This window comes from Pseudoalteromonas sp. BZK2, from assembly GCF_014349195.1.
GTDB lineage: Bacteria > Pseudomonadota > Gammaproteobacteria > Enterobacterales > Alteromonadaceae > Pseudoalteromonas > Pseudoalteromonas simplex.
The window spans coordinates 1-57,671 of the sequence record NZ_JACSOG010000010.1; the positions used below are offsets into that span (position 1 = coordinate 1).

A 57,671-nucleotide genomic window follows, 5' to 3' on the forward strand; every position below is an offset into this window, starting at 1 on the left:
GTTATATATAGTTATTACTAAAATAAAATAATGTAAAACCGTCTTTAATTTAACTTGAATTTATCTATTTATATGTAAATGGTACTTTTTTCGTAATGAAATCAAGTCTCGTTTATGTGAACATACGCTTAACGGAATGAAGTTTTTGTCATGGGAAGATACCTACCTATCAAACTTTTTTTGCTTCTTTTTACTCTTACCTTGAGCTTCAAAAAGCAGATATTGATTTACGAATGCATCATTCTTTTTTAATTAACTTTGTCTAATAAATGATCTTAAAATGAAATCAGTACTAACTCTTAAATCATTATTGTTGTTGTGTTTACTAAGCCCTATTAGCGTTAATGCTAACCATTACTGTTATGGGAAAATAAAAGATGTACAGATAGATCGTGGCGGAAAAGTCCACTCAACAATCATTCCTTTGAGTGGAAGTGGCTTTGTAGCTTCCAATGGTTACTTATGCGACCTAACACCTAAAAATGGTGAAAATGACCCTGAATTTTGCGAAGCATTGTATAGCTCTCTATTAACAGCACACGCTACCGGAAGTGAAGTTACATTATGGTTTAATAATGATGATATTGATAATAAATCTTGTAATAAGGGTGATTGGAAAAATTTATATAAAGATTATGGCTTTTACCATTTTAGAGTTAGGTAATTAATGGCTTTTAATAATATGTTGGCAAAAATCGCTTGTTTCTTTGTTTTCCTAGTGTTAGTTGGTTGTTCAAATACACCTACTCAAAAAGTTGATATTAATTTACCGAATGATATTAAGTATATTGGCAATGGCTCTGCAGGCTTTGCACTCATGTCAGTAATGGGATCTACAGGTGTTGCAGTTGGTGCTGCAATAGATGTCGGTATTGCCAACGATATTAAAAATATGAATGAGCTCTCCGCTCTGCAGTCAGAACTTAACACTCTAATAACTGAGTACAACACTCATTCATTTATAGATAATCCAATTAATAAATTACAAATAGAACGTATAGATTTTATCGCGTTACCTGGTGATTTAGTGAAAGTTAAACTTATAGGGACGGTAAAGTCACTAAATAACGACTTATTTAATCTGTCTGATTGCGATATCAAAGAGGAGCTTGTGGCTATTAAAACTAAAAAAGGGTTAGCTAACTTTTTAATAGTTAAAGAAGTAGAGTTTTCATTAAAGGAAATATCAGGGGAAAGAGTATGAAATTACTAAAGAAAATAACATTATTTGCACTCGTTTTTTTATCGTTCAGTGCATCCGCAGACTCATTTTGTACTGGCAAAATTAAGCAGTTAGCTATAGGCAGATCTGGCACAGTATTAATAGCAGGGCCAGGTGGTTTACCTAGTACCTACCTTTGTAGTGTAAATATAAAACAAAATAATGTTGAGGTTGAATCTTGTAAGGCAATTTTTAGCCAGCTTTTAGCTGCTCAAGCACAGCAAAAAGAAGTAAACATAACATTTAACCCCAAACTATCTTCATGCTCTCAGGTTAAGTCATGGGGTTGGGCCGAAGGGTTTAACTGGGTGATAGTAAATGATTAAAGTAGCGACATTTGCCTTTATATATTCATTATTTATTTTTTCTTTACCAGCTAAAGCTTGGACTGTTTCCAGAGGGAAAATAGAGTCGTTATTAATTTATAAACAAAACCAAGTATTGGTGAAATTGAAAAATAATAACGGTAAGTCAGTTGCTGAATGCAGCAATAAAGAATATTTTTCAATCCCCGCAGAATACACAAGTGAATCAAGAAACCGAATGCATAGTACTTTGTTTAGCTGCAAAAGTGGCTGATAAAACAGTGTCGATAGCTTAAACAGAGTCGGATAAGAGTGATGTTTGGGGAGCTGGTACCAATCTTTTTAGGATAATAACGCGGATAACGTTTTAACCTTAAAATACTTAATTTTTCAATGCAAGACTAATTTAAATAATGATTTTAATAAGTGGTGATACAGTATGAAAGGATGCAAATTTATTTTATTGTCAATCCTATTGGTTTTCTCTTCTTTATGCATTGCTGTAAGTGGTAAGCCAAATGTATATGAAGATAACTATGGTAATATATATATTCAAGCTGAAAAACAAACAATAATAATAGCAAGTGATGTCACTATTCCATTGCATATATATCCTTCTAACGGGCTTTTAAAGTTAGAGTACGTAGATGGGAGGTGGCGTTCAATAAATATTACAGAAGACCATTGGTTAACGATAAGAGATACCCTGACTTTATCTCCTAGTTTAGAGGATAGATTAAGATGGCAAGATATAAATGGTGATGGGATTGAAGACTTAACTTTATTCACCGATAGCAATAGTAACTATCCTTCTAGAGTTATATCAGTTAGCCGTAGTAACCTTAAAACTTACTCTATTAATATCCCAAGTGATTCTAATTTAAATGATGATTATTTCTTGGTTGATATTAATGGAGACGGTTATCTTGATATTAAATCTAATTCTGGAGTTTTTCTGGGACGAAGTTCTGGCGGCTTTATTTATACTTCAGCACAATTAGATGAGCCTGCAACAACTATCGCATTAACTTCAGGCCAGTTTAATGTTGATGAAACTGGCCAAGCTACTTATCAAATTCCAATTTATTTACCTAAAGGTCCTGGCGGAATCAAGCCAAGTGTAAGTATCAATTATAGTTCAGCAGCGGGACCTGGTAATGCGGGCTTTGGATGGAATGTATCAGCTACTTCAGCAATTGTTCGTTGTAATAAAAATCTTGCGACAGACTCTGTGCAAAAAGCAGTAAGGTTTGATTCTACAGATGGTTTTTGTATTGATGGACAAAGGTTGTTGCTTCGTTCAGGCATTTATGGTGCTAACGGAAGTAAGTATTCTACTGAGTTAGCTGACTTCAGTGTTATAGAAGCTATCGGACAAGATCCATCAACAAGAGGTCCAAAAGGATTTAAAGTTTATACAAAAGATGGTGATATTAAGTACTATGGTGATACAAATTTGGCCTCTGATAGCGATGCTTTTATTACTCCTGCACCTAATAAGCGTCAAAGTGCACATACTTGGATGTTAAAGCAAGTTTCTGATGTTTATAATAATAAAATTACTTATAGCTACGATACTAATAAAACCACAGGTGAAAACACATTAAGTGAAATTAATTATGGGCAAGTAAATGTAAAACTTAACTATATACAAAGCAACACAAAGCAGTATGGGTTTCAATATGGTGGGCTTGTTGCGAGCACTAAACGCATTGAAGGTATTGAAGTAACGCGTGGAGGAGAAAGCTTACGTTATTATTCAATTAATAGTGACAATTCAGATAAAGACTATATTGATAGCATTCAGGAATGTACTTCAAACTCAGGTGATAAGTCTTGTAAGCCTTCAACTAAGTTTTCGTACCATAAAAACAATACATCAGCTTCTTTTGATATTACAGATAACCTCAATAGTCAGTTGAGAACTACAACTTTATTTGCAGATTTTAATGGTGACGGTAAATCTGATTTAGTTTATACAAATAAACTTGGCACAACCCTAACAGTTAAAATTACAGATGGTGACACTGATGTAATTACTACTTCATTAACTAAAGCATCTGCTTTTAAGTTGACAGACTTTAACGGTGATGGTTATACAGATATTCTATATGCTGCAAATAACAAGTGGTACGCTAAGGCGTATCAACCAGCCCAGGTTAGACGCGAAGACCTTGATTGTGAAGATTTATACCAACAACAAGAGCCCCAATACCAACGGCAAAGAGAACCATGTACCCCATTTCAATATACAGAATCGCTTTCATTCAGTAATGGTTTAGATCTTGGAATTAGTTATACTACTGTCGATACTCCGATGGTTGATGTTAATGGTGATGGATTACAAGATTGGATAATTTTGCAGGGTAAATCTGTAAAATTTAAAGCTAATATTGAATCAGATAATACTATAGGACGAGCTTTTAATACTGATGCAAGTTCACTTTATACTTTCGTAACTAGTGATTTCCCTGAGAACAATCCGGCTTGTCCTATAAACACAAAGCGCTTACAAACTAGTTATACTAAAAGTGCGGATATTAATGGTGATGGAATTTCTGATTTCATTTTAAAATTATCAAATATAGCCAGAAGTACTTCAAATATACACCCTTATTGTAATGGCGCTGGAGACACCCATGAATATAAACTACTTCTAAGTAAAGCCTCTAATGACTATCAAAAAGTTAACCTTGATATGAATGAGACTAACAACCTTAGATTTGTGGATTTAAATGCTGATGGTTTAACTGATCTCGCTTATATTAAGTCAAACAAATGGAAGTATCGTTTATCAACTGGCGACCCTACAACACCACTTTTAAGTGAAGTGGATTTCCCAACTATACCTTCAAGCCTTACTGAAGCTAATTTCAAAGGTAATGTTCACTTTGCAGACATAAATCGAGATAATATTACTGATATTGTTGCACTCGATAAAAAACAAGTCTTGGTAAGCGCTGGTTACTGTAAAAGAAAAACTAATGGTGGGCTTGAACCTTATTCAATAAATCAAGTTTCAGAACAAACAGTACAGTCAGGAGGACAGTGGCGTTGCCTAGATAATGAAATATGGGTAGAACCTGTATATGCGTCAGGTTCGCAGTTAAAATATTGGCTGGGAAGTCGCTCCTCTGCAACTGCACTGTCTTATGCTCCAATATCCCTCGAACGTGATGGTCAAGCTGGCACATCACACACTGTAAAAGTGGCTGATATTAATGGTGATGGCTTAGTCGATATACTTAAAAGTAGCTCAAAGCTTGATGTTAATGCTGTTTGGACTGTCTATGAAAATAGTCAGTACGATAGCAGTATTGCTGTTAATAAGATGCATACTATTGAGAATGGCTTTGGCGTAAAAACGCAAATATCATACAAGCCAATAGATGATAATACCGTATATGAGCACCTACCCGCGTTTAACACCTTAGGTAAAGTTAATGCTGATTTTTATTCACCAAAAACAGGCATGTGGTTGGTTAATAAAGTTGAATCGGATAGTAATGTAACACCGTCGTCAATAGAAAAAGTGGCTGTTGAATATAAATATGCGGGTATGAAAATCCATAAGAAGGGACGGGGACCTCAAGGATTTTATCAAGTAACATCGAAAGACTTACAGACAAATATCACAACAACGACCCAATATCACCAGGCATGGCCATTAACTGGAAGACCAGCTTGGACAAAAGCATATGCAGGAGACGAACTTATAACCGAGGCTGTGAGCACATGGAAGACGCAAATAACGGCACAAGGTAATACTCATGTATATTTAGAGTCAAATTCTGAACAAGGCTGGCAAATCGGGACTGATGGTGCAAGGCGTTTTACAGGCCGAAAAGTAACGACTAATCAATATGATAATGGTTACACCTTTAAATGGGGTAACCTAACACGCACAGAACTAAAAACTTACTCTACACCTAGTGGTGAAAGTGGAGGTTTAGTACATCAAACAACAAATGTGAATACATACTTCTCACAAGCAGATTATTTACGTTTCGGTAGATTAAAATCAAGTACAGTTGAACAAAGACAGTTTGCAACAACGGAGGGGCAAGAGGCATCAACGTTACAGCGACAAACTGAGTTTACTTATTATGATAACTTAATGTTACATACAGAAACCGTAGCGGGTAATTGTGATTCTGTTGTAAGTTATACCTCTAGATCCTCATCAAATCACTGTGATATTAGTAATCAATATACTAAAGCCTACGAGTATGACGGATTTGGTAATACTTCAACTGTGAGTATAACTTCTGGAGGAGAAACTCGCTCAACAACAACAAACTATGACACGACGGGTGAGTTTGTTGTATCTAAAACAAATGCTCTGGGTCATACAGAAAGTTATTTATATAACGGCCAGCAGTCTCCGCGTGGGGTTATATACAGTACCACCCAAACAGGGCCAAATGGTATAGCAACCACAACACGAATTAATACTTGGGGTGAGGCTTACCAAACAATTTATGCCGATAGTAATGAAAAAAACATTTCAACAAAGTTATGCAGCTCTAGTTCTTTATGTGCTGATATAAATGGTTATTATTATACCTCCATATCGCAGTCAGGTATGCCGACATCATATTCTGTGTATGATAAATTTGGCCGAAATGTCAGGAACACTCGTGTTCTAGTAGATGGGAGCACCGTTTATGAAGATATTATTTATGATAAGCAAAATAACCCAATAAAAAAATCGTTGCCATATAAAGTGGGTGAGTCAGTCAAATACACTAGTTTTGAATATGACACCTACAATAGGCTTAAAAGAACGGAACTTCCTTACGGTAAGGTCACAGCTGTGTCATATAAAGGGAGAGTAACAACAACAACCGATTACGGCGGCACCTATAATAATGTTTATAGAAGCACCTTTTATCGTGATGAAAAGTCGGACTGGCTGGGGCGCACTCTATACGCAACAGATCCGTATAAATCTCAAAGTGATGAATCTAGCCGGGTTATTTTCTCATATAATGCATTTGGCGATGTAGTTAAAACAACCAATAAGGTTTTTGACACTGACACCCAGTCATTTGTAGAAACCACAACACAAACATTTTATGACCGTTATGGTAGAAAAATAAAAGTTTCCGATCCAACTAAAGGTACATGGAAAACTTACTATAACGGTTTTAATGAAATTACGCGTGAGATAAACGCTCGGGGTGAAACAACATATAATCTGTATGATGTACTAGGAAGGTTAATTCGTTCGCAGCAGCTAGATAAAGCAAATAATGGGACATTAGTAAATTGTCACGTATATGGCACCAGTAAAAGCGATAAAAACATAGGTAAACTGACTAATAGTTATCAGTATCGTGTTATTAACGCCAATGCGGGCAAAAGTTGTGATGACTTAAAAGCTCAGCATGCACCGACCATCAGTAAAACATTTAGCTTTGATGAATTTGCTAGGCCAAAACAACAAACCATAGTAAATGCAGGTGGCACATTTTCCACGGTTACTAGCTATAATAGCTATGGTCAACCGAGTTCTATTGGTTTACCGAATGGTATGATCGTAAATACCCACTATAAAAACGGTCAGCCATTTAGTACCTATAATAGCTTAACGGGCATGCTGTTAAGCCGAATCGATGAAGTGAACGCGCAAGGGCAGATCACAGAACAAACATTGGCAGGGAATGTAAAACGAGGGCAAACGTTTGATGTTAATGCTGGTTTTATAACTGGAATAAGCGTTCAAAATAGCCAACAAACCTTATATAGCGTGAGTTATGAGCACGATATAAGAGGAACTACTACAGAGCGTAATAGTTACTATTATGAACCAGGTTATGCCAATGACTCAATTCAATTTGCTGAAGAGTTTAGTTATGAAGACAATGGCTTACAAAGGTTAACTGGTAGAACAGTTACAAATACAGTAACACGTTATAACACCAGTGTACGTTTACAAAACCAAACTTATACATATGACGCTTATGGTAATATCAAAACAAACAGTAATGTTGGCACTTATCACTATAGCAATACTGCTAACCCTTATGAGCTAACCAGCATTACAGGTGGCAGCGGCAAACGTAACTATGCCATGCAATATGATAACCATGGCAACATATACAATGATGGCCAGCGACGGATTTATTATACCCAGTTTGATAAGCCGTATAAGATTACTAAAAATGCAGATACGTATACTGAGTTTAAATATGATGAACAAGGAAGCCGTTATTACCGAAAAGATTTACGTAGTGTAAATGGTGCGCAACAAACAAAACAAACCTATTATGTTGGCAAAGTGTATGAACTTACCCGCCGCTCAGGTGGACGTGATGCACAAGGAAGTTTATTACCGGACCAAGTAGAGCATCGTTGGTACATAGCGGGCGTTGTACTAAGTCAAATTGAAGGGCAAGCTCAAAAAGTACAGGTAGCGCATACTGACATGCTAGGCTCAACGGTGCTTATTACCGATGAAAATGGTAAGGGGATAGGTCAGTATATTTATGATCCGTGGGGTAAACAGCAACAGGTTTACACAAGCCAAGATCTTACCGCCAGTAGTATGCTTTTATCGCAAATGCGGAGCTTTACGGGCCACGAACAAATGGATGAACTTAATGTAATCCATATGAATGGCCGAATTTACGACGCTAATATAGGCCGTTTCTTGCAAGCTGATCCATTTATTCAATTCCCTAAGTTAACGCAAAGCCATAACCGTTATAGTTATGTTTTAAACAACCCGTTGACTTATAATGACCCAAGCGGTTATTTTTTGAAAAAATTGATGAAAATAACCGGGCTTACGTCAATTTTAAAAGCCATTGCAAGTATCCCAATATTAGATGCGGCAGTTAGCATTGTGATAGGCATTTATGCGCCATGGGCTTTACCATTATATCAAGGACTAAAAACTTACGCTGTGACAGGCAGTTTTGGAGCAGCTTTAAAATCTTATGTTATTTCTCTCGCAACTATAGGTATATCCCAATATATAGGAGCTAATTTTGATTTTGCTGCTGGGGGATGGACTGCTGTTCAAAATGTTGCATCGCATGCAATGGTAGGTGGAGTATCAGCTGTTCTTCAAGGAGGGAAGTTTGGGCATGGGTTTGTAAGCTCCTTAGTCACAGCCAGTATGAAGGGATTTATGAACCCTAAAACAGGCACATATGCTGATGCAGTGAGAAGAACAGCAATTGCAGGGGTTGTGGGTGGCACAGTGTCTAAACTTACTGGTGGAAAGTTTGCCAATGGTGCTGTCACCTCAGCAATGCAATGGTGGTATAATGCTGAGGGAAATCCAAAATTAAAATTTCAGTCCCCTGACGCTCCTTTAATAAAATGGTTTAAAAGTATTTTAGATGGTTCTGAACAATTGGGTAGTTCAATAGAAGGTATAGCGAATGATGTTGGTACTTCTGCTGGAAAGACAATGAACTCTTTGGCAAAAGACCCTGCAAGAACAGCCGCTAACGCTGTTGCTGTTGCTGGAGTGGGTGCTTGCGCATTTACTGCAGGCGCGGGATGTGTTTTAGCTGCTTCCGCAGGATTAGTAGGCGCTAGTGATATTTTGGAACAAACAACAGGGCTTGATCCTGTCCAACGAGGAGCTGAAAATGCCCTCATGGGGGTTGGGGTTAATGCGGAAACATCAAGGCAAGCTGCTGCCATAGGAGTAAATATTCCAGGGGCTTTAACTGGGGCAGGAGCTACATCTAATATGTTCAGAGCTATTAGTGTCAACCAAACAATTAAGGCTTCAAGTGTTACAAATTCATATCTATCAACTTATAGTGTGAACTCTGCTTATAAAGAGGCGTTAGGCAATTGATTAGATTAGTTACATTTTTTTTCATAAACTGTTTTCTTATCTCTTGTGGAGAAAGTAGAAATTACTCTTATGCCAGTGGAGTTGTCACCACAATATCATGTGGTGATATTTGGAGGTCAAGTAACGTTTTGAATCTCCAAGTTGTAAGTTCCAAGTTTGATGCTCCAGTTAAATTTACTTCGAAGTTGTGGAATGTTGACTGTGAGCAAGCATTGAGGTTAATTAATAAAGAGCAACGAATTGATTTTCAATACGAGAATGCGGGAAGGAAAGGCCCTATATTAGTGTATTTGAAAATAGAGAGTATTGTAATTGTCGATAATAAATGAAGATGGTCAGTTTTTTTGCCTTATCTAAATAAAGGTAAAGGGTATTGCAATAACGTGACCCTATTTTTACTTCTCAAATGTGCCGGGCGATGACCGTACCGATTAAGGGGGGGTTATATAATATGAAAATTAAATTTGTTTTTTAGTGTGTTTAATATTACCCCCAATGTTATTGGCTAATTCATATGAGCCATCAGATGTTGGAGTTATAAGTAGGCTAGTCACTTATGCAAATTATGGTAATGGCGATGTGTATGTGTCTTTACCAGTCAATGGCGCTATATGTAAAGGTGGGTATTTCTTGAGTAAAGAAAGTAATGGTTATGAAGCTACATTAGCTTCATTGCTCGCTGCTTATCAAGCTCGCACTCCTATTAAAATTGATGGGTTAACATCAGATGATAAAAAGTGGAGTGGTTCAAGTAAGCATGTTTGTTTAATCTATTTTGTTAGAATATCTAAGGTAGCAGGAAGCATACATTAAAAATACAAATAAGGATTATTATGAAATTTAAAAAATTGGCTGTTGCATTATTGTTATGTAGTACAAGCGCTCCTTCTCAAGGATATTTAACCTTATGTAGAAAGCGGATATTTACGGGAATGTTTGCGAGGTTTAGATTAACGGCGTTAGTTTTAAATGTTTGCCCTTTGTTTTTGTATCTTTTTTCTTCTGATTTATATGCAGCTGCACCTACTTGTCATGAACACAAAGGAGTAGGGTATTGTAAATATGTAGGTAGGGTTAAAAGTTTATATGTAAACTCTTCAAATATAATCTTACTGTACTTCGATACCCCAGTTGAACGGAGTCAACCAAATCAATATGGTTTTAATATTAGTTATGATTCTGCAGCCGCAATAGATATCAGCCAACACCCTGAATTTGCAACCTACTTTTATTCAACAGCTTTAGCGGCGCAAGCTTCAGGTAGAAATGTTTCAATTCAAATGAGGGGCGTACAATCTGGTTATCTAAAAATTGACCGTATTTGGTTACATGAGAATTAAAATAGACGATTCAGCTGGGGTATACATTCCACCTACAGCAACGGCAAAAGATGAAATGTTATCACTCGCTTTATTTGCTTATGCGTCAGGCAAACGTGTGGGATTTCATGGTTCTGGATATAGTACCACATTATTTTGGGGTAGTACTTAAGATGTTCCCGCAGTCAATAATATGTGGATTCATTAAAGTTACTTTTATATCAATTTAGAAGGTAAGGGTTGTATTTGTGTGTAAGCCCTTCTTTCAACTCCAAACCAAACCCCCTCAAAAAAGTTAAAAATTTTTTCTTTAGCCGCCTTTAACTAACTGCCCAAATCATAAGGGAAAATTTTTAGCTGTGTGCCATTTATGAAATTTCAGTATAAAAGTTATGCAAATATTGCCTATAACACTATTGCGAACTATTACCGTTTAGATTAATATGCTGACCATCAAGAGAAATGAGAGTGGTTTGCATTCATGTATATCTGTTTATGTCATGGTGTGACTGATAAAAAAATCGAACAAACAATTGATGATGGCGCTATGACAATGCGCGATTTATCAAAAGAGCTGCAAGTGGGTAGCCAGTGCGGCAAGTGTTGCGGTTGTTGTAAAAAAATTCTTAATCGCAAACTGATCGAAATTGCAGATATCACTGAGCAAGTAGCGTAATTACTTGCTCTTAAGCATGCGTGCTTAACAATTTTTCCTTCGTTTAATTGTTCTAATTAATCCCCATACTTACGAGTTTTTATTTGCTTTTAACCCCTTCATTTATTAGGGTTATAACAAAGCAGATACGTGTATCACACGGTCATTGGTAGGAAGCCATGATAATAGACTCTTCAAAATCACTTTTTTGTGCAGTACTCATTTTAATCACCGCGGGCTGCGCGCAATTACCTTCACGAGAGTCCATTCAACCAAGCTATGCCATTGCAGCAGATACACCCAGTACCATAGGAGATGCAGTGGGTAATAATCATCCTGGGTTATCAGGGTTTTATCCTTTAGCAGATGGGGTCGATGCCTTTGTAGCTAGGTTGGCGCTCATTGATTCTGCAGAGCACACCATTGATGTGCAGTACTATTTATACCACAGGCAGCAAACCACCATTTTATTTACGGCCTTTTTATTAAAAGCCGCAGATAGGGGGGTAAGAATTCGCTTGTTGCTCGATGACTTATCGCAAGCCGACAGTGAGCTGGATTTAGCGGCTCTGGCTGTTCACCCTAATATTGAAGTTCGATTATTTAATCCATTCCCTAACCGTCGTTTTAGGGCACTCGGCTTTATTACCAACTTTAGACAGCTTTCTAGGCGCATGCATAATAAGAGCTTTATAGTCGATAATCGTATTTTTATTACTGGTGGGCGAAACATTGGTAATGCGTACTTTTCGGCTGAAGATCATTCTGAGTTTATTGATTTAGATGTAATGAGTGTTGGTGAAATTGTTCCAAATGCATCAAAAGCATTTGATTTATATTGGAATCATCAATTGTCTTATCCAGTTGAAGATTTACACGGTAAACGTGATGAACAATCACTTATAGATATCACTAAAACATTGTCGAGCTATGTTGAACAAAACCGACAGAGCAATTATGTTCAGCAGCTGCATGAAAGCGAGTTTGTTAAACGCTTGCTTGATGACGAAATTACATTTGACTGGCAAACCTCAGAGCTGTTTTTTGACCATCCTGATAAGGTTTTAAATGATGTACGTGAAAAGTCGTCAAATATGTCGCCACGTTTACTTAAAAGACTTGGGCAACCACAGCAAAGAGTTATTATCATTTCGCCTTACTTTATTCCCAAAGAGCAAGGCGTTAAGTTGCTAACAAACTGGGTGCGGAAGGGCGTTAACGTTACTGTGCTAACAAATTCACTAGCTGCCACTGATGTCTCAGCTGTGCATGCAGGATATAAAAAGTACCGCAAAGATTTAATTTCTGGAGGGGTAAAACTTTGGGAATTAAAGCCAAGTGACTTGATGGCCGTTAAGCGCAAAGCTGGGCGTAAAGTTACTGGATCATCACAAGCAAGCTTACACGCAAAAACCATGACCTTTGATGATGAAAAGATATTTGTCGGTACCATGAACCTTGACCCTCGCTCACTTGATTTAAATACTGAAATGGGTGTATTGATCAACAGCTCTAAATTAAGCCGATCATTATCAAAGTGGGTTGATATTGATATGGCTGAGTATGCTTGGAAAGTTGATTTAAAGGGTGGTGATTTAGTTTGGCTCGACACAGTGAGTAATGAGCAATTTGATGAAGAGCCACAAACTTCTTCTTGGCGACGTTTTCAAGTGTGGTTTATTTCGTTATTCCCTATCGAGGATGAGCTATAAAGCATTCCTTCAGCATTTACACCTAAGCCCAACTTTTTAGTTGGGCTTTTTATTGTCAGCCTTTAGTTGTTAACCATTTTGGGATAAAAAATAGCGTTTGAGCTTACACGTGTAAACCCATTGTATTCAAGTGCTTAGCATGCAAAGAAAAAATAAATATAAAAAAATGTTAAAAAAACTGGTTGGACCAATTGATCTATTGCTTATTTTATGACGTAATGTAGGTATTACTATCTGGTCGGATGAGTTTATTATGAGCTTACGTACAAAATTAAAAAAAGTATTACCTAGTATTTCAATTACAGAACAAGAAGCGTTAGATGCGGGTGATGTTTGGTTAGAAGGTTCAATCTACCAAGGTAAACCTGATTTCGATGCACTTCGTGACGTGCCAGCAGCTAAGCTGAGCGCTGAAGAGCAAGCATTCTTAGATGGCCCTGTGAAAGAATTATTATCAATGATTGATGATTCTGAAATTCAAAATGGTGTTCATCTTCCTGACTACATTCTTGATTTCTTGAAAAAAGAGCGCTTTTTCTCGCTTATCATTCCTAAATCATTCGGCGGTTTAGAATTTAGCCCTTATGCAAACTCAACAATCGTTGCGACTATCGCGACTAAGAGTTCTGCGGTTGCGGTAACCGTGATGGTTCCTAACTCATTAGGCCCAGGTGAGCTATTACTTCACTTTGGTACTAAAGAGCAACAAGATCACTACTTACCGCGTCTTGCAAATGGTCGTGATATTCCATGTTTCGCACTAACTAGCCCAGAAGCGGGTTCAGATGCGGGTGGTATTCCAGATATCGGTGTTGTTAAACGTGGTCAGTTTAATGGCGAAGAAGTGCTAGGTTTAGAAATTACCTGGGACAAACGCTACATCACACTTGCGCCAATTGCGACAGTATTAGGTTTAGCATTTAAAGTAGTTGACCCTGATGGTTTACTCGGTGGCAAAGAAAACCTCGGTATTACCTGTGCGCTAATTCCTAAAGATCACCCTGGTGTTGAACTTGGTAATCGTCATGATCCTATGGGTATCCGTTTTTACAACGGTACGACTCGCGGTGAAAAAGTATTTGTACCAATGGACTTCATCATTGGTGGTCAAAAGAACATCGGCCGTGGCTGGCAGATGCTGGTTAGCTGTTTAGGTGCAGGCCGTGGTATCTCTTTACCGGCACTAGGTGTTAGTTCATCACAGGTAGCATTTAAAGGTGCTTCTGAGTACGCAGCAGTACGCGAGCAGTTTGGTCTGGCGATTGGTCAATTCGAAGGTATTCAAGAGAAGCTTGCTGATATCGCAGGTAAAACTTATCTTCAAGAAGCAATGCGTGTATTAACAACAGAAGGTTTAGGCATGGGCTTAAAACCATCTGTCGTCACTGCGATTGCGAAATACCACATGACAGAAATTGGTCGTAACGTGCTTGATTCAGCAATGGATATTCAAGCAGGTAAAGCAATTCAAAATGGCCCGCAAAATACATTAGCAAGTGGATATGTTGCACAACCAATCGCAATCACGGTTGAAGGTGCAAACATTCTTACTCGTAACCTAATGATTTTTGGCCAAGGTGTAATGCGTTGTCACCCTTACCTTCAATCTATGGTTGAGTCTATCCATAGCGAAGACAAAAATGCAGATAAAGAATTCAACAGCATCTTACGTAAAACAGTAGGTTACAGCGTAGCTAACAGCTTGCGAGCTTTCCGTTTAGGTGTATTACCATTTACTGCCGGTGCTAAATCGTCACTACCAGAAGTACGTGCTTACGAAAAAGCAGCGCACAAACTATCTGCAAAACTTGCCGTTTACGCTGACTTCTCGTTATTGGTACTGGGCGGCAAACTTAAGCAAGCAGAAATGTTATCTGCACGTTTAGGCGACGTAATGAGCTTCTTGTATGCGGCGATGGCATCAATTAAATACTACGAGCAAAAAGTAGCAAGCAGTGAACGTGAGCAAGCTGCGCCTTACTTCCACTATGCGACTCGCTTTGCACTACAAAGCGCTGAAGAAGCATTGCATAAGTTCTTAGATAACTTCCCTGCAAGTGGTACTCGTAAATTTATGCGTTTCATTACGATGAACTACTCAATGAAAATGCCTAAGATCAGTGATGATTTAATCCGTGAACTTGCGACTCAAGCGCAAATGGATACGGCATTTAAAGCGCAAATCACTCACTTGGTTAATCCAATTGAAGGTGATGGTCATTACATCAATGAGCAAGCGTACAAAGCGAAAATGGCGTGCCTTGATTTACTTGCAAAAGTTAAAAAAGCACTGCGTGCTAAAACTATTAAGCCGGGTGTTCGTTTTGCAGAAACGCTTGATAATGCACTTGTTGCAAGTGTTATCAACGAAGAAGAGTATGCAAAACTGATTGATTACAACAAGAAACGTGAAAAAGCGATTCGTGTTGATGAGTTCGATTTTGATATGAACTTACTGGATGACAATGCAAAGCCAGTAAACCCACTTAAAAGTGTGGTAAACGAGTAATTCAACAATGCAAGTCCTGAGCAGTATTAGGACTTTATCTTCGAAAACCCGTGCTTAGCACGGGTTTTTTATTGCTTATAGGTCGTTGTACCAATAGCCAATATCACCTACCATTGCCATCGGTTTATATAAATTACAGAGCGTTATGGATCTTAGGCAATTTGTTACTTCTCACTTTTCAAACATTACAGAGCTACAGCAAGCGGCATCAGTATGGAGTGGTTGCGGTGAGATTATTCGTTGCCAAATGAATGGTGCTGCTAGGGTAATTAAAGCGATTGAAGTGCCAAGTCAGATCAATCATAGTCGTATAAAACAAAGTGATTTTGCGCTTGCCAGAAAGCGGCAATCTTACTTAGTCGAATTTAATTGGTATCGGCATTACGCTAAGCAATTGCCCCATGAAGCTGCGGCTATTCATTGTATTGAGGCAATCCAAGAGGGCAGTAAGCAAGCGCTGTTATTTAGTGATTTCAGTGCACTTGGCTACCAGCAAGCAAGTGCTACACACCGCGACATTGAAGCAATTATAAACTGGCTTGCACACTTTCATGCTTTTCATTTAGCAAGCTCTGCCGATGGCCTTTGGCCGCGAGGTAGTTATTGGCATTTAGCAACACGGCCCGATGAGCTAAAGCGTATGAGCGATTTAAGCTTAAAAGCGCAGGCACACGCTATTGATACTGCGTTGAATGAGTCACCTTACCAAACATTAATTCATGGTGATGCTAAGCTTGCCAATTTTGCTATTGCGCCACAAAACCAGCATGTTCTTGGCTATGATTTTCAATATGTAGGCAGGGGTGTTGGGGTGATTGATGTCATGTATTTTTTAGGCAGTTGCTTAAATGATACGGCATTAAAATCAGTTGCAGATGACTATTTAAATCGCTATTTTGACACCCTCACACAGGCACTAAAACGTTATCAACCAAATGTAAACCCAGCGCATGTTGTTAGCAGTTGGCGAGCGCTTTGGTGTTACGCATGGAGCGATTTTTATCGCTTTTTAGCAGGTTGGAGCCCTGCTCATGCAAAAATAAACGGCTACATGCAGCAGCAATTTGTAACGTACTTAAAAATAAAGGATTAGCAATGAATAAGCCAATGCGATTTGCCATTATCGGCTGTGGTGCTGTAACCGAAGTAAAAAGCGGCCCTGCTTATCAGCAAGCAGAAGGTATTGAACTTATTGGGGTAACACGCCGCGACTTAGAAAAAGCCCATGATTATGCTAAACGCCACAATGTTGCAAAGGTGTTCGCATCGCCGAGCGAACTCATTAACGATAACAGTGTTGATGCCGTGTATATTGCCACGCCGCCAGATAGCCATAAAGCGTTTGCTCTTGAGGTTGCTGCGGCGGGTAAACCGTGTTGTATCGAAAAGCCACTGGCGCCAAGTTATCAAGATAGCCTTGACATTGTTACAGCATTTAAAGAGGCTAAACAGCCGCTATTTGTGTCTTATTATCGCCGTTCATTACCACGCTTTAATCACGTTAAACAATTACTTGAGCAAGGTGCCATTGGTAAGCCTCGTCATGTAAGTTGGCATTTAAGTAAAGCTCCTAACGCTCTTGATTTGTCGGGTGAATACAACTGGCGCACAGATCAAAACGTGGCACGAGGAGGTTACTTCGACGATTTAGCCAGCCATGGTCTTGATTTACTTGCTTACCTTTTAGGTGATTTTAATAAGGTGCATGGTTTATGTGCTAATCAACAAGGCTTATATTCTGCGTTCGATGCTATTACCGCGCACTGGCAGCATCAATCTGGTGTTACCGGCACTGGGAGCTGGAACTTTGCTTCATCTAATCGTTTTGATGATGTGATGATTTTTGGCAGTGAAGGCGAGCTTAGCTTTAGTGTTTTTGACGAAAAGCCGATTGTGCTAAACAATGCACGGGGCAAACAACAGTTCGAAATTGATAATCCTGCGCATATTCAACAATATCATGTTGAAAACATGGCGAACTATTTTCATGCTCAGCAACCTCACCCATCAACTGGTGAGAGCGCACTTCATACAAGTTGGGTTATGGAGAAAATACTATCGGGTTGAAGAAGTTATACAGGTATGTTTGCTTTTTATTGAATAAAATTAAGTCATTTAAAAGAATTAATGCAAATGTTGTGCATTTTTTGCAGTAGAGCTCATTAATTTACGCTAAAATAGGCGTAATTTATTTCATTTAGGTTCTACTTATGTCTATCCATGTAATTACTCATCCGTTAGTTCAACACAAACTTGGCCTTATGCGCGCAGAAGGTATTAGTACTAAAAGTTTCCGTGAGCTAGCGTCTGAAGTAGGTACCTTGCTTACTTACGAAGCAACAAAAAACCTACCATTAGAAAGCGTACAAATCACTGGATGGGATGGTTCAACATTAGATGTAGAGCATATCAAAGGTAAAAAAATTACTGTTGTGCCTATTCTTCGTGCCGGCCTTGGTATGATGGATGGTGTAATGCAGTTATTACCTGCGGCAAAAGTAAGTGTTGTTGGTCTTCAGCGTAACGAAGAAACACTTGAGCCAGTTCCTTACTTTGAAAAACTCGTGGGTAAAATTGATGAGCGCTTAAGCCTCGTTATTGACCCAATGCTGGCAACCGGTGGTTCAATGATTGCAACTATCGATATGCTTAAAAAAGCTGGCTGTAAAGATATTAAAGTGATTGTATTAGTTGCAGCGCCAGAGGGCGTAGAAAAAACCCTTGCAGCCCACCCTGATGTTGAAATTTTCACAGCATCTTTAGATAGTCACTTAAACGAAAAAGGATACATCATTCCAGGCTTAGGAGATGCCGGTGACAAGATTTTTGGCACAGTGTAAGGCGCTCACGTGGAAAATCATCAAACATTTTCGTTAAAAACCATTCTAACTGGCGCGCAAATGCTGTTTGTTGCATTTGGCGCCTTGGTACTTGTGCCGCTACTGACAGGCCTTGATCCTAATGTGGCTTTATTTACCGCAGGTTTAGGAACTTTGTTGTTTCATGTGGTTACCAAAGGCCAAGTTCCTATCTTTTTAGCATCGTCTTTTGCTTTCATCGCACCTATTATCGCCTCGGTACAAATGTGGGGCATTCCCGCAACTATGGGCGGTTTGATGGTGGCAGGCTTTTGTTATGTTGCGCTTAGCTTGATTGTAAAATTTAAAGGCGTGAATGCACTGCACAAGGTGTTACCGCCTGTGGTTGTTGGCCCTGTGATCATGGTCATTGGTTTAGCATTAGCTCCCGTCGCTGTGAATATGGCAATGGGTAAAGCAGGGGATGGCAGTGCACAATTAGTTCCTTATGAGCAAGCAATTTGGGTGTCTGGTTTATCATTACTAGTTACGCTGATTTTTGCGGTATGGGGCAAAGGTGTATTTAAACTTATTCCTATTCTTGCTGGTGTGGTAGCAGGTTACCTTGCTTCGTTATTTATAGGTATTGTCGAATTTAATGCGGTCACCGAAGCAAACTGGTTTGCGGTACCTGCATTTACTTATCCTGAGTTTAAATGGCAGGCTATTTTATTTATGGTGCCCGTGGCCATTGCGCCAGCAATTGAACATATTGGCGACATGATGGCTATTAGCCAAGTAACAGGTAAAGACTATTTAAAGAAACCAGGTTTACATCGCACTTTACTGGGAGATGGCTTAGCAACCTCTGCGGCATCGGTTTTTGGTGGTCCACCTAATACAACGTACTCTGAGGTAACGGGGGCGGTAATGCTTACGCGTAACTTCAACCCTCGCGTGATGCTTTGGACCGCTATCATCGCTATTGTGCTGGCGTTTGTGGCAAAAATGGGCGCGGGTTTACAAACGATTCCGGTTCCTGTGATGGGCGGCATCATGATTTTACTATTTGGCTCTATCGCCGTTGTTGGTTTAAATACCTTAGTAAAATCAGGTGAAGATCTTACCGCGCCTCGCAACTTGACTATCATCGCACTGATTTTAGTGTTTGGTATTGGCGGCATGCATATCGGTGGTGATGAGTTTAGTTTGCAAGGTGTAAGCTTATGCGCAATTTTGGGGATTATCTTAAATGCTGTTCTCCCCAAAGCAGTGCAACAAGCTGATTAGAACTTAAAAACAGCTTGAATATTGCACCAAAAAAGCGCATTTAATATGCGCTTTTTTTGTAACTAACTAAAATTTAAGGAATTATAAAACTGGTCTACTAACTGCATTTATCTCTATGTCATACTGGTAGGAGCGATTATGCAAGAGGCAAATGTTGTGGATATTACCCCGTTTTTAGCGAAGCATCAGTTACCACTCAAGTATCAATACTTAAGTGAGCAGTTTTTTATACCCCTCGCGCACGATATCTTAAGCGCAAAAATGACCGGCCAACCTATGCTGGTGGCGATTAACGGCTGCCAAGGCTCAGGTAAAACGACCCTCGCTGACTTCTTAGTGACTTGGGTTAATAGCAATACCGAATTTAATGGCGTGTCATTATCAATCGATGACTTTTATTTAAGTCGTGATGCACGCAACGAGCTTGCTAAAGATGTTCATCCTTTGTTTGCGAGTCGTGGTGTACCGGGTACGCATGATACGCAATTAATGGAGCAAACCTTATCAGCTTTGTTGGCTGGTAAAGTGGATGTGCCATTACCTCAATTTGATAAGCTAACTGATGATCCGGTGCCAAAAGAGCAGTGGCCTAGTAACCAAAAGCCGATTGATATCGTGTTTTTTGAAGGCTGGTGTGTAGCCAGTACGCCCCAACAGCCTTATCAACTGCAAACTCCGGTAAATGAATTAGAGCAACTAGAAGATGCTGACGGTATTTGGCGCCGCTGCGTAAATAGTTGCTTAGCGAATGAATATCAACATGTATTCGCAATGGCCGATTACACCATTATGTTAAAAGCGCCTTCATTTGAAGATGTGTATGCGTGGCGCTTGGAACAAGAGCATAAACTAATTGCCAAAAAAGGCCAGGGGCAGGGCACGTTTGACGAAGTGAGTTTAAAGCGTTTTATCTCTCATTTTGAACGTATTACGCGGGAAAACTTAGCCACGCTTGCGCACAGCGTTGATGCGTTATTATTGCTTGATACTGAGCGTGATATCACCAAGATGGAACTTCTCGCAGACCAGATTGCTCAACCAATTATTTTTACTGATTTAGACGGCACATTGCTCGATCACGACAGTTACGAATGTGAAGTGATCAAACCATTTTTGGCAAAGTTGAATGATACCGGTGTCAATGTGGTTTTTAATACCAGCAAAACCTTTGCTGAAGTTACTGATATTCAAAAAGGTTTGGATCATCACCAACCCTTTATTGTGGAAAATGGTGCGGCTGTTTATATCCCGAAAGACCATTTTAAAGTAAAGCCAATTGGCTGTGATGAATATAAAGGTTATTGGCGCTTTGCCATGACGCAAAGTACCGATAAATTGCATGACGACCTTAAACAATATGCCAGTCAATTTAGCCATTGTGTACGCTTATTTAGTCAATTTAGTGCACAAGAAATAGCCCAGTTAACAGGACTACCCGTCGATAAAAGTGAACTGGCTTTAAAGCGTCAATATTCAGATCCGGTTTGTTTCTCTGGCAGCAATGAAGAAAAGCAAGGTTTGATAGATGCAATGAGCCAAGCAGGCTACGAAGTGCTTGTTGGCGGCCGTTTTATCCATTTAACCAAAGGTAACAATAAAGGACTTGCACAAAAGTGGCTGTTAAATCAGTTCAAAAAAGCCTACCGCAATCCATTTACTGTGATAGCGCTTGGCGACAGTCAAAACGATGTAGCCATGCTAAAAGCGGCCGACACCGCTATTTTAATCAATAACCCTGGCAGCCAAGTACAATCACAAATATTACAAAAAGCATGGCAGCTCAGCGAAAAGCCCGCCCCTGCAGGTTGGGTTCAAGAAGTTTCTGCGTTAACTATCATCAAAGCGCGTTTTGCAGCAAAACAGGAGCAATCTCATGGCTGATTTTTATCAAAATGGCATTATCACGACCTTACACAATATTGCTGACCGCCCAGTAGAAGAACTAGAACAAGAGTTACTGAGCTTTTCAAAACAACGCCCAATGGGCCTAATTTTACCCTCGCTTTACAGTGAACTAGAGGGGCCCGCTTTGCAAAATATAATTGCAGAGCTGAAACATGTGCCTTATTTATCGCAAATTACCATTGGTCTAGATCGCGCTGATGAAAGCCAATACCGTCTTGCACTGCAGTTTTTTGCGGAGCTTGATCAGCCTCATAAGGTACTTTGGAATGATGGCCCGCGTTTACAAGCGCTAGATAAAGAACTACAAAAATTGGGCGTTGCGCCACGAGAGCTAGGTAAGGGCCGTAATGTTTGGTATTGCATGGGTTATAAGCTGGCAACCTCAAAAGTAGAGTCAATTGCACTGCATGACTGTGATATTTTGACTTACGACAGAGCGCTATTAGCACGTTTAATTTACCCCGTTGCTCACCCTCGTTTTAACTATGAATTTTGTAAAGGGTTTTACCCGCGCACCGCTGAGGGCAAAATTAATGGTCGCGTGTCACGATTGCTGGTAACGCCGTTATTGCGTTCATTTAAAACCATTTTAGGCAGCAACGATTACTTAGAATATATGGATTCGTTTCGTTACCCGCTAGCGGGTGAGTTTTCATTCCGCCGTGATGTACTCAACGATATTCGTATTCCAAGTGACTGGGGCTTAGAAATTGGCGTGTTATCAGAGATGTATCGCAATTACTCGCATAACCGTTTATGTCAGGTCGATATTGCTGATAACTATGATCATAAACACCAAGATTTATCGCTAGAAAACCAAGCGGCGGGCTTGTCGAAAATGTCGATTGATATCACCAAAGCTTTATTCAGAAAGCTCGCTACCCAAGGCGTTACCTTTACGACAGAAACGATTCGTTCATTAAAGGCAACCTATTACCGAATTGCACTCGATTTTATTGAAACCTATCACAACGATGCGTTAATGAATGGCTTAACACTTGATATTCACCACGAAGAAAAAGCCGTTGAAATGTTTGCTCAAAATATTATGAATGCGGGTCAGCACTTTTTAGAAAACCCAATGGAAGCACCCTTTGTGCCGAGTTGGAACCGAGTAGCTTCGGCAATGCCGGAGGTGTTTGCTCGTTTAGAAGAAGCCGTAGAGCTTGATAACAAAGAATATATTTAACGGGGAAGGCACGTGACTTTAGAGCTTTTGCAACAAAGGGTTATTCAGCATTTAACCTGCATCTACAGCGAGGTTGAGCTATCAACAACGCTTGAACAACTCGCAGACAGACTAATTAGTACCATGTTAGGTGATGATCCTGTTCGAGACCCAACGCCGCATAAAAACCGTTGGGATGAGCAAGATATGATTTTAATCGCCTACGGTGATTCGATTATTCGTCATGCTAATACGGATGAAGCCGTTGCCAAGCCCGAAGAGCCACCTTTGCATACCTTACATCGCTTTGTAAAAAACCAATGTTTACCTGAACTTAATGCACTGCACATCTTGCCGTTTTACCCATACAGCTCAGATGAAGGCTTCGCGGTAATGAATTATGTGCAAGTGAATGAAGCGTTAGGTAGTTGGCAACATATCCGCGATATTTCAGCGGATGTTAGGTTGATGGCAGATTTGGTGATCAACCATTGCTCTAGCCGCAGCGTTTGGTTTGAAAACTTTATTCAGGGCAAAGTGCCGGGAAAAGGGTATTTTAAAACGGCAAGCCCAAGTGACGACCTTGTACAAGTTGTACGCCCGCGAACATCGCCACTTTTACAAGCGGTAGAAACTAAAGATGGTTTGCAGCATGTGTGGTGTACCTTTAGTCACGACCAAGTTGATTTTGATTTTGCTAACCCAGATGTGCTTAATGAATTTGTCAGCATTATTCGTCATTATTTAGATAACGGTGTGCGTATATTTCGCCTTGATGCGGTGGCTTTTTTATGGAAAAAACTCAATACCCGCTGCATTAACTTACCTGAAACTCACGAAGTGATCAGGCTGCTTCGCACCCTTATTGAGCATTTTGAGCCTAATGTGATTATTATCACTGAAACTAATATCCCGAACCGCGAAAACCTATCGTACTTTGGTAATGCCAACGAAGCGCACTGTATTTACAACTTTTCACTGCCACCGCTGTTATTACACACTTTACTCAGTGGTGACAGCACCGCATTAAAGCACTGGATGATGAGTATGCCACCTCCTCAAGAAGGGACGGCATACTTTAACTTTATAGCTTCACACGATGGTATTGGCTTGCGCCCCGTTGAAGGCTTGTTGGAGCAAAGTGAAATTGCCGAAATGGTGAATACGACTGCGAAATATGGCGGTAAAGTCTCATTACGTACCGCCCCAGATGGCACTAATACCCCTTATGAGTTAAATATTGCCTTATTTGATGCATTGCAAGGTACCCATAAAGGCCCAGATAAATGGGGTGTTACACGATTTTTATGTGCGCATGCCATTATGTTTGCGCTTGAAGGTATACCAGGTTTGTATATTCATAGCTTACTCGGTACTACCAATGATTATGAACGCTTTGAAAACAGCCAACATAACCGAGCGATTAATCGTCACCGCTGGCAAGAGTCAGATTTACTAGCAAAGTTAAGTAACGAAAATGCCCATCATCGTACTGTGTTTAAAGCGATGAAAAACCTAATGGCTATTCGAAAGGCGCAAAGTGCATTTCACCCTAATGCGACGCAATATACGTTACATTTAAGCGAAGGGCTCTTTGGTTTTTGGCGACAAAGCATCAATCGTTCGCAAAGTATGTTTTGTGTTTATAACATTAGTGACGAGCAACAAACGCTTACGCTTGCCGACTTAAATTTGATTGGTACCGAGCAATGGCGAGATTTAATTAGCGGTGAGCAAATTACCGAGCAGACAAAAACAATGTCGCTAACGCCATATCAAGCTGTATGGCTCAGTAATAAGTAATGTAAACGCCCTTTACAGTGCGCTTTTGGTTGCTTCTAACAGAAGTGATTCAACACTGAAGGGAAGGGGATTTTCATTTGCTTTACTGAAAACGCGAAAGTTAATTGCTAAGTTATCACTGTGAATTTGTTCAACAAGCTTGAGTGTTTGTTCGTTATGTTGGCTGAAAATTGCCACTTCATGATGCATAGGTGCGGTTTCGTGTTTATTCAATAAATCATAAATATTTACCAAAGCAAACGCCCCCAACGTAACATGGCCGCCGATAGTGACGTCTATCTTCTCTGCTACGGCTCTGAGCGGCCAATTTATTGCTCCAACTAATACATCTTTGCGTTTGTTTAACTCATCAAGCGCAGTAATTGCTCCTAATGCCATAGCATCGTTGGCAGCCCAGACAATATTCATGTTTGATTGATGGCTAAAGTAGCCAAGACTATGGCGATACGCTTGTGTTGCTGACCAGTTGGCAACCGTTTTTGCGGTGATATTAGCATTCTCATGCGTTTGAACACTTTGATTTAAACCTTCTTCTCTATCAAGTGCTGCATGGGTGGTGTAATCACCATTTATAGCGAGAAAATTGGCCGCGTACTGAGCTTTTTCAATCAGTTTATCTGCGAGTAATTGCCCTGCTTGTTTGTTGTCGGGTTCCACACTACCTGCGATTTTAATGCCATGATCAATCAAACGTTTTAGTTCTAATTCTGATGGGCGGTTAAGTAGAAAATAAATAGGTGTAGAGGTGCTATTTAAGCTTAAAAGTTGTTGGGTTAGCACGCTTTTTTCGTCAACTAAAATCAGCATATCAGGCTTTGCTTTAATCGCCTTAGCTACTAATGACTTCATATCAATATGATTTCGATTGGCATAATGAATCGTTAAATCGAGATCAAAGTCTTTGGCAGCATCACGCATCAACTGCGACACTTCAAACCAAAATGGGCCTGTGACATTCGTATTTTCATAGCCAGGGTTTATAAAAATAATACTTTGTTTGGCAAAAACACTTGGTAAGTAAAATAGGCAAATAATGAAAAATACTGTTCTTAGCATAATCTGATTAGGTTAAAAGGTTGGTATGGTTAAGTATAGCGCGAATCGTTTGCTTTAAAGTAAATGATTGGAGTAGGCTTTGAGGGCTCATACAAAAAAGGGCTGCACGAATGTACAGCCCCAAGAGAATCAAATCTATTAACGATTAGAAATCGTAAGATAGTCTTAAGTAGCCAAAACGACCGATGTTGTCGTAACTTGCACTACCAGAACCTGTACCTCTTGTACCGAATGGAAGCTCTCTGTTGAAGATGTTATCAACACCAACTTTAACACCAAAGCCGCTTTCGAAGTTATAACCTACTGTCGCATCAGAAATAACATAGCTACCAAACTTCATTAAGCTATTTGGATTTGGGTTATCTTCTAGCTCTTGGTCTGTATAAAGGCTTACTTCATCTAGGTAACGTGTATCAAACGTTGCAAAGAAACCATCACGCTTGTAAGAGATAGTTAAGTTAGCTTGCCATTTTGCCTCACCCGTTGTACCAGCATATTCGATGTAATCTTCAGGTTGGTCTTGGAATGGGAAGTCTTTGCGTTCAATAAGGTATGTACCAATTAAACGTGTTGAGAAGTCGCCATCTAGCGCGTCAAAGTCATATCCTAGCTCAAAATCAACACCCGATGCTTCTTGACCAGAAACGTTTAATACCGAGTTTTGAATTAAGGTAATTTCACTTGATGTGCTATCACGTGTAATTAGATTACAGTATTGGTTATTGATACCGCCTTCAGCGTCAACACAACGATCAAGAATTTCTTGAGAAGCAATCGTCGAGATAGCATCTTCTAGTTCAATTTTCCAGTAGTCAATTGTAACAACTGAGTTTTCTAAAAATGACGGCTGATAAACCAAACCAATTGTTGTACTTGTTGACTCTTCACCCTTAACGTCTCGGTTACCACTAACTAGACCTTCAAGTGTTTGCGAATCGTAATCTGATTCAAAACCTACTGGAACACCTAATGCTGCACAGTTAGCACGGCGAACTTCTGAGTTTTGTAAATCATCTAGATTATCAGCTAAACAAGGGTCATCAACGTTATAGAATGTTTGGCTAGGTGCACCGAAGATTTCTCCAATGTTTGGAGCACGTAGGGCTTCAGATTGTGTTGCACGAACACGTAATTGATCGTTAACAGTCCAATCTAAACCTACCTTCCAGCTTGTTGCATCGCCGATTGTGCTGTAGTCAGCATAACGTACCGCTGTATCTAGTACTAGGTCTTGCACAAGAGGCAAGTCAGCTAATAGTGGGATTGATGCTTCAAAGTAAATCTCGTTTACATCAAAATCACCTTTATCTTCGCCAAGCGCGTTAAAGAACGTACCAACTGCATTATCTGGCTCTTTAGTTTCACTTTCTTCTTTACGGTATTCAACACCGGCAGCAAAACCAATATAACCTGCTGGTAGTTCATAAATCGCTGAGTTTGCAAGTGATGCTGTGACTACTGTTTGAGTAATCTCAGAAGTACCTGTCGATACTGTGTTAATGTAATTAATTGCTTCTTGGCTTGGTGCGCCAAAGCCCATAATGTTTACCGGTACACAACCTTCAGCGCGTGCTTCTTCACTACGACAAACAACATTTCCTTCATCATCTTCAACAGCGTCAAGAGCATTGTAGTAGTTTGCCATGATCATGTTGGCGCCATTTATACGCTCTAATTCAGTTTGACCATGCACAATTGATGCATCTAATTCCCAGTCATTGAATACAGTGCCTCTTAAACCAGCAACAAAACGGGTTGTTTCACGCGTATTGTTTTCGATACGACGACCTAAATCTGTCATCATACGGTTAACCATGATTGAGCTAACACCTTCTTCTTCCATTACTGCTTTTACAGTTGGATCTAGGTAAGCGTTATCAATTTTGATGCTGTTATTAGGGTTAAAGAAGAAAAATGCCGGTTGACCAATACTTTCACCTTCGCTGTTAACATATTTTGCTTCGAAATACGCATTCATGTCTTCAGCAACATCATAGTTAACTTTAAAGTTTACGTTGTAACGCTCAAATTCTGGTTGAATTTCATTGAACTGTGCAAGGTTAAATGAGTCACAGTCAGCACATGCTAGGCCATCTACTCGGTCACCTATATAAATATCACGAAGGCTGCCATCAGGGTTGAATGAGTTAACATAGCCATTGCTTGTTGCAAAAACACCAGCGTTATTAATCGCATAATAGCCTGCATTTGGTGTGTAGATTTTATCAGGGAAGTTTGGATCGTCTTTGTTTTCTTCGTTTTGAGCTGGGTTACGCAAGCTAAAGAAAGAGCCATCAGTCCACGGGTGATCAAGCGCATTTAATGTATTTTGGCCTGAATACTCAACAGCAAAGGCAACATTACCACGGTCATTATCGAAGTTTGTACCATATGAAAACGTTGCTTTTTCATTTTTATAGTCACTTAATTCAGAGGCTCCTTTGGTAACACTAACACTTAAGCCTTCGATATTCTTTTTAAGAATGAAGTTAACTACACCTGTTACAGCGTCGGCACCGTATACAGCTGATGCACCACCTGTGATGATCTCAACACGCTCAACCCAAACACTTGGAATAGTATTGGTATCAACTGATTGAGAGCCTGCTGAGCTAGAAACATGGCGCTTACCATTAACTAGTACTAATGTACGATCAGTACCCATGTTACGTAAATCAAGAATGTTAAGACCGGCAGTACCGATAAAACGACCTGAGTTTGATAATGAGTAAGTATTACCAAGGGCCGGTAACTTATTTAGTGCCTCACCGATATTTACTGCGCCGGTGTTAACTAAGTCTTCACCACTGATAACAGTTACTGGAGCGGGGGCAATAGCACCTTCACGTAAAATACGTGAACCTGTTACCTCGATACGGTCGATAGATTTTGCGCCTTCTTCTTCAGCAGCTAAAGATTGGCTAGAAATGGCGAGGGCCGATGAGCATAGAGCAAGCTTAATGCTAGCACCTAAATAATTATTTTTTATCATTGTTTCACCTGTTACTTTATTGTTTTATCCCTGAATGGGTGTGTTAACGGTAGTTAATAAATGTTAACAATGAAGACTTTATCATTGTTCCTGTTTTATGCAAATAAAAACTTCGTAGCATTTTGTAGTTTAAATAAACTTATTTATTACAATGACTTATAATATAGTGTGGTTTTTTGTTCATGTTGGTGCTATTTATAATTAGTTAATGATCAATGATAATTGTTATCAATTGATGCATTTTATTTTATAGTAATATTGTAGTTTAAATTGGGTTTTGTTTTTGAATTATGCCAGTGGCATGTTTCGGTTTATAATGATCGCATGGTTTTTTGCATGAGTATTTTATGAGATTAATTCTTGTTATTTTTTTGTTTTTTTCGAGTGTGAGTGTAGCCTCTGATATTGATCTTGAGGCCAATATGAAAAATATGGGGCTTGCTTATAAAAACTCCGTACGGGCTACTGATTTAGCTACCTTTAATGCCGCTATTGATGAGTTTATTGTGTTGTTAGAGACAGCTAAAACAGCTGATTTTAAACAGCATAAAACAGCGTCTCTAGAAGGGCTTGATAAAGTCATAAATCAAGCAAAGCAAGCGAAGCAACTTGCAACGACTCGTGGCCTTGAAGCTGCAAAAGCGCCGCTTAAATCTATTGATGAGTTACGTAAAAAATACCATGAGCTCCATGAGCCGCCAGGCTTTTGGGAGTTGTTATTTGGCAACTAAGCTATTGAGTTAGATTTACTTTAATTTAAAAAAAAGGTGCCGAGGCACCTTTTTTAACGCTTTCTCTTTTTACCTTGAACTGCTTTAAAACGCGGGTTGTCTTTATTAATAACATAGACACGACCTTTACGTTTTACGATTTGGCAGCCCGGGCGGTTCTTAGCGCTTTTTAATGAACTTAATACTTTCATGTTCTTTCCTTAAAGCAACTATTTGCTCGCTAAGTTTTTAAAACGACGATTAAACGCTGCAACACGGCCATCGCTCGCAACGGCTTTTTGTTTACCGGTATAGAACGGGTGCGAATCGCTTGATACGTCAATTGGTACATAAGGATAAGTTTTGCCTTTAAGTTCGATCGTACGTGTAGTTTTGATTGTCGAACCAATAATAAAGTAGCTGTCTGCCGCTGTATCATGAAAAGCGACTTGCTGGTAATCAGGGTGGATATTTGGCTTCATAATGCACCTTTTTGTTATGTGATAATGTAGCGATTATAGGGTGGTTGACTATTTAGATCAAGATAAAAATGATTCTTATTTATATCACATTGTCTTAAATTTGTACAAGCTGAACAATCAATAAGCAGTTAGATTTAAAAAGCTGGATATTGTCGATAAGGCTGTTATAACTAGGTATGCGTGCTTATTTTTAAGAGGGATATGGAAGTGAATGATAAAACTAGCCGTGAAGAACTAGATCAAAATGTAATGAACACGCTTCGCGATAAAGACCATTCTGTTTTAGCTAATCATGTAGACACCTTGTCGTGTACTCACAACGATATTATTGAATTATTGGCCCAGTATTTAGCGTTAAGTGAACAAGATGATGATGAGCGTTTCGATACCTGGTTTGATAATCTAAGTAAAGAGCAACACACTGTCGTAAAAACTTTTGAAGTGTATCGAGGTCAGTACGAGCATTTAGATTAATCGTAAGTAACGTTTCCTTTATTGCCTTTTATAGGGGCAGACTTTATCATTGTAAATACAATTAATTCTTATTTGTTTTTACCTTGTGGCTGAAATTAACGTTTTACTGATAGAAGATGACACTACACTGAGTAGTTATTTAAAAGATTTATTAACAAAATCAGGTTATTGTGTTGAACAATGTTTTGATGGTGAGGTTGGTTTACAACTTGCGTTAAAGCAGCAGCATCATTTGGTATTGTTAGATAAAATGCTACCAAAATTAGATGGTGTTAGCTTGCTTAAGTTGCTGAGAAAATCATCTCAAGTACCGGTAATCATGGTGTCAGCAAAAGGTGCAGAAGAAGAACGAATAGTCGGTTTAAGTCATGGTGCCGACGATTACGTGGCTAAACCTTTTAACACTAAAGAGTTATTATTGCGTATTGAAAGCCTGCTCAGGCGAAGTCAAAGTAATACGCAGATTACAAATCAGTTTGAAATTACAGTCGATGGCTTGTATTTAAATGCAGCAACGCAATCGATTCAAGTAAATTCACAATCTATTGAGTTTACACCCATTCAATTTAAGTTACTTTGGGAGCTTGTTGCTAACAAAAACAAAGTAATTTGCAAATCATCGTTATATGAATCAGTTTTGAATAAAAAGTACGGCGCTTATGATCGAAGCCTTGATATGCATCTAAGTCGTGTAAGAAGAAAGTTGACCCTTGCAAATTGGAATGGTGAACGTTTACAAACGGTTCATGGCAAAGGTTATTGTTTCAAATGAAAAGGCGTTTGTTATGGAAGCTATGCTTAATCTTAGCCACAGGACTAGTGTCTTTTTTTTATCTGATCCATATTTTCACCCTAAAAACTGAAGAGAGTATGAGTTTTATTGCCGAGCAAGATCGTGCTCAATTAAAAGCATGGGCGGCTAAAGCTGAGTCTTTCTATGATGCTGGAGAATTACAAGAATTAGAGTCCTGGCTTAAGAAACTTAAAGAGCAAGAGCATACTTATGTCGCAATCGCTGGATTTAAGGCTTTGCATATAGCGGGAGATGAAATAGATAAACATATAGTGGGGGCTTATCATTTTGGAAGAAGTATCGAATGGAAAATACATTTGTATTTTGCTGAAAACCCCGTTATGGAGCTTCCCTTTTCGAATGGGGAGATGAGTTTCTTAATAAAACTGCCTGAACGTATGCGTCCTGGGAGCCATTGGACAACAACAAAGTTTGCCTTACAAATTCTTGTACCTATGCTGGTTTTGGCTATTTTGTCATTCACAATTTATTTTCACATCATTACACCTTTACAAAAACTTAAAAGAGCTACAACTGAATTTAGTCGAGGAAATTTTTCAGTACGCGTCGCTGAACATTTAGGTCGTCGTAATGATGAGCTGGCTGATTTGGCTAAAACCTTTGATAAAATGGCTATCAGAATAGGTGAATTGATCAATGCTCAAAGACAGCTAATAGGTGATTTATCTCATGAGTTACGAACGCCGCTTACTCGGTTAGACATTACAGTTTCTAATTTTGAACTAGAGAATGCAGAGGTATATTTAAAGCGAATAAATCGAGAGTCAAAGCACATTCGTAAACTAGTTGAAGATAGCTTAACACTGGCTTGGCTTGATAATGAAAAGCCAATTCTTCAACAAGAAAGTGTGGATTTAGTTGATTTACTAGATGTACTTCTAGATGATGCCCGATATGAATTCCCAGAACATAATATTATTTTTACTTCTGAAGACAGTGCATTGGTTTACAACACCTGTCACAGAGCACTTGCTCCTGCGATAGAGAATATTATCCGCAATGCGTTACGTTACACACCAATTGGCAAAACGGTTAGTGTTACATTAATAAATGAAAGTAACTATTTTTTAATAAGTGTATGCGATCAAGGCCCAGGTATTCCATCACAGTATTTAGAAAAGGTATTTGAACCATTCTTTAGAGTTGACCAAGCGCGAATCGCTGAAGGTGATAGTTTTGGCTTAGGGCTTGCTTTAGCAAAACGTCATTTAGAGAGTGTCAGAGCATCTGTCAAATTACAGAACAATGCAAAGTTAGGTCTGACTGCAGTGATAATGATTCCTATTTACTAAATGTAACAATTGTAAAATTGCTACTTTTATCCTTTCTAAATAGTAATAATTCTAATTAACTTCTAATTGTTAACTAGAGAATCACTCATGCAAACCAAAATAAGTAACCAGCATCGATTTAAATTAAATACTTTAACCGCAATCATTTTGTCTACAGCTTCGACCTTTTACGCTAATGCAGAAGACTTAGAAAAAGTAGATGGCGAAAAGAAGATAGAAAAAATTACCGTAGTGGGTGCAACAACAAATTCTGCAATTACACCCGAAGAGCTTGAAAGTTATCAGGCAAATGATTTAGAAGATATTTTTCGACACACCCCTTCAGTTACCGTTGGTGGTTCATTAGGAATCGCGCAAAAAATATTTGTACGTGGCATTGAAGATTCAATGTTAAATGTCACTGTAGATGGTGCCCCGCAGACAAGTACATTATTTCACCATATAGGTCGTGTGGCTATTGAACCTGAATTGTTGCGTAGTGTTGAAGTACAAGCTGGGGCTGGTGAAGCAACTGCGGGAAGTGGTGCAGTTGGCGGTGCAATTCGTTTCAAAACAAAATCAGCAGATGATCTGCTTAGTGAAAGCGAGCAGTTCGGCGGTATACTTAAAGCTAGTTACTTCTCGAATGAAGGTCACAAAGAAAGCATCTCTTTATTTGGCCGCGTGACTGAGTCTGTCAATGTTCTGGCATCGTATGTAAATGTTAGTCGTGAAGATATGGAAGACGGTGATGGAGAAGAAATTCCTGGAACCGGGGCAGATCAAACTTTAGGATTTGTTAAGGTCAACGCTGAACTAACTGAAAACCAAACATTAACAGTTAGTTATGAGAGAAGAAAAGAAGAAGGTGAGTTTGGAAAACAAACTAACTGGGCACCTTTAGAGACAGATCCTTTGTTTGATTCTTGGGGCGAGCGTGAAACATTTGTTATCAATCATGCATGGTACCGTAGTGATTTAATTAATCTTGAGACCACGTTATATCAAACTGAATCATCATTTAAACGAGAACTTTACACATGGGATGCATCAATTAAAACGACAGGTTTTGATTTTCGCAACATCTCAGACTTAGGCTCACACTCAATAACTTATGGTATAGAGCAAAAGGTGGATGAAGTTGACTCTCAATCATATGAAGACTTTGGTGGGATTTTTGATGAAGAAGGCACTGTAACAGGACTTTATTTACAAGATCATTGGCAGCTCACAGATGCTTTATTACTCAGCCTAGGTGTACGCTATGATGCTTATGAACTTGACCACAAAGGTGAAGAGGCTAACTGGATTAAAGTTGATGGTGTTTGGGTCGTTGAAACTGACACAAATGGCAACCCTATTACCTCATCAAGTGAATACTCTACAGATAAGCAAGATGGTTTTAGTGGTAACCTAGGCTTCACCTATCAGTTTAATGAAAGCATTAAACTGACGGCGGGTTATGCGCAAGCACTCAGAGGTCGTCAAGTCGCAGATGCATTTACTGTGGGTGAATTAACTCCTAACCCAGCTCTGGAGCCGGAAGAGGTTGAAAATGCCGAGGTTGGTTTAGAATATAATGATGGAACTTGGTTATTTGAAGCGTCTGTATATCAAAGTACTATCAATGATGTGGTATTCGATAAATTTAAAGGTCGGGAAGGTGTTTTTTATGAAAACATTGGCGATCTTGAAACACAAGGTGTTGAGCTTGTAGCAGGTTATCAAGCGGATAACTTTGATATTATCATTAGTTTTAACCATAACGACGTTGAGCTTAATAATACTCAATTTGTATGGCCCGATACAAATACGGACTCAGGGTACAGTGTAGTTGAGTTGGATGGTATTGAACTTGCGGCGTATGAGTATGGCGGTTTAGGTAATGCGGTTGGTGACTCAATTAATGTTAACTTTAATTATCAAATTAGTGATGATTTAAAATTTGGCATTAACTATCAGAACGTTGCAAGCTTAAATAATATTGAAGTTTTTCATCGCTCGATGGAACTTGGTTGGGTTAGTGAGTTAGAAACGATCAATAAACCTGGCTATGATCTGGTTGATGCTTATGTGAGTTATGAGCCGTTTGAAAGTTTGCGATTAGATATATCTATTCAAAACTTATTCGATGAATCTTATCGTAGTCATGGTAGTGTCGCTGATTACGGCCACATCCCAGGATACGAAAGCGTGGTGGGCATAAAAGAACAAGGCCGCGATATACGTTTAAGTGCTTCATATCGTTTCTAAATTAATTTCTTGATATTTACATATTGAAGTTATTTAGTTCACATAGCTGCACTGTGTTTTTCTAGTACAGTGCAGTACCTCATTTCATTTATTTTTAAAATACCGTCAATGAAAAAAATATCTGATCACACACTTGCTATGCAGGTCATCTTTCGCGTGCTTCTATCGTTAGTTGGAGGCTACTACCTATCTTATTTATTTGCCGTGTTTGTTGCGGATGTTGTACTCGATGGTCGAGTGGATGATATTGCGGCAGGTATGATGCTGAGTTTTATCGTCTATACCATTGCTGTAATTGTTGTTTTTTCTGTAAAAACCTCATTAAAAGCAGCTCTTTTCATTATGCTGTCTTGTGGAACCTTTTTAAGCATAAACTTGTTTTTTCAAGGTGGAGGTAACACATGAAAGGACGATTTAGGCAATCAATGAATTGGTTGCACACTTGGGCAGGCTTCTCATTTGCGTGGTTACTTTATTTTATTTTCGTTACCGGAAGTTTGGGTTATTTTGAAAATGAAATAGATCGCTGGATGAAACCTGAACTTGCAATTACCAATCAAGATATCGCTGATGAAATTGTATTGAACATTGCTGAAAAAGAATTACATCAACATGCCAAAGAAGCATCACAATGGTACATCAGCTACCCAAGTTCACGCGATCCGTATATTGAAATTTCATGGTTACAACTGGCAGATCCTAACTTAAATATTCCGAGGCAATGGCACGAAAAGAATATTGATCTCCTAAATAGTGAAATACGAGAAGTTCGAAATACAAGTGGAGGCGAAACATTATATCGCTTGCATTATAATTTGCATTACATGCCGTTAGTCGCAGGCTATATATTAACTAGTGTCGGTACTATGTTGATGTTAATAGCACTTGTTACGGGTGTAATTATTCATAAAAAAATATTTCTAGAGTTTTTCACTTTTAGAAGTAACAAAGGTTTACGTTCTTGGCTTGATATTCACAATGTTTTTAGCGTCTTGCCTTTGCCTTTTCATTTGATGATAACTTACAGTGGCTTAGTTTTGTTAATGAGTGTTTCTATGGCGCCTGTTATTGAAAGTACCTTTGGTGAAGGAAGAGCAAAGCATCGAGAATTTTATGATTTAGCACAACTAGAATTAACTGATACTCAACGTATCGACTTTGCATCTCAAACTTTATCATTAAGCGCCGTCTTAGCCGATGCCAAAACACGTTTTGGAAATAAAAACATTAGCTATTTGGGAATAACAAATAGAGATACAGCGTCACCAACTTATGAAGTTTGGTTTGAAGCAGGCAAGGGTATCGAGTATGCCTCACTAGTTACGTACAGTTTAAGTGAAAGGTATATTGAAATGACCCTTCAGCAAGGAAAAGCAGGCGCTGCAGCAAAAGTATATGATATTCTTGAACATTTACATGAAGGGTTATTTGCAGGGCCTTATTTACGCTGGTTGTATTTTATTTCCGGCTTATTTGGTGCTGGAATGGTCGCTTCAGGTGCCATTATTTGGTTAAAGAAAAAGCAATCTAAGGATACGGATACCCTTCCTTTACTGTCGCGATTAAATGCAGGTTTTATAGTCGGGTTGCCAGTTGGTGTGGCATGCTATTTTATAAGCAACCGCTTACTCCCAGTAGGCTTTGTTGATCGTGCTGAATGGGAAATGCATAGCTTGTTTATCGCTTTAGCGAGCTGTTTATTATTCAGTCTGTTTTACAAAAGGGCGAGTTTATGGCCAAAACTTTTGTATGTCGCCGCATTCTCTTACATGCTTATTCCGCTAATAAATGCATTAACAACCGATCATAATCTTTTGGTTAGTTTCTTCAATCAAGATTGGCTGATGTTAGGGTTTGATATCTCAATGTTAGTTACAGCAGTATTACTTCTTATATCAGCTATTACTGTGGGTAGAAAGGAGCAGGTATGTTAATTTTGTTAGAGTTTATTTTGGTAACTTTAGGTATTGTTTATTTAAGCTTTACAATCACAAAAAACTATACTCTCGTTTTTTTTAAAAGGCGGCCAAATAGAATTACTCGTTATTTAGTGGCTGCATTTGGTGCGGGGTTTATGCTTGCTGCAATCATTTTTGCTTTATTTATTTGGGGAACCGCACTTGGGTTTGTGTATTGGTTTGCAACCATAACATTTAGCGCTAGCTTGTGTGTGTTAGCGCTAAGTTTTAAACCAAAAGTACTGCGACATTTCTTATTAAGTTAATGATCAATCTTAAATTATACCTAGAGCAGCTGGTCATTAGTTGCTCTATCAACCATCAGTAATTTAAAATTAACTATTTTACAGACAAGTCGTACTTTGCCACTACGTCATCAATATAACGATGGCGTAAGGTATTTTTACCTTCGTTGCCCGTACCATGGCTTAACGCGCGATTTATTAGTTTTAGTGCCTTATGCAAGCTTTGACGTTCATCCATGTTTAAACCTGTTTTAGTGCGCATTTCAGTAATATCATCAATCAATAACTTGGCCACATCTAGCTGAACGGCTTCTTCAACTAAGCCATTTTGTGTGAGCACACCGTATTTACTGCATAAAAACTGTTGCCAAACTTGCTGTAAGTGCTCGTCAATTTCACTGCCAAATAATTCTTCATTGATAGCAAAGCCTTGCTCGGCAAGCTTACTAAGTTGATTCGAATATTGCTGAGCAAAATAATTAAACGCTTGGCAGGATGAGGTTATGTCATGTTTGATAATTAATTGCCCCCAACTAGCGGCGCCACGAGGGTAATAGTCTTGATATTCTTCGCATTGATAAATGCCCGAATACGAACTGCATTCTAATTGACTCTGCAAACAGTAACTCGGTTTTGGAAATAAACTACTTTGTTGCCATGCCGATAGCGTTTCCTCATCAATTGATAGGGTATGGCACAGCTCTTCGGTAGTATAAAAGTAGGTTGCCAAAAATTTAGAAAGTTGCATTATCAAATACTCACAATAAATACTGTTAATTTATACAGTGCTTGATTTTGGCTTAACTTTGATTTTTTCTCAAGTATTTTTATTTATTGCAGCTCATTACTCGGAAAATGCCTGTGTTTATGATACAACTAGCGCAAATTTTCCAAACATTAAAAAAGTTATGCGCAACCTAGAAACAATTAAACAAGCAAGTTTGATCACCGCTATAAAAACACCGTATTTAACTAATGGTGACATTGATCTTGCATGTTATGACGACCTTGTTGAGCAGCAAATTGCAGCTGGTGTTGATGGCATCATCGTCGGTGGTACTACAGGTGAAGGCCAATTAATGAATTGGGAAGAACACTTAATGCTAATTGCACACAGTGTTAGTAAATTCTCTGATCGTTTATTAATTGTTGGTAATACAGGTAGCAACAACACGCGTGAAGCGATTAAAGCAACCCAGTATGGTTTTGCCACCGGTATGGATGCCGCGCTACAAATCAACCCTTATTACGGGCGCACGTCACTGGCGGGTGTGAAAGAGCACTTTAACCGTTTACTTGATATTGGTCCTGCGTTTATCTACAACGTAGCAGGTCGTACAGGCCAAGATTTAACACCAGATATCATTGAGCCACTCGCTAAGCACGAAAACTTTATCGGTGTAAAAGAGTGCGGTGGCAATGAGCGTATTGCTCATTATGAACAGCAAGGTATTGCTTGTTGGTCTGGTAATGACGATGAAGCACATGATGCACGGCACATTCATAATGCTCACGGTGTTATTTCGGTTACATCTAACATTATTCCAGGCTTATTCCGTCAGTTAATGGATGAGCAAAATGATGCACTTAATGCAAAACTGCAGCCACTTATGGGCTGGCTATTCTGCGAACCTAACCCAATCGCGATTAATACGGCGCTGATGATGACAGGCGCGGTAAATCCTGTGTTCCGTCTTCCTTATGTGCCACTAACAAGTGCTCAGCAAGAAATCGGTTTAGGTTACATTAACGAACTTGATGTTGCTGATATAGTAGGCGAAAAAGCTCAACTTTTAGACGAAAAAGACGTTATTTTACGATAAAGATGAATGGGTGCTTAATTTCACTACAATTAAGCACCATTATTTTACTTTTTTATACCTTATGGGTAAAATTAGCAATCGTTTGGCGCTAAAAGAATAATATTTGTGAAATTTGTTGTTAATAATTTGTGTGTATGGGTTGCGCCCGAGCAACAAATTGCAGAATTAAGCCATCTTGATCACCCTGACCTTGATTTAAGCTGGGTTGCACCAATGCAGCGCCGCCGTCTAAGCCCGTTTATGAAAATGGCACTTCATACTATGCATCAAGCGCAAGGTGAGCATCAGCAGTTAGCCGTTAATTTTTCATCTCGTCATGGCGACTTACCTAAAACAGCGCAACTATTGCATTCACTTGTTGAACAAGAACCGCTTTCTCCGACCGCATTTGGTTTGAGTGTACATAATGCTGCAACAGGCTTGTTCTCGATTATTGCAAAAAACAAAGCCCCGATGAATGCCATAGCAGGTGGTCAAGACAGCATTATTTCAGCCATGATTGATGGTTTTGCACGTGTCCAGAGTGGTGTTGAGCAGCAAATTTTAATTGCCCATGCCGAAAGTGTATTACCTGATGAATACTTACCATTTAGCGATGAGCAACAAATTGCTCATAGTGTGTCGTTCATATTATCCAAAGTTCAGGTAGACAAACCGTATTTTGAATTAACACAACTTCCTGAATCTGAACACTCTCAAAGTGACTCGTGTTTACCCTTGAGTCTACAGTTAGCAGCTGCTTTAGCAAGCAAAGGATCACAATCGCTGCTGACACATCAACAATCAGCTTGGATGCTACAGTACCATGGTGGCTAATTTATATAAAAAGCTGAACAAAATTTGGCGTGTATTAGCAACTGGTTTTTGCTTTGCTGTTTTTGGGTTTGGCGGTATTTTACTTACCTTGTTGATTTTACCTATTCAACGATTTTTGGAACCTTGTGAATTTAAACGTAAGCAGAAAGCCCGTTTAACTGTTCACTATAGTTTTAAATTCTTTGTTGCTTTAATGCATTACACCGGTGCTATCCATTTTTCTGTGCAAGATAAACAGAAATTTCATGATCTTAAGGGGCAGCTAGTGCTTGCCAATCACCCCTCATTAATTGATGTTGTAGTGCTGATATCTGTGATTAAAAATGCTGATTGCGTGGTCAAAGCACACTTATTTAAAAATCCATTTATGCGCGGCGTAATTAAAGGCACAGGTTATATTAGTAATGAAGATCCACAAGAGTTACTGAATGAATGTGAAGCGTCACTCGCTGCTGGAAATAATCTGATTATCTTTCCTGAAGGCACCCGCACAACCCCAGGTGAACAGTTAAAATTTAAGCGTGGCGCTGCGAATATTGCTGCGCGTTGTAAAGCCCCTATAACCTCAGTGCTGATTAGTATGAAACCCAGTACTTTGACCAAAGGCACACCATGGTATTGCGTTGCCGCAACAAAAGCGCATTTTGAGATGCGCTTTGCCACTGACCGATTTACGTTTAACGATACATTTAATAATGAACAACCCGCTATGCAAGCACGACAATTAACCCGTGATTTGCAACATTACTTTTCAGAGGAACTCAGGCACCTATGACTGAACTAAAGAACCAAATAAAACAATTAATCATTAGCAGCTTAGATCTTGAAGATATTACCGTGGATGATATTGAAAATGACCAGCCTCTATTTGTTGATGGTTTAGGCCTAGATAGCATCGATGCGTTAGAGCTTGGCTTAGCCATTAAAAAAGAGTTTAACGTTAAAATTGACGCAAACTCAGAACAAACAAAAGCCCATTTTGCATCAGTAGATGCACTGGCAGAATTTATTAACCAACACCAATCATAATACAGACTTAGAAGTAGGAATAAGCATGAAAACCGCTGCTGACATTTACAACGTTTTACAGGGCATTTTAGTAGATGAATTTGAGATTGATGCTGATGATATCAGCCTAGATGCGCACCTGTATCAAGACCTAGATCTTGATAGCATTGATGCTGTTGATTTAGTTGTAAAACTACGCGAAATCACTGGCAAGAAAATTGAGCCAGATGCATTTAAACAAGTGCGTACTGTGCAAGATGTTGTAAATGAAGTAGAAAAACTCGTTTCATAAACATTACTATGCTCAAAGCGATAACCACAACACTGCTTTTAGTGTGCTTATCTTTATACCCATTTATTGTGTATTTTGGATTACAGCATATCTCAATAAGGCAAGTGAGCTTGGTACTGATGGTATTGTTAGGTCTAAGGCTTTTGCTGAGCAAAAAGCTGCTCACATCTATGCCATGGATAAAGCCAGCCTCTATTTTGGCTATTATCGCTTTAGCAACAACGCAGTTTTTTAACAATGATCTGGGCTTGAAACTTTACCCGGTCATTATAAATACAGTAATGGCCATAACCTTTGCTTATTCGCTGAAAAGTGGCCCAACAGTCATTGAGAGTTTTGCTCGAATTAAAGAGCCTGAGCTTGATGAAAAAGGGGTTAATTACACGCGCCAAGTTACTAAAGTATGGTGCGCGTTTTTTATTATTAATGGCAGTATTGCGTTATACACTAGCCTATTTACTTCGTTACAGACATGGACACTGTACAACGGACTAGTAGCCTATATTTTGATAGCTCTCTTGGGCCTTGTGGAATGGCTTGTTAGACAAAAGGTTAAAAATAATGGTATCGAGTAACCTGAAATTTCACCCAGATGCTGCATTTATTATTGCAGGGCAGCCAATAACACACACACAGTTTTTTGCTGATATTGCCGCTTATCAAAGTAAGCTTACGGCGCTTAAAGCTGGCAGTCATGTGGTATTATTCCACCCCGATACCTACCTATTTGCAGTTCGCTTATTTGCCTTAGCCTGTAGTGGTCATAATGTTATTCTTCCGCCTAATGGTCAGCACGAAACCTTAAGTTTATTGCTTGCTCAGTCTGCTTTTTTTGCAGGCGATGCGACCAATATCGATGATGATGTGCTATTTACCAACCTTGAACTCAGTCTGGGTCACACGCCTTTGCAAACTAACCGTTTACAATGGCCAACAAACACAGCGGTTATATTTTATACGTCAGGCTCATCAGGACAATCTAAACCGATAGTAAAACCGTGGCGGGTATTAAATCGAGAGCTTGCAGTACTTTCAATGTCATTTGACTTACCCAGCCAATTTACGTTTTTAGCAACTGTTTCGCATCAGCATATTTACGGTTTATTGTTTCGCTTACTTTGGCCGTTGGCGAAAGGCCATATAATTGATAGTGAACAAATTCAGTATCCTGAACATATTGCGCAAAGGCTAAAAAATATTCGTTATGCAGCGCTCGTTTCAAGCCCTGCGCAACTTGGTCGTTTATGCGCTGATAATGTGTTAATTCCTGAGCGCGACAAAATTAAATGGTTATTTTCCTCTGGCGGACCACTCAATAATGAGCATGCCGAAACTTTATTTAACCAGTTAGCTCGCCCAGCTACCCAAGTATTTGGTAGTACCGAAACCGGCGGTATTGCTTATCGACAAGTTACACAAGCCGCGGTTGATGTACCATGGCAGCCGTTTAATGGTAATTTTTTATCGCTGAATCATGAAGGACGCTTGATGCTAGATTCTGCGATTTTAGAGCAATCAAATTTCCCTTTAGACGATAGAGCACTCGTTCATAAAAATGGTCAATTTAAACTGTTGGGCCGTATAGACAGAACGATAAAAATTGAAGAAAAACGTTTGAATCTAGATGAGCTTGAGAGTTATCTGCAAAGCCATGACTGGGTAAAAGAAGTTAAAGTGGTGGTTATTCCAGCTAAGCGCGTGCAAATTGGTGCGGTGGTTGTACTCAGTGATGAAGCTAATAAAGAGCTTGAACAGCAGGGTAAACTGGCAATTAACCGCACATTACAAGCGCACCTCTCAAACCGCTTTGAACGTATTTGCTTACCACGCAAATGGCGCTATATCGATGCACTTCCTTTTAACAGTCAAGCTAAATTAAGTTTAAAAACATTGGAGCAGTATTTTGCCAAGTCTGAATAACGTGACCCCAGAGGTGGCCGTTTTATCACAAACAGAAACTAGCGTGAGTTTAGCGTTAACCATTGCGGCTGATTTAGATTATTTTCGCGGCCACTTTCCAGATGCACCAATTTTAGCAGGCGTAGTACAGCTGGATTGGGCAGTAAAATATGCTCAGCAATATTTGGGTTTTGGCAAATTAGTACAAGATTTAGAAGTGTTAAAGTTTCAGGTGGTAACAACCCCCGATATGACGGTAAACCTAACTCTTGAGCGCAATGCAAAAGGCAAGTGCCTGTTTAGCTATCACTCAGACAAAGGCCAACATGCATCCGGTCGAATAGTATTTTGTGATTAAGCCATGAACCAGTTTTGCATTGTTATTCCTAATTACAATCACACTCATGCTATCGCTGCAGTACTCGATGAGCTAAAAGAGCTACAGCTGCCGATAATCATGGTTGATGATGGCAGTGACGCTGATGCCAAGCAAGTATTTGCAGAGCTTGACGCGCAGTACGATTTTTTAACCTTGATAAGCCACGTTCAAAATCAAGGTAAGGGTGGGGCAGTTCAAACTGGCTTGCTGGCTGCCTACCAGCAAGGGTTTAGCCATGCCATTCAGGTTGATGCTGACGGCCAGCATTCGTTAGCAGATATTAGTAAGTTGATTGAACTCAGCAATGCATCACCTAACAAGGTGATCAGTGGTTGTCCAATTTATGATAGCTCCGTGCCTAAGCACCGTTATTTAAGTCGTTACATCACTCATTTTTGGGTTTGGGTAGAAACACTCAGCTTTGATATTGTTGATTCAATGTGTGGTTTTCGGGTTTATCCCTTAACAGCCGTTGAGCAATTAATGGCTAAGCAAACGCTTGGCAAGCGCATGGACTTTGATATTGAAATTTTAGTCAGGCTTTATTGGCAAGGTGTTAAAGTCACGTTTTTGCCAACCCAGGTTATTTACCCTGAAAATGGCGTATCTCATTTTCGAGCTTTACACGATAACGTGGGAATTTCGTGGCTGCATACGCGTTTATTCTTTGGTATGTTGCTACGCTCTCCCAAGCTACTTTGGCGTAAGGTGGCTGGCTAATGGCTGTAAAGCACTGGTCAAAAATGCAAGAACGTGGCAATCGCTTTGGCATGCAAATATTGCTCGTGTGCTATCGCGTATTTGGTCGTAAAGGCTTGTGGTTGGTGTTGTTTCCGGTGGTGTTTTATTTGTTTTTAACAGGCAAAACTGCCCGTCAAGCGTCACATGCATTCTTAACCCAAGCGCGTAAAGTGAATGGCAATAACAAAGCGGTTACTTGGCGCGATAGCTTTCGTCATTTTCGCTGCTTTGCTGACAGCGCCTTTGACAAAATAGATGCATGGCTTGGACGAATTCAGCAACATAATATTCTTTACACCAACGAAGCGCTGTTTAAACAACTCGATGAGCAACAGCAAGGGGCTATTTTTATTGGCTCACACCTTGGCAATTTAGAGGTGTGTAGAGCCCTTAGCCAACACCGAAACAGTAAAACGATCAATGTATTGGTGTTTACGCATCATGCTGTTGAATTTAATAAATTACTGAAAAGTATCAATCCGGATGTTGCAGTAAACCTCATTCAAGTAACCGATCTTGGCCCAGATATGGCAATTATGCTCAAAGAAAAAGTAGAGCAGGGTGAAATTGTGGTGATTGTCGGTGATAGAACCAGTACCACCACCGCAGGAAGAGTTATTGAAGCGGACTTTTTAGGTAAGCCAGCCCCTTTTTCACAAGGGCCATTTATTTTAGCTGCGCTGTTAGATTGCCCGGTGTTTCATCTGTTTTGTTTAAAAGATAAAAAGCAAAATGGCGAGACATGTTACCGCGTGATTTTTGAAAAATACGCCGACAAACTCGTTTTACCGCGTAAAACGAGGCAACAAACATTACAACAAATTGTTAGCGATTATGCGCAAAGGCTCAGTTTTTATGCTGCGGCCTATCCGTATCAATGGTTTAATTTTTATGATTTTTGGCAAAATGACGAGCAAGTGTCTCGTAGTCAAAACAAGGAGAACTAAGGTGTCAGAGCACTCGACTACCGTATTTGGCCAACAGCGTTTATCAATCGAAGATATTGTTCATATTGCATTAGAGCAAGGTGCTGTAGCGTTAACATCAGATCGTCAATTTGCGAATAAAATAGACAGCGCCGTCGCGTTTTTAGATAAGTTGCTTGAAGACGATGGCGTGATATATGGCGTAACCACAGGTTATGGCGACTCGGTAACCGTAAAAGTGCCACTTGATTTAGTTAATGAATTACCACTGCATCTTACTCGTTTTCATGGTTGCGGCCTTGGTGATGTGTTTAATCAAGTCCAAGGGCGCGCTATTTTAGCGACTCGTTTAACTTCGCTTTCACAAGGGTATTCTGGCGTTAGCTGGGAGATGTTGAATTTATTACGTGACTTTTTAAATCACAATATCGTACCGGTGATCCCACAAGAAGGGTCAGTGGGAGCCAGTGGTGATTTAACGCCACTTTCGTATGTAGCCGGTGCTATGGTTGGCGAGCGCGATGTGTATTACAAAGGCGAAATTAAAAACAGTCTAGAGGTGATGCAAGAACTTGGCTTACAGCCATTAAAGCTACGCCCGAAAGAAGGGCTAGCAGTCATGAATGGCACTGCTGTGATGACAGCTTTGGCATGCCTTGCTTATGATAGAGCTGATTACCTAGCTAAACTGACCAGCCGTATAACAGCCCTTGCAAGCCTTGCATTAAAAGGCAACAGTCATCACTTTGATGATATTTTGTTTTCGGTGAAGCCACATCCAGGGCAACAGCAAGTAGCTGCATGGATCCGTGGAGACTTAAACCATGTAGAACACCCTCGTAATGCTGACCGCTTACAAGATAGGTATTCAATTCGCTGTGCTCCACATGTTATTGGTGTGCTGCAAGATAGTTTGCCGTGGTTTAGGCAAATGATTGAAAATGAACTAAATTCGGCAAATGATAATCCAATCATCGATGGCGAAGGTGAACACGTATTGCATGGTGGTCACTTCTATGGCGGTCATATTGCAATGGTTATGGATAGCATGAAAACCGCTGTTGCTAATTTAGCCGACTTAGCAGACAGACAAATCGCATCCTTAGTTGATACGCGCTATAACAATGGTTTGCCTTCCAATTTATCGGCGAGTAATGATGAACGCCGTTACATTAACCATGGTTTTAAAGCGGTCCAAATTGGTGCCAGTGCATACACGGCTGAAGCATTAAAACTAACTATGCCAGCAAGTGTATTTTCTCGTTCAACCGAGTGTCACAACCAAGATAAAGTGAGCATGGGAACCATCGCTGCACGAGATTGTTTGCGTATATTGCAACTTACCGAGCAAGTGGTTGCTAGTACCTTGCTTGCAAGTGTTCAAGGTTTGCGTTTACGTATTAATAGTGGCGAGCTTGAGTTTGCTAGTTTAACCCCTGATGTACAAAGTATGTATCAAGACATTAGCGAGTTTTTCCCGCTGCTTGATGAAGACCGTCCTCTAGAGGCTGTTCTTCGTTTTACAGTTGACGCTATTCAAACAAAACGTTGGAGTTTATATGCATAGTCGTGGCTCGTTGCTGAGCACTCATGTTGAGATTGAAATTCCTTTTCATGATTGCGATCCAATGAATGTGGTATGGCATGGTAATTACCCGCGCTATTTAGAAGTCGCGCGCTGCGAATTACTGCGTTTGTTTGATTATGATTATGTGCAAATGCAAGAATCTGGCTATGCTTGGCCGATTATTGACATGCATATTAAGTACGTCGGCTCAGCATTGTTTACACAAAAAATCCGCGTTGATGCCTACTTAAAAGAATATGAAACACGATTACGTATCGATTACCTCATCACTGATTGCGCTACAGGTAAAAAGTTAACCAAAGCAACGACTATCCAAGTTGCGGTTGATATAGAGAAAAAAGAAATGCAGTTTGTTTCGCCGCCTGTGCTACAAGAAAAACTTCAAAAGGTGATTTAATGCGATTAAGCGTGTTGTTACTGAGTGTACTAGTTTTTTTTCCTGTGTTTGCATCGAGCGCAGTGACAGAGCAAGGCACATTTAGCCAAGAAAAGCATTTTAAAGGGTTTAGTAAACCTTTTATATCAACAGGTTCGTTTGAACTTGCTGAAGATGGCCTCACTTGGCAGGTTGAATCTCCGGTTAAAAGCACGCTATTAATCAAGCAAGGGCAAGTATATACCCTTAACGCTAAAGGTGAGCCGCAGCTACAAAAAGGCGCTGAGCCTTACGTTAATTTACTGCAAGCGATTTTAAAGCATGATGAAGTGGCACTTGCTGAGCAATTTACGATGACAGATCATGCAGAGCCCGGTTGTCAGACTTTATTGCCTAAAGATGACTTGCTAAAACAGCTATTTAGTCAGTTCGAATTATGTGTAGCAGCAAAGCAAGTGAGCCGTGTGCGTCTTCAAGAAGCAAATGGTAACTTTACGGTATTACGCTTTGCGTATCCTCAAATTGAGCAAAAACAGTGAAAGCATGGGGCCTAACGCTTGCTTGGCTGAGCCTATTAGTTAGCGCCTTAGTGGTTGTTTTTATTCTAAAACAGCCTACGTTGAATAATGATATTTTGGCTCTGTTGCCAAAGTCAGAACCGCGTTTACAGCAAGTCGAAGAACACTTTTTTGCGGCTAATAAACAGCAGTTGAGCTTTTCTTTTCGTGGTGAGAATGCAGTAAAAGCTTATGATGATTTAGAACAGTGGCTTTCTAGCAAACATATTGAGCCTCGTTTTAAGTTACCAGAAATATCCCAGTTGGCAGCATTTTACGGTCAGTACGCTGGGCATTTAGTGTCCGAGGAATATAAGCAAGCGATTGGCGACGCTAATCGCTTTCAACAGTATTACTTTAGTCAGTTGAGTAAAGTCGCTGATCCTTTTGTTTCAAGTACTATCAACCAAGACCCAACACTTGCTACAGCAGGGTTCCTATCTGAGGCAATGGCGCACATGCAGCAATTTGAGCTGCAAGATGGCCGAATTAACATTAACTATCACGGTGATGAGTATTTAATGTTATTCGTGCAAAGTGCTGACAATGCCTTTTCAATAAATCAATCAATAGCTTTAAGCAATGAGATTGTTGCCTATATCGCTGAGCTTGAAAGCCGCTATCCCGATACACAAATTCGCTATGCCGGAGCTTTATTTCATACCGCAGCAAATGCGCAGCAAGCCAAATTTGAAATGACCTTGTTTGGTTCGGTGAGCTTGCTGGCGCTTATTGTGATGGTGGTGTGGGTGTTTCGCTCGATAAACGCATTGTGGCTGGCTTCTGTAACCGTGATAAGCGCCGCTATTGGCGGCACCATTGCGCTGATCAGTATTTTTAGTCAGGTGCATGTATTAACCATGGTGTTTGCCGTGACACTGATTGGTATTGCCATTGATTATGCATTTCATGGCATGCTTGATTTAACCGAGCAGCCGCAAGGTTTTAGTCAAGGGCTTAAGCTGGCACTGTTGTTGTCGTTACTAACCACCACACTCGGTTACGCGAGTTTGTTTTTCTCACCGGTGCAGTTACTCAGTCAAGTGGGCGTGTTCGTTGTTGCAGGGCTAGTTACAGCTTGGCTTTGCACCCGTATTTTATTGCCTTATTGGCAAGCTGGTTTAACCATTAACACTGCTGCGCATCGATTAGCAAACAGGTTAAGTGGTTATTTAGAACGATTAACGCATTATCGCGTCTCACTCAGCATGCTGATGCTAGTGTTTCTGAGTGCTTTTGCTTTACTAAAACCCCCTGTGATTAATGATGATGTAAAGCTGCTAAATGCAAGTCCTGCTGATTTAATGCAAAACGAAGCGCTGCATATGTCTTTATTAGGTAAAGATAATGGCCAAATCATGATTTTATTTGCCGATAATGCGCAGCAGCTATTAGTACAACAAGAAGCATTAAAAGCAACTATTCGCGGCCTTAATGGCACTGCTGTAATGCTTAGTGACTTAGTGCCTAGTAAACAATTACAACAGCAAAACTACGAGCAACTGCATTCGGCCCAGCAAGCGATGAGTGTGGTTAGCCAAATGACAGGGACGACCGTTGAGCTTTCAACATCAATGCTTGATTTAAACGCGGCACTTAATTCACCGTTAGCGCCGTTAATCGCTAACCAAGTGATCTCAAACAATACACTAACCGCAAGCTGGTTTATGGTAACGGGTGTAAATAAATCCGAGCTGATGGATTTAGCCAACGCTTACCCAGATTTAATTGTTTACGATAAAGTCGCGATGATAAGCGAAGGTTTAAGTCATTACTCAAATTCGTTACTGGTGACACTGGCCATTGCGATGACCTTTGCGTTACTACTCTTTAGCGTTAAATTTGGTTTTAAAACGGCGTGTAAACAAACGTTAGTACTTGTACTAACTACCGCGGCTGTACTGCTACTCTGCAGTGCGCTGCAATCTCAGCTATCGATTTTTAATTTGTTAGGCTGTTTATTGATATTAGCGTTGGCAATCGATTACTTGGTGTTTTATCAGGTCAATAATTTAAGCCCGAGCAATGTACTCGCAATTAGTTTGTCAGCGGCATCATCGATGTGGGTATTTGGCATGTTGGCTGTTTCGAAAACGCCGGCCATTTTCAGTTTCGGATTAACGGTATTAGTGGGGCTAATATGTATCTATATCTTTGCGCCGCTCAGTATTGCATTACCTAAAAATAAGGAAAAATAATAGGTGAATAATCAAGTTCAACAGGCTGATGTTGTTATTATTGGTGCGGGTCCTTCCGGTGCCGTGGCTGCCAGTTTATTGGTGAAAAAAGGTTGGCATGTGGTGGTGTTAGAGCAGCAAACCTTTCCGCGTTTTTCGATTGGTGAAAGTTTATTACCCCAGTGCATGAGCTTTTTAGCTGAAGCAGGCCTTGAGCAAGCGGTGCAAACACAGGCACAATCGCTTAGTTTTCAGTTTAAAAATGGTGCGGCGTTTCAGCGTCGGGGCGACCACACAACAATCGATTTTACCGAGAAATTTAGCGACGGCCCTGGCACGACTTTTCAGGTAAAACGCGCTGACTTTGATAAGTGCTTAGCCGATGGTGCCATGCAGCAAGGGGCTGAAATACGTTACCAACATAGCGTGTTAGCGTTCACCGATTGTGAGGATGGCGCTTTACTTGATGTTACGGATGAAAACCAGCAGCGCTATCAAATTAAAGGGCGCTTTGTCCTTGATGCCAGTGGTTTTGGTAGGGTATTACCTCGCTTACTTGATTTAGAGTCAGCATCAAATTTCCCTGTACGTTGGGCTTTTTTCAGCCATTTTAAAGATAATATTAGCGATCCCCTGTTTGACCGTGAAAAAATCTTAATTAATGTTCATCCAGAGCATAAAGATATTTGGTATTGGCTGATCCCATTTAGTGATGGTACGGCAAGCATTGGTGTGGTTGGTAAACCAGAGCAGCTTGAGGATAAACAACCACTCGCCGGTTTAAATGAATTTATAGAACAAGATAGTTATTTAAGTGGGTTATTAGCCAATCGAGAAGCTATTGGCGAAGCGCGTGCCATAAAAGGCTATTCGGCTAATGTGTCGAGCTTGTATGATGAGCATTTTGCACTACTTGGTAATGCTGGTGAGTTTTTAGATCCGGTGTTTTCATCTGGGGTGACGATTGCATTAAAATCGGCTTCATTGGTTGCTCCTTTAGTTGATAGCTACTTACGTGGTGAGCAAGTTGATTTCAAAAACGATTACAGTGAGCCTTTGCAACAAGGGGTTAATTGCTTTAGAACCTACGTCAGTGCCTGGTATGATGGCTCTTTTCAGGACGTGATTTTTTACAGTGAGAAAAATCAACAAGTGCGTGAGATGATCAGTGCTATTCTTGCGGGTTATGCATGGGATTTACAAAACCCATTTGTAAAACAAAGCAACAAACGCTTAAATACACTAGTTGAATTATGTCGCGATTAACACGCTCTTTGCTTTTAACCTTGAGCATATTAGTGGCAAGTTGTGCCAGTGAATTTGCAGTAAAAACGGGCGTTGATTTAGCGCCAAATGCAGGGATTTATTTGCTTGATCCACCGCCATCATTAGTTGCCGATAATTGGCAGCAAGTACTTGAAGTACACCATGGCGATGAGCAGCATACATTACTAGCGCAGCTGAGTTTAAACAGTGAAACGGGTATTAACTTGGCTGTTATGACGGCTCAAGGTATGCCGATATTTCAGTTAGAAAAAGCGCTACTAGGGCCGATTAAAAGCGAAAAAATGCTCCCTATCAACGCGGTTGATCCTCGCTATATTCTTGCTGATATCATGTTAGTACACTGGCCGGTTACTGTGCTTAACTCGCAACTGTATGGTTTGAGCTTGGTTGAACAAGGCTCAACGCGACGCTTATATCAAGGTGAACAGTTAATTAGTGAAATTCGCTATTTAGACGGTGTAACAGAACTTGTAAACTTTCAGCGAGATTACAAAATTAAATTTCAAAGGGTTAATTGATTATGCCATTTTGGCTTAACGACTTAGGTATTGTTAGTGCATTGGGGGTTGGTCATCAACAAACAATGCAAAGTATCAGCTTGCAACCTAAACAAACACTCACAGAGGTGACGTCGCTTGCATTTGAGCAGCGCCCAACGTTTGTGGGTTTGGTTAATGAACTGCCATTAACCGCATCAATGCGGTTTTATCAGCTAATCGATTTAGCGCTGGCGCAAATTACTGACACATTGACAGGCATAAACATTCCGAGTAGCCGTATTGCTGTGGTTATTGGTACCAGTACTGCTGCAATTCAAGAAGGTGAAAGAGGCCGAATTGCCCATGCAGCGAAGGGAAAGTGGCCAGAGGAATTTGATTATTACGACCAAGCACTCGTTGCACCCGCCAATTATATTGCCAAAAAACTCGCTGCGAAGGGGCCAAGTTACAGCATTTCAACTGCGTGTAGTTCAAGTGCCAAGGCGCTTATTAGTGCGCGCGCCTTACTCAGTGCCGATTTAGCCGATGTAGTAATTTGTGGTGGGGTAGATAGCTTGTGCCAACTTACTATCAATGGCTTTGATTCGTTATCTTCTATTAGCGATGAAATTTGTAAGCCGTTTAGTGGCGACAGAGCTGGTATCAATATTGGTGAAGCCGCAGCGTTATTTATTATGAGTAAAGAGCAGCACACAAAACAAAGTATTGCCTTTTTAGGTGGTGGTGAAAGCTCTGACGCTCACCATATTTCAGCACCGATTGCAGACGGTTCTGGTGCAATCGCAGCTATGACAATGGCATTGCAAGACGCGAATTTAACACCTTCAAATATCGACTACATTAATGCCCATGGAACAGCCACACCGCAAAATGATGCCATGGAATCTCTGGCAATCAGTGAGGTATTTGGCAAAAATACTAAAGTGAGCTCTTCTAAACATTTGACCGGCCATACTCTAGGTGCTGCAGGTGCCTTAGAAGCGGGCTTATGTTGGCTCTATTTGGCCTACCCGGAATTTAATCAATTAGTATGTAATCAGGTGATAAAAGACGAATCATTGGCTGAAATTGGTTTAATAACACAGCCAGAAAAGGCAGTAATTAACACCTGTTTATCAAATTCGTTTGCCTTTGGTGGCAATAATGTCAGTGTAGTACTAGGACATCTAAATGAATCACTATAAAATTGAGCAAGTCGTCCCTCATAGCGAACCAATGATATTGCTCAATCGCCTATCTAGTTACAGCGAAGAGTCAGGTTGCTGTGAAGTGGATATTAGTTCACAAAGCCCGTTTTATGACGAGAGCTTAAATGGGGTTGCCAGTTATATTGGCTGTGAATATATGGCGCAAACTATCGCAGCTTACGCGGGTGCGCTGGCAAAAGACAAAGGAAATGAAGTACAAATTGGTTTTTTAATTGGCACGCGCAAATATAAAACCTATGCACCGGTATTTAAAAACGAGCAAACGCTTAAAGTCTCGGTGACAAAATTATATCAAGAAGAATCAGGGTTAAGTGTATTTGAGTGTCAAATACACAGCGATGAAACATGCTTAGCAGAAGCAAAAATCAATGTGTTTCAACCACAAGACCCCATGCAGTTTATAAGAGAAAATCAATGACAAAACGTATTTTAGTCACCGGCTCAAGCCGTGGTATTGGCAAAGCAATCGCACTTAGATTAGCTAACGATGGCTTTGATATTGCTGTTCATTGTCGCAGTGGTGTGGCTGAAGCAGAGCAAACCTGTGAAGAAATTAGTGCGCTTGGTCGTCATGCAAGCCTATTGCAATTTGATGTTTGCGATAGAGAACTAGCTAAACAACAAATTGAAGCTGATATTGCCGAGCACGGAGCGTATTATGGGGTGATCTGTAATGCCGGTATCACAAATGATATGGCGTTCCCTGCGATGCAAGGTGATGACTGGGATAAAGTGATCCGCACGGGCCTTGACGGATTTTACAATGTGGTGCATCCAACGGTGATGCCAATGGTGCAAGGTCGTAAAGGTGGCCGTATTGTCACTATGGCGTCAGTGTCGGGGATTGCCGGTAATCGCGGGCAAGTTAACTACAGTGCCGCTAAAGCGGGCATTATTGGTGCGACCAAAGCGCTTTCGCTTGAGCTTGCAAAGCGTAAGATCACCGTTAACTGCGTGGCACCAGGGTTAATCGAAACCGAAATGACAGACGATTTACCGGTTGATGAAATGCTAAAAATGATTCCATTAAAACGTATGGGTTCAGTTAATGAAGTAGCTGGCACTGTGTCGTTCTTGTGTTCCGATGACGCTGCGTATATCACCCGCCAAGTTATTTCTGTGAATGGCGGTATGGTGTAATGAAGCGTGTTGTTGTTACAGGCATGTCTGCCATCACTGCATTAGGTGATACCTGGGGCGAGTTTAAAACCGCTTTGCAAAAAGGTGAAAATGCCGTTCAGTACATGACTGACTGGGATGTGGCGCCAGAACTAAACACTCGACTAGCGGCACCTGTTACTCATTTTACTAAACCAAGTCATTATAAGCGTAAACAAGTTCGCTCAATGGGGCGTGTTGCTATGATGTCGACCCGTACTACAGAGCTTGCTTTAGAAGAAGCTGGGCTATTAGAGCATCCTAGCCTAACCGATGGCTCTACAGGGATTGCTTTTGGCTCGTCAACGGGGTCAACACCACCATTATTGGCTTTTGCAAAAATGATGGAAACCGGCGAAATGACGGGCGTAACGGCCACCAGTTACATCCAGATGATGGCACATACGGCGCCTGTGAATGTGGGTGTCTTTTTTGGTTTAAAAGGTCGCGTGATCACCACCAGCTCTGCCTGTACATCGGGCTCGCAAGGTATTGGTTATGCTTACGAAGCGATTAAGTATGGCCGTCAAAAAGCCATGGTGGCTGGTGGCGCAGAAGAGTTATGCATCACAGAAGCCGCGGTATTTGACACCTTGTACGCGACCAGCACAAAAAATGATGCTGCGAAAAGCACGCCACGACCATTTGATCAAAATCGTGATGGTCTGGTTATTGGTGAAGGTGCAGGCACACTCATTTTAGAAGAGTATGAGCATGCCCTTGCCCGTGGAGCGACCATTTATGCGGAGCTAGTCGGTTTTGGTTGTAACTCAGATGGTCAACATGTGACGCAACCTACCGCAGAAACAATGCAAGTAGCTATTGAAATGGCCCTTAATGATGCACAGCTTACAGCGGATCAAATTGGCTATGTGAATGCTCATGGTACGTCAACAGATCGAGGTGATATTGCGGAGTCTCTAGCGACTTTCAATGCCCTTGGCAAGAAACCTATTAGTTCATTAAAAAGCTATTTAGGTCATACCTTAGGTGCGTGTGGCGCCATTGAAGCATGGGCGAGTATCAATATGATGAATGATGGTTGGTTTGCACCTACTATTAATTTAACAGATGTCGATGCTGAGTGTGCTGACCTAGATTATATCAAGGGCAATGGCCGTGAAATGCAAACAGATTACATTATGAGTAATAACTTTGCGTTTGGTGGTATCAATACCTCGTTAATTTTTAAAAAGTGGCAAGTATGATCAAGCGCTGCATCATAAGTATTTTATTTATTCTAACTTTTAATGCTTATGCTGCAGAAGATAGTGGAGAAAAGGGCACTGCAAAAATGGAGTTCGGTGCAGGCCTTTTTTATGCAGATATCCCGCATTATTTAGGTTCAGATGAAAGTGAGCAATACCTATTGCCTGTGCCTTATTTTCGTTATCAAAGTGACACAATGGCCATAGACCGTAATAGTTTCACTGGCTTTTTGTGGCAGCAAGAAAATCTCCATTTAGATTTATCTGCAAGCGTAGGTCTTGCAGTTGATAGTGAAGACAACAAAGCCCGAGAAGGTATGGATGATCTAGATTGGGTGTTTGAATTAGGACCTTCACTTAATTACTACCTAATAGGTGAACCAAACGCTAAACAGCATTTGTATTTAAGCCTGTTTGCACGCAAAGCCATTGCGACAGATTTCTCTGGTATTGATGATATTGGCTGGCGTTATGGGCCAAGTGTGTATTATCGAGTGCCGATCATCGAAAAAGCGGATTCACAATTTTCATTAGCGTTTCGTGGCAATATCAACTTTGCTAGCGATAAATACCTTGATTACTACTATGGAGTGAGTGACTTACATAGCAATGAAACTCGCCAAGCATACTCAAGTCGTTCAGGTTTTTCTGGTGCTGATGTATCAATTGGGGTACATTTTGACACACCAAAGTATTGGTTAGGTGGTTTTGTTAAATATCACCATCTTGCTAACAGTCAACAAGATGCAAGCCCACTCGTGAAGCAAGATTATAATGTTTCGGTCGGTTTTGGCGTTGCATGGAAATTTTATAGAAGGAATTTTTAAATGAAGTTATTGACCCTTGCATGTGTTTTAGTAGCTTGTTTGTTTTCAGCAAGCAGTTTTGCACGTGATGATTTACAAACGCTACCTGTACAAGCATTACTTGAAACCACCAAAGCGAAACAAGCATTGTTAGATATTCCGCTGTATTTTGCTGATCAAAGTCATAACACGATTAAAAAAACTTATGGTGAAGTGATCACCAACAAGAAAACCAATGCATTTAATTAAACTGACCGAGAAGCGTGTGAGTGGGTAATGCTCAGTGCTTTAAAAGCATTACAAGAGCGTGCTGTCCGTGAAGGCATGAATGCAGTTGTAAATATTCAATCGTATTACAAGAAGCGTGAGTTTGTTAGCCAAACAGAATATCAATGTGGTGCGGGTACGTTTATCGCTGGTGTGGCATTAAAAGGCACTTTAGTTAAGTTATAACTAACTAAAGTCATTTTTTTTCTGTATAATTTGCGACCCTTGATATGATGGCCGCAGGTTATACAGCATGAATTTTAAATCATTTAGTTTTTCTTCTGAGCTTTTACAGGCATTAGAAGAGCTTAACTTCGAAACGCTTACTCCCGTTCAACGTAGTGCAATTCCTGCAGTAAGAAAAGGCAAAGACGTACTCGTTAGTGCGCAAACAGGCACGGGTAAAACCGCTGCATTTGCTTTACCACTTATCCAAAAATTATCAGAATCAACTGTTAGCGAAAATAATGCACCAAGTGCACTAGTGCTTGCACCTACTCGCGAGTTAGCTGAGCAAATTGCTAATAACTTTAAAGCGTTTGCAAAATACACTGAACTCAAAACAGTGTGCTTGTTTGGTGGTATTAATCTAGCGGGTCAAGCTAACGATTTGAAAGCAGGTGTCGATATTGTTGTTGCAACGCCAGGGCGCTTACTTGATCATATTCGTTTAGGTAACATCAGCTTAGCTAATGTTAAGCATTTAGTGCTTGATGAAGCTGACCGTATGCTAGACATGGGCTTTATCAGCGATATGCAAACGGTTATTAATGGCTCTGATGAAGCGCGTCAAATCTTGTTGTTCTCGGCCACTTTCCCTGCGGCAATTAAACAATTTGCGAGTAAAGTACTAAAGCAGCCTGAAATCATTCGTGTCGATCAAACAAACAGTACCGCAGAAACAGTGCAACACGTTGTGTATCCTGTAGAAGAGCGCCGTAAGCAAGAGCTTTTATCTGAATTGATAGGAAAGAAAAACTGGCAGCAAGTACTTGTTTTCGTAAACATGAAAGAAACTGCCGATGAGCTTGTAAAGGAGCTTAACCTTGATGGTATTCCTGCTGTTGTTTGTCATGGTGATAAAACCCAAGGTAACCGCCGCCGCGCTTTACGCGAGTTTAAAGAAGGTAAAGTTCGCGTGCTGGTCGCAACCGAAGTGGCTGCCCGTGGTATTGATATTGAAGGGTTACCACGTGTGATTAACATCGACTTACCTTGGCTTGCAGAAGACTACGTGCATCGTATCGGCCGTACAGGTCGTGCTGGTAAGCCGGGCCAAGCTATTTCGTTTGTGAGCCGTGAGGAAGAAAACACTTTATTCGATATCGAAAAGCTAATTGGACAGCGCATCAAGCGTGTTGTTTTACCAGGTTATGAAGTAAGCAGCCGTGAAGTACTGATTGATAAAATAGGTAAAAAGCCGTCGCATTTACGCCGTAGCCGTACAAATAAGGCTTCAGGTCAGGCAACGGGGGAAGCGCGTGCGAAGAATCGTTCACGTATCGCAAATGTTCGCAAATCTTTGAAAGGCAATAAATTAAGCCTTAAAAAGTAATGAATTTCGATAACAAACGATAAGAGCTTCTATAAAAAAGCCCCATTGCTGTTTGGCAATGGGGTTTTTTTGGCTCTGCTAATCGTACAAATGGAGTATTTTGTTAATTTTTATACAGTTAAATGCAAAATTAGATTAACAAATGTACCTTGATGAATTACAATCGCTTTGAAATCAGTCAAGTAGCGTTTCTAACGCGTTAGTGTCTAAATGGATGTTTATGCAGTACATAAAAAGAATAATAAATAAAATAATCGCCCCTACTTTTTTACTCAGTGTTGCTAGTGTGCCTTTTTCTGCTAATGCATTTGATAAAGCTGAGTTCTCCCTTGCCCAT

Annotated in this window: 55 protein-coding genes (1 of these 55 running past the window's edge); 50 read left to right on the forward strand and 5 right to left on the reverse strand. The window is 40.0% G+C overall.

Annotated elements, in window-relative coordinates; genetic code table 11:
* The first annotated feature begins 280 nt into the window (after positions 1–280).
* From BIZ38_RS07485 to BIZ38_RS07565, 17 genes are all read left to right on the forward strand, one after another.
* Positions 281–664 carry a hypothetical protein gene (locus BIZ38_RS07485; protein WP_187489998.1) on the forward strand — a complete coding sequence of 128 codons (384 nt, stop codon included), beginning with the start codon at positions 281–283 and terminating at the stop codon, positions 662–664.
* A 3-nt stretch (positions 665–667) separates the two neighbouring features.
* The gene (locus tag BIZ38_RS07490) at positions 668–1,204 is read left to right on the forward strand and encodes a hypothetical protein (protein ID WP_187489999.1); all 537 of its coding nucleotides are present in this window, start codon (positions 668–670) and stop codon (positions 1,202–1,204) included.
* Positions 1,201–1,548, forward strand: a complete 348-nt coding sequence (locus BIZ38_RS07495; protein WP_187490000.1) for a hypothetical protein — start codon at positions 1,201–1,203, stop codon at positions 1,546–1,548. Before BIZ38_RS07490 ends, BIZ38_RS07495 begins: the two co-directional genes overlap by 4 nt.
* Complete coding sequence (locus tag BIZ38_RS07500; protein ID WP_187490001.1) at positions 1,541–1,801, forward strand: hypothetical protein; 261 nt, start codon at positions 1,541–1,543, stop codon at positions 1,799–1,801. The genes BIZ38_RS07495 and BIZ38_RS07500 overlap by 8 nt, the downstream gene beginning before the upstream one ends.
* Before the next feature lie 165 nt (positions 1,802–1,966).
* Positions 1,967–9,349, forward strand: a complete 7,383-nt coding sequence (locus BIZ38_RS07505) for an FG-GAP-like repeat-containing protein (RefSeq protein WP_187490002.1) — start codon at positions 1,967–1,969, stop codon at positions 9,347–9,349.
* Between the two features lie 585 nt (positions 9,350–9,934).
* On the forward strand, positions 9,935–10,162 hold the full coding sequence (locus tag BIZ38_RS07510) for a hypothetical protein (protein ID WP_187490003.1): 228 nt from the start codon (positions 9,935–9,937) through the stop codon (positions 10,160–10,162).
* 20 nt (positions 10,163–10,182) lie between these two features.
* Positions 10,183–10,689 (forward strand): hypothetical protein, encoded by a 507-nt coding sequence (locus tag BIZ38_RS07515; protein ID WP_262387574.1) that lies wholly within the window; start codon positions 10,183–10,185, stop codon positions 10,687–10,689.
* Positions 10,690–11,149: 460 nt separating this feature from the next.
* Positions 11,150–11,344, forward strand: coding sequence for a (2Fe-2S)-binding protein (locus BIZ38_RS07520; protein ID WP_054554573.1), 195 nt, complete (start codon positions 11,150–11,152; stop codon positions 11,342–11,344).
* 158 nt (positions 11,345–11,502) lie between these two features.
* Entirely contained in the window at positions 11,503–13,035 is a 1,533-nt protein-coding gene (locus tag BIZ38_RS07525; protein ID WP_187490004.1) for a phospholipase D family protein, read from the forward strand.
* Between the two features lie 253 nt (positions 13,036–13,288).
* Entirely contained in the window at positions 13,289–15,544 is a 2,256-nt protein-coding gene (locus tag BIZ38_RS07530) for an acyl-CoA dehydrogenase (protein ID WP_187490005.1), read from the forward strand.
* A gap of 145 nt (positions 15,545–15,689) precedes the next feature.
* Entirely contained in the window at positions 15,690–16,637 is a 948-nt protein-coding gene (locus BIZ38_RS07535; protein WP_187490006.1) for an aminoglycoside phosphotransferase family protein, read from the forward strand.
* A 2-nt stretch (positions 16,638–16,639) separates the two neighbouring features.
* Complete coding sequence (locus BIZ38_RS07540) at positions 16,640–17,611, forward strand: Gfo/Idh/MocA family protein (RefSeq protein WP_187490007.1); 972 nt, start codon at positions 16,640–16,642, stop codon at positions 17,609–17,611.
* A 143-nt stretch (positions 17,612–17,754) separates the two neighbouring features.
* Complete coding sequence (gene upp, locus BIZ38_RS07545; RefSeq protein ID WP_054554568.1) at positions 17,755–18,384, forward strand: uracil phosphoribosyltransferase; 630 nt, start codon at positions 17,755–17,757, stop codon at positions 18,382–18,384.
* 9 nt (positions 18,385–18,393) lie between these two features.
* Positions 18,394–19,632 (forward strand): uracil-xanthine permease family protein, encoded by a 1,239-nt coding sequence (locus BIZ38_RS07550; RefSeq protein WP_062565731.1) that lies wholly within the window; start codon positions 18,394–18,396, stop codon positions 19,630–19,632.
* Positions 19,633–19,770: 138 nt separating this feature from the next.
* Positions 19,771–21,513 carry an HAD-IIB family hydrolase gene (locus tag BIZ38_RS07555; protein WP_187490008.1) on the forward strand — a complete coding sequence of 581 codons (1,743 nt, stop codon included), beginning with the start codon at positions 19,771–19,773 and terminating at the stop codon, positions 21,511–21,513.
* Entirely contained in the window at positions 21,506–22,726 is a 1,221-nt protein-coding gene (locus BIZ38_RS07560; protein ID WP_054554565.1) for a hypothetical protein, read from the forward strand. Before BIZ38_RS07555 ends, BIZ38_RS07560 begins: the two co-directional genes overlap by 8 nt.
* Before the next feature lie 12 nt (positions 22,727–22,738).
* Positions 22,739–24,508, forward strand: a complete 1,770-nt coding sequence (locus BIZ38_RS07565) for an alpha-amylase family glycosyl hydrolase (protein ID WP_187490009.1) — start codon at positions 22,739–22,741, stop codon at positions 24,506–24,508.
* Between the two features lie 12 nt (positions 24,509–24,520).
* Here BIZ38_RS07565 and BIZ38_RS07570 read toward each other — a convergent pair whose 3' ends face one another.
* Both BIZ38_RS07570 and BIZ38_RS07575 read right to left on the reverse strand, forming a co-directional pair.
* On the reverse strand, positions 24,521–25,564 hold the full coding sequence (locus tag BIZ38_RS07570; RefSeq protein ID WP_187490010.1) for an ABC transporter substrate-binding protein: 1,044 nt from the start codon (positions 25,562–25,564) through the stop codon (positions 24,521–24,523).
* A 145-nt stretch (positions 25,565–25,709) separates the two neighbouring features.
* On the reverse strand, positions 25,710–28,556 hold the full coding sequence (locus BIZ38_RS07575; RefSeq protein ID WP_187490011.1) for a TonB-dependent receptor domain-containing protein: 2,847 nt from the start codon (positions 28,554–28,556) through the stop codon (positions 25,710–25,712).
* A 347-nt stretch (positions 28,557–28,903) separates the two neighbouring features.
* Here BIZ38_RS07575 and BIZ38_RS07580 point away from each other — a divergent pair, with 347 nt between their 5' ends.
* Positions 28,904–29,287, forward strand: coding sequence for a cytochrome b562 (locus BIZ38_RS07580; protein WP_138616481.1), 384 nt, complete (start codon positions 28,904–28,906; stop codon positions 29,285–29,287).
* Between the two features lie 53 nt (positions 29,288–29,340).
* Here the strand turns inward: BIZ38_RS07580 and ykgO are convergent, their stop codons facing one another.
* Positions 29,341–29,478 carry a type B 50S ribosomal protein L36 gene (gene ykgO, locus BIZ38_RS07585; RefSeq protein WP_187490012.1) on the reverse strand — a complete coding sequence of 46 codons (138 nt, stop codon included), beginning with the start codon at positions 29,476–29,478 and terminating at the stop codon, positions 29,341–29,343.
* A gap of 18 nt (positions 29,479–29,496) precedes the next feature.
* Entirely contained in the window at positions 29,497–29,748 is a 252-nt protein-coding gene (locus tag BIZ38_RS07590; protein ID WP_054554560.1) for a type B 50S ribosomal protein L31, read from the reverse strand.
* A 249-nt stretch (positions 29,749–29,997) separates the two neighbouring features.
* Between BIZ38_RS07590 and BIZ38_RS07595 the strand changes: the two genes are divergently transcribed.
* The 7 genes from BIZ38_RS07595 to BIZ38_RS07625 all read left to right on the forward strand — a co-directional run bounded on the left by BIZ38_RS07595 (position 29,998) and on the right by BIZ38_RS07625 (position 36,784).
* Positions 29,998–30,222, forward strand: a complete 225-nt coding sequence (locus BIZ38_RS07595; protein ID WP_410445870.1) for a hypothetical protein — start codon at positions 29,998–30,000, stop codon at positions 30,220–30,222.
* Between the two features lie 85 nt (positions 30,223–30,307).
* Positions 30,308–30,994: a response regulator transcription factor gene (locus BIZ38_RS07600; protein ID WP_166340775.1), complete on the forward strand. Its 687-nt coding sequence runs from the start codon at positions 30,308–30,310 to the stop codon at positions 30,992–30,994.
* Between the two features lie 98 nt (positions 30,995–31,092).
* The gene (locus tag BIZ38_RS07605; RefSeq protein ID WP_235377273.1) at positions 31,093–32,328 is read left to right on the forward strand and encodes a sensor histidine kinase; all 1,236 of its coding nucleotides are present in this window, start codon (positions 31,093–31,095) and stop codon (positions 32,326–32,328) included.
* Positions 32,329–32,415: 87 nt separating this feature from the next.
* Entirely contained in the window at positions 32,416–34,560 is a 2,145-nt protein-coding gene (locus BIZ38_RS07610) for a TonB-dependent receptor (RefSeq protein WP_166340777.1), read from the forward strand.
* 108 nt (positions 34,561–34,668) lie between these two features.
* Positions 34,669–34,965 carry a hypothetical protein gene (locus tag BIZ38_RS07615; protein WP_166340778.1) on the forward strand — a complete coding sequence of 99 codons (297 nt, stop codon included), beginning with the start codon at positions 34,669–34,671 and terminating at the stop codon, positions 34,963–34,965.
* Positions 34,962–36,494 (forward strand): PepSY-associated TM helix domain-containing protein, encoded by a 1,533-nt coding sequence (locus BIZ38_RS07620; RefSeq protein ID WP_262387575.1) that lies wholly within the window; start codon positions 34,962–34,964, stop codon positions 36,492–36,494. Before BIZ38_RS07615 ends, BIZ38_RS07620 begins: the two co-directional genes overlap by 4 nt.
* Positions 36,488–36,784, forward strand: coding sequence for a DUF3325 domain-containing protein (locus BIZ38_RS07625; RefSeq protein WP_187490014.1), 297 nt, complete (start codon positions 36,488–36,490; stop codon positions 36,782–36,784). The genes BIZ38_RS07620 and BIZ38_RS07625 overlap by 7 nt, the downstream gene beginning before the upstream one ends.
* 73 nt (positions 36,785–36,857) lie before the next feature.
* Here BIZ38_RS07625 and BIZ38_RS07630 read toward each other — a convergent pair whose 3' ends face one another.
* Positions 36,858–37,511 (reverse strand): DUF6058 family natural product biosynthesis protein, encoded by a 654-nt coding sequence (locus tag BIZ38_RS07630; RefSeq protein ID WP_138616485.1) that lies wholly within the window; start codon positions 37,509–37,511, stop codon positions 36,858–36,860.
* A 160-nt stretch (positions 37,512–37,671) separates the two neighbouring features.
* Here BIZ38_RS07630 and dapA point away from each other — a divergent pair, with 160 nt between their 5' ends.
* The 25 genes from dapA to BIZ38_RS07750 all read left to right on the forward strand — a co-directional run.
* Positions 37,672–38,586 (forward strand): 4-hydroxy-tetrahydrodipicolinate synthase, encoded by a 915-nt coding sequence (gene dapA / locus BIZ38_RS07635; RefSeq protein ID WP_187490015.1) that lies wholly within the window; start codon positions 37,672–37,674, stop codon positions 38,584–38,586.
* 105 nt (positions 38,587–38,691) lie between these two features.
* Positions 38,692–39,402 carry a beta-ketoacyl synthase chain length factor gene (locus tag BIZ38_RS07640; protein ID WP_187490016.1) on the forward strand — a complete coding sequence of 237 codons (711 nt, stop codon included), beginning with the start codon at positions 38,692–38,694 and terminating at the stop codon, positions 39,400–39,402.
* Positions 39,392–40,177, forward strand: a complete 786-nt coding sequence (locus BIZ38_RS07645; protein ID WP_187490017.1) for a lysophospholipid acyltransferase family protein — start codon at positions 39,392–39,394, stop codon at positions 40,175–40,177. The genes BIZ38_RS07640 and BIZ38_RS07645 overlap by 11 nt, the downstream gene beginning before the upstream one ends.
* Entirely contained in the window at positions 40,174–40,431 is a 258-nt protein-coding gene (locus tag BIZ38_RS07650; protein WP_166340783.1) for a phosphopantetheine-binding protein, read from the forward strand. The genes BIZ38_RS07645 and BIZ38_RS07650 overlap by 4 nt, the downstream gene beginning before the upstream one ends.
* Positions 40,432–40,456: 25 nt before the next feature.
* The gene (locus BIZ38_RS07655) at positions 40,457–40,702 is read left to right on the forward strand and encodes an acyl carrier protein (RefSeq protein ID WP_054554554.1); all 246 of its coding nucleotides are present in this window, start codon (positions 40,457–40,459) and stop codon (positions 40,700–40,702) included.
* An 8-nt stretch (positions 40,703–40,710) separates the two neighbouring features.
* Positions 40,711–41,277: a septation protein IspZ gene (locus BIZ38_RS07660; RefSeq protein WP_138599435.1), complete on the forward strand. Its 567-nt coding sequence runs from the start codon at positions 40,711–40,713 to the stop codon at positions 41,275–41,277.
* A complete protein-coding gene (locus tag BIZ38_RS07665; RefSeq protein ID WP_187490018.1) occupies positions 41,264–42,622 on the forward strand; it encodes an AMP-binding protein in 1,359 nt (452 codons plus the stop codon). Before BIZ38_RS07660 ends, BIZ38_RS07665 begins: the two co-directional genes overlap by 14 nt.
* Entirely contained in the window at positions 42,606–42,959 is a 354-nt protein-coding gene (locus tag BIZ38_RS07670; RefSeq protein ID WP_119853021.1) for a thioester dehydrase, read from the forward strand. Before BIZ38_RS07665 ends, BIZ38_RS07670 begins: the two co-directional genes overlap by 17 nt.
* A gap of 3 nt (positions 42,960–42,962) precedes the next feature.
* Positions 42,963–43,700: a glycosyltransferase family 2 protein gene (locus BIZ38_RS07675; RefSeq protein ID WP_187490019.1), complete on the forward strand. Its 738-nt coding sequence runs from the start codon at positions 42,963–42,965 to the stop codon at positions 43,698–43,700.
* Positions 43,700–44,668, forward strand: a complete 969-nt coding sequence (locus BIZ38_RS07680) for an acyltransferase (protein WP_187490020.1) — start codon at positions 43,700–43,702, stop codon at positions 44,666–44,668. Before BIZ38_RS07675 ends, BIZ38_RS07680 begins: the two co-directional genes overlap by 1 nt.
* A gap of 1 nt (position 44,669) precedes the next feature.
* The gene (hutH, locus tag BIZ38_RS07685; protein ID WP_187490021.1) at positions 44,670–46,214 is read left to right on the forward strand and encodes a histidine ammonia-lyase; all 1,545 of its coding nucleotides are present in this window, start codon (positions 44,670–44,672) and stop codon (positions 46,212–46,214) included.
* On the forward strand, positions 46,207–46,632 hold the full coding sequence (locus BIZ38_RS07690) for an acyl-CoA thioesterase (protein ID WP_187490022.1): 426 nt from the start codon (positions 46,207–46,209) through the stop codon (positions 46,630–46,632). The genes hutH and BIZ38_RS07690 overlap by 8 nt, the downstream gene beginning before the upstream one ends.
* A complete protein-coding gene (locus tag BIZ38_RS07695) occupies positions 46,632–47,150 on the forward strand; it encodes an outer membrane lipoprotein carrier protein LolA (RefSeq protein ID WP_138616501.1) in 519 nt (172 codons plus the stop codon). Before BIZ38_RS07690 ends, BIZ38_RS07695 begins: the two co-directional genes overlap by 1 nt.
* Positions 47,147–49,366 carry an MMPL family transporter gene (locus BIZ38_RS07700; RefSeq protein WP_187490023.1) on the forward strand — a complete coding sequence of 740 codons (2,220 nt, stop codon included), beginning with the start codon at positions 47,147–47,149 and terminating at the stop codon, positions 49,364–49,366. Before BIZ38_RS07695 ends, BIZ38_RS07700 begins: the two co-directional genes overlap by 4 nt.
* Before the next feature lie 3 nt (positions 49,367–49,369).
* Positions 49,370–50,611 (forward strand): NAD(P)/FAD-dependent oxidoreductase, encoded by a 1,242-nt coding sequence (locus tag BIZ38_RS07705; protein ID WP_187490024.1) that lies wholly within the window; start codon positions 49,370–49,372, stop codon positions 50,609–50,611.
* Positions 50,599–51,150, forward strand: a complete 552-nt coding sequence (locus BIZ38_RS07710) for a DUF3261 domain-containing protein (protein WP_187490025.1) — start codon at positions 50,599–50,601, stop codon at positions 51,148–51,150. Before BIZ38_RS07705 ends, BIZ38_RS07710 begins: the two co-directional genes overlap by 13 nt.
* Positions 51,151–51,152: 2 nt before the next feature.
* Entirely contained in the window at positions 51,153–52,316 is a 1,164-nt protein-coding gene (locus BIZ38_RS07715; RefSeq protein ID WP_187490026.1) for a beta-ketoacyl-ACP synthase, read from the forward strand.
* Positions 52,303–52,758, forward strand: a complete 456-nt coding sequence (locus BIZ38_RS07720) for a hotdog family protein (RefSeq protein WP_054554542.1) — start codon at positions 52,303–52,305, stop codon at positions 52,756–52,758. Before BIZ38_RS07715 ends, BIZ38_RS07720 begins: the two co-directional genes overlap by 14 nt.
* Positions 52,755–53,480, forward strand: a complete 726-nt coding sequence (fabG, locus tag BIZ38_RS07725) for a 3-oxoacyl-ACP reductase FabG (RefSeq protein ID WP_063707666.1) — start codon at positions 52,755–52,757, stop codon at positions 53,478–53,480. The genes BIZ38_RS07720 and fabG overlap by 4 nt, the downstream gene beginning before the upstream one ends.
* Positions 53,480–54,706, forward strand: coding sequence for a beta-ketoacyl-ACP synthase (locus BIZ38_RS07730; protein WP_187490027.1), 1,227 nt, complete (start codon positions 53,480–53,482; stop codon positions 54,704–54,706). Before fabG ends, BIZ38_RS07730 begins: the two co-directional genes overlap by 1 nt.
* The gene (locus BIZ38_RS07735; RefSeq protein WP_187490028.1) at positions 54,703–55,533 is read left to right on the forward strand and encodes a MipA/OmpV family protein; all 831 of its coding nucleotides are present in this window, start codon (positions 54,703–54,705) and stop codon (positions 55,531–55,533) included. The genes BIZ38_RS07730 and BIZ38_RS07735 overlap by 4 nt, the downstream gene beginning before the upstream one ends.
* Positions 55,534–55,761 (forward strand): hypothetical protein, encoded by a 228-nt coding sequence (locus tag BIZ38_RS21935; protein WP_316247575.1) that lies wholly within the window; start codon positions 55,534–55,536, stop codon positions 55,759–55,761.
* A 27-nt stretch (positions 55,762–55,788) separates the two neighbouring features.
* Positions 55,789–55,965: a hypothetical protein gene (locus tag BIZ38_RS21940; protein ID WP_316247576.1), complete on the forward strand. Its 177-nt coding sequence runs from the start codon at positions 55,789–55,791 to the stop codon at positions 55,963–55,965.
* Between the two features lie 67 nt (positions 55,966–56,032).
* Complete coding sequence (locus BIZ38_RS07745; RefSeq protein ID WP_187490029.1) at positions 56,033–57,334, forward strand: DEAD/DEAH box helicase; 1,302 nt, start codon at positions 56,033–56,035, stop codon at positions 57,332–57,334.
* A gap of 220 nt (positions 57,335–57,554) precedes the next feature.
* On the forward strand, positions 57,555–57,671 hold the beginning of the coding sequence (locus BIZ38_RS07750) for a carbohydrate binding family 9 domain-containing protein (protein ID WP_187490030.1). It continues 2,130 nt past the right edge of the window; the window shows 117 of its 2,247 coding nt (coding positions 1–117); it begins with the start codon at positions 57,555–57,557; its stop codon lies beyond the right edge, outside the window.

What these genes read in the sequence shown, in the direction of transcription:
- BIZ38_RS07645 (WP_187490017.1), top strand. Translation starts at nt 39,392, where the DNA reads ATGGTGGCTAATTTATATAAAAAGCTGAACAAAATTTGGCGTGTATTA.
- BIZ38_RS07535 (WP_187490006.1), top strand. Translation starts at nt 15,690, where the DNA reads ATGGATCTTAGGCAATTTGTTACTTCTCACTTTTCAAACATTACAGAG.
- BIZ38_RS07715 (WP_187490026.1), top strand. Translation starts at nt 51,153, where the DNA reads ATGCCATTTTGGCTTAACGACTTAGGTATTGTTAGTGCATTGGGGGTT.
- BIZ38_RS07655 (WP_054554554.1), top strand. Translation starts at nt 40,457, where the DNA reads ATGAAAACCGCTGCTGACATTTACAACGTTTTACAGGGCATTTTAGTA.
- BIZ38_RS07580 (WP_138616481.1), top strand. Translation starts at nt 28,904, where the DNA reads ATGAGATTAATTCTTGTTATTTTTTTGTTTTTTTCGAGTGTGAGTGTA.
- BIZ38_RS07595 (WP_410445870.1), top strand. Translation starts at nt 29,998, where the DNA reads ATGAACACGCTTCGCGATAAAGACCATTCTGTTTTAGCTAATCATGTA.
- BIZ38_RS07505 (WP_187490002.1), top strand. Translation starts at nt 1,967, where the DNA reads ATGAAAGGATGCAAATTTATTTTATTGTCAATCCTATTGGTTTTCTCT.
- BIZ38_RS07515 (WP_262387574.1), top strand. Translation starts at nt 10,183, where the DNA reads ATGAAATTTAAAAAATTGGCTGTTGCATTATTGTTATGTAGTACAAGC.
- BIZ38_RS07735 (WP_187490028.1), top strand. Translation starts at nt 54,703, where the DNA reads ATGATCAAGCGCTGCATCATAAGTATTTTATTTATTCTAACTTTTAAT.
- BIZ38_RS07625 (WP_187490014.1), top strand. Translation starts at nt 36,488, where the DNA reads ATGTTAATTTTGTTAGAGTTTATTTTGGTAACTTTAGGTATTGTTTAT.
- ykgO (WP_187490012.1), bottom strand. Translation starts at nt 29,478, where the DNA reads ATGAAAGTATTAAGTTCATTAAAAAGCGCTAAGAACCGCCCGGGCTGC.
- BIZ38_RS07570 (WP_187490010.1), bottom strand. Translation starts at nt 25,564, where the DNA reads ATGCTAAGAACAGTATTTTTCATTATTTGCCTATTTTACTTACCAAGT.
- BIZ38_RS07660 (WP_138599435.1), top strand. Translation starts at nt 40,711, where the DNA reads ATGCTCAAAGCGATAACCACAACACTGCTTTTAGTGTGCTTATCTTTA.
- BIZ38_RS07665 (WP_187490018.1), top strand. Translation starts at nt 41,264, where the DNA reads ATGGTATCGAGTAACCTGAAATTTCACCCAGATGCTGCATTTATTATT.
- BIZ38_RS07575 (WP_187490011.1), bottom strand. Translation starts at nt 28,556, where the DNA reads ATGATAAAAAATAATTATTTAGGTGCTAGCATTAAGCTTGCTCTATGC.
- BIZ38_RS21940 (WP_316247576.1), top strand. Translation starts at nt 55,789, where the DNA reads ATGCTCAGTGCTTTAAAAGCATTACAAGAGCGTGCTGTCCGTGAAGGC.
- BIZ38_RS07680 (WP_187490020.1), top strand. Translation starts at nt 43,700, where the DNA reads ATGGCTGTAAAGCACTGGTCAAAAATGCAAGAACGTGGCAATCGCTTT.
- BIZ38_RS07525 (WP_187490004.1), top strand. Translation starts at nt 11,503, where the DNA reads ATGATAATAGACTCTTCAAAATCACTTTTTTGTGCAGTACTCATTTTA.
- BIZ38_RS07605 (WP_235377273.1), top strand. Translation starts at nt 31,093, where the DNA reads ATGAGTTTTATTGCCGAGCAAGATCGTGCTCAATTAAAAGCATGGGCG.
- BIZ38_RS07500 (WP_187490001.1), top strand. Translation starts at nt 1,541, where the DNA reads ATGATTAAAGTAGCGACATTTGCCTTTATATATTCATTATTTATTTTT.
- BIZ38_RS07610 (WP_166340777.1), top strand. Translation starts at nt 32,416, where the DNA reads ATGCAAACCAAAATAAGTAACCAGCATCGATTTAAATTAAATACTTTA.
- BIZ38_RS07485 (WP_187489998.1), top strand. Translation starts at nt 281, where the DNA reads ATGAAATCAGTACTAACTCTTAAATCATTATTGTTGTTGTGTTTACTA.
- BIZ38_RS07690 (WP_187490022.1), top strand. Translation starts at nt 46,207, where the DNA reads ATGCATAGTCGTGGCTCGTTGCTGAGCACTCATGTTGAGATTGAAATT.
- BIZ38_RS07720 (WP_054554542.1), top strand. Translation starts at nt 52,303, where the DNA reads ATGAATCACTATAAAATTGAGCAAGTCGTCCCTCATAGCGAACCAATG.
- BIZ38_RS21935 (WP_316247575.1), top strand. Translation starts at nt 55,534, where the DNA reads ATGAAGTTATTGACCCTTGCATGTGTTTTAGTAGCTTGTTTGTTTTCA.
- BIZ38_RS07710 (WP_187490025.1), top strand. Translation starts at nt 50,599, where the DNA reads ATGTCGCGATTAACACGCTCTTTGCTTTTAACCTTGAGCATATTAGTG.
- BIZ38_RS07630 (WP_138616485.1), bottom strand. Translation starts at nt 37,511, where the DNA reads ATGCAACTTTCTAAATTTTTGGCAACCTACTTTTATACTACCGAAGAG.
- fabG (WP_063707666.1), top strand. Translation starts at nt 52,755, where the DNA reads ATGACAAAACGTATTTTAGTCACCGGCTCAAGCCGTGGTATTGGCAAA.
- BIZ38_RS07745 (WP_187490029.1), top strand. Translation starts at nt 56,033, where the DNA reads ATGAATTTTAAATCATTTAGTTTTTCTTCTGAGCTTTTACAGGCATTA.
- BIZ38_RS07530 (WP_187490005.1), top strand. Translation starts at nt 13,289, where the DNA reads ATGAGCTTACGTACAAAATTAAAAAAAGTATTACCTAGTATTTCAATT.
- BIZ38_RS07560 (WP_054554565.1), top strand. Translation starts at nt 21,506, where the DNA reads ATGGCTGATTTTTATCAAAATGGCATTATCACGACCTTACACAATATT.
- BIZ38_RS07730 (WP_187490027.1), top strand. Translation starts at nt 53,480, where the DNA reads ATGAAGCGTGTTGTTGTTACAGGCATGTCTGCCATCACTGCATTAGGT.
- BIZ38_RS07555 (WP_187490008.1), top strand. Translation starts at nt 19,771, where the DNA reads ATGCAAGAGGCAAATGTTGTGGATATTACCCCGTTTTTAGCGAAGCAT.
- BIZ38_RS07675 (WP_187490019.1), top strand. Translation starts at nt 42,963, where the DNA reads ATGAACCAGTTTTGCATTGTTATTCCTAATTACAATCACACTCATGCT.
- BIZ38_RS07490 (WP_187489999.1), top strand. Translation starts at nt 668, where the DNA reads ATGGCTTTTAATAATATGTTGGCAAAAATCGCTTGTTTCTTTGTTTTC.
- BIZ38_RS07520 (WP_054554573.1), top strand. Translation starts at nt 11,150, where the DNA reads ATGTATATCTGTTTATGTCATGGTGTGACTGATAAAAAAATCGAACAA.
- dapA (WP_187490015.1), top strand. Translation starts at nt 37,672, where the DNA reads ATGCGCAACCTAGAAACAATTAAACAAGCAAGTTTGATCACCGCTATA.
- BIZ38_RS07540 (WP_187490007.1), top strand. Translation starts at nt 16,640, where the DNA reads ATGAATAAGCCAATGCGATTTGCCATTATCGGCTGTGGTGCTGTAACC.
- BIZ38_RS07620 (WP_262387575.1), top strand. Translation starts at nt 34,962, where the DNA reads ATGAAAGGACGATTTAGGCAATCAATGAATTGGTTGCACACTTGGGCA.
- BIZ38_RS07650 (WP_166340783.1), top strand. Translation starts at nt 40,174, where the DNA reads ATGACTGAACTAAAGAACCAAATAAAACAATTAATCATTAGCAGCTTA.
- BIZ38_RS07495 (WP_187490000.1), top strand. Translation starts at nt 1,201, where the DNA reads ATGAAATTACTAAAGAAAATAACATTATTTGCACTCGTTTTTTTATCG.
- upp (WP_054554568.1), top strand. Translation starts at nt 17,755, where the DNA reads ATGTCTATCCATGTAATTACTCATCCGTTAGTTCAACACAAACTTGGC.
- BIZ38_RS07695 (WP_138616501.1), top strand. Translation starts at nt 46,632, where the DNA reads ATGCGATTAAGCGTGTTGTTACTGAGTGTACTAGTTTTTTTTCCTGTG.
- BIZ38_RS07590 (WP_054554560.1), bottom strand. Translation starts at nt 29,748, where the DNA reads ATGAAGCCAAATATCCACCCTGATTACCAGCAAGTCGCTTTTCATGAT.
- BIZ38_RS07615 (WP_166340778.1), top strand. Translation starts at nt 34,669, where the DNA reads ATGAAAAAAATATCTGATCACACACTTGCTATGCAGGTCATCTTTCGC.